The organism is Pseudomonas sp. GL_139_B (assembly GCF_057834475.1).
This window is the reverse complement of record NZ_CM174403.1, coordinates 1,745,679-1,800,981: the sequence shown is the minus strand read 5'-3', so window position 1 is coordinate 1,800,981 and position 55,303 is coordinate 1,745,679. Positions and strand designations below refer to the sequence as shown.

Genomic DNA, 55,303 nt, shown 5'->3' with positions numbered 1-55,303 from the left:
CGACGAGACATGGATGAAGTGCGCAATGATGTCAAATCCATCAAGCACAGACTGGCCTACTCGGCGGGTGGAACCGCGGTAGTCCTCGGGCTGCTGGGCTGGGTTGCCAATAGCCGCTTTGACCAGGTCGTGACACTTCTGGTTCGTTAGGCGCTAATCATGCACGCAAGACCCGGCAGATGTTCCGGGCTTGCGGCAACGAGCAAAACGAGGTCAGTTCAGGACTTCACTCAAAGGAATGAAAACGACATATTCACCCTCGATCAACGTGCGATCTTCCAACACCTCAACCAGGCCATCTGCCCAAGCGGCACTGCGAAGTACGCCAGAGCTCTGATTCTTGTAAATGATCGCTCGGCCATTCTCCAGGCGTCCACGCAAGTACTCTCGTCGGTTACCAGGCTTTGGCCAGACAAAACCGGCCGGCACTTGAAACTTCAGCGGCTCGACCTCTGTTACACCTTGACGGCGCAGGAGATAGGGCTTTGCCAACAACGCAAAAGTGACCAGTGTCGACGCCGGGTTACCGGGCAAACCAATCACAGGTACGCCGCGAAAATGCCCGAATGTCAGCGGCTTGCCAGGTTTGATGGCCAACTTCCACAGCGTCAGCTCGCCCTCTTCGCGCAACGCCATGCCCAGGAAATCGGCTTCTCCTACAGACACTCCTCCCGTGGAGAGGATGAGATCAACATCCTTCAATTCGCCGAGGCGGGCACGGGTGGTCACCAAATCATCAGGAAGAATACCGGCATCTATGACTTCACAGCCCAAGCGTTGCAACCAACTGCACAGCAACACGCGATTGCTGTTGTAGATTTGTCCTGGGCCCAGGGCCTGGCCCGGTTCTACCAATTCATCTCCGGTTGAGAGAACCGCAACACGAACTTTGCGAATCACCTCCAGTTCAGCGTATCCCAGCGATGCCGCCAAGCCCTGCTCGATAGGCCCAAGTCGTGTGCCGGCCGGCAAGACTAGCTCGCCAACCGTGGTTTCCTGACCTTGTGGTCGGATGTTTTGACCCGGGGTCATGGATTCGAGGAAGCGGACTCGCTGATCCGCTTGAACCTCGGCATTTTCCTGCATCTCGACACAGTCGGCGCCTGCAGGCACCGGCGCACCGGTAAAGATTCGGACACAGGTACCGGGCTTCAAGGGGTCGGGCGCCTGACCGGCAAATATCTTCTGACTGACCACCAACGGCTCTCCCGTCCAGTCAGCGACACGCAAGGCGTAACCGTCCATGGCACTGTTCGGCCAAGGTGGCAGATCGAGGGTCGAAAACAAGTCATCGGCGAGCACACGACCCTGAACCTGCGCCACCGGCAAGCGTTCACGCTCGCGGATGGGTGAGGCTTCTGCCATTTCCAGCAGACGCGCCAACGCCACCTCGACAGGCATCAAGCTTCCGGTTTTACCCGGCTTACCCGCGGGATTCACAGGGTGCCGCCTGCTTGAGGTGAGCCACGAAATTGCAGGGACGATGTCGCGAATCCAGCTGTTCGCCGAGAATGCCATCCCAGCCGGTACGCACGGCATTGGTCGAACCTGGCAAGCAACAGACCAGCGTACCGTTGGCCAAACCGGCCAACGCTCGGGACTGCACGGTCGAGGTGCCGATATCGGCAACAGAAATCTGCCGGAACAGTTCACCAAAACCATCAACTTGTTTGTCCAGCAGGCAACTTACGGCCTCTGGCGTGCTGTCGCGTCCCGTGAACCCGGTACCGCCAGTGATCAGCACCACCTGCACCACCTCATCGGCAATCCAGTTGGCGACTTGCGCGCGAATTTTGTAAAGATCATCTTTAAGCAAAACCCGAGCAGCAAGGTTGTGACCGGCGGCGCTCAAGCGGTCGACAAAAACCTGGCCTGACGTATCGGTTTCCAGGGTTCGGGTATCGCTGACCGTCAGCACCGCGATGTTTAGCGGCGCGAAAGGTACATCAGCCTTGGCTTTCATAGGCTCGTCCAGTTGTAGGAAAAACAGCTCGGTGTTATATCACAGCGCTTCACTTTTTCAGCCCCCCCATGGAGACCTGCCATGCCCCCTGACCCACTGTTGCCGCCCTGCTCCATTTTGCTTCTGGCGGGTGGTCGTGGCCAACGCATGGGCGGTCAGGACAAGGGTTTGCTGGAATGGCACGGCGAGCCGCTGATCGCGCACCTGCATCGCAAGACCCGCGATCTGAGCGATGACCTGATCATCTCGTGCAACAGGAACCTGGACAAATACGCGCCTTACGCCGATCACCTGGTCCATGACGACGAAGGCGATTTCCCTGGCCCCTTGGCGGGTATTCGCGCCGGCCTCAAGGCGGCCCGCCATCCTCATCTGCTGGTGCTGCCCTGCGATGTCCCTCGCATCAATTCCGCGCTGCTCCACAGCATGCGCGAAACCGCCAGTCAGTATCCGGACAAACCACTCATGCTGCGCCAGGGCGAACATTGGGAACCGTTGCTGTGCATTATTCCTGTCGCACTCTGCGCGGCGTTCGACACGGCATGGAATGAAGGTGAACGCAGCCCGGGTCGCATCATGCGAAAACTGGGAGCCATTGCTCTGCAATGTGCTGACAACGACCCTCGCCTGGCCAATCTCAATACTCCTGAATTGTTGAGCGCACACTCCATGTCAGAATCACCCTAGCCAAGGAACTTGCTTGCGTTGTATACGTCTCAAACTCAGCAACCAAAAAAGAACTCTTATTCGGAGACACACTCATGACTCAACGGACCCTCGCCACTTTCATGCTTGCAGTGGGCCTCGCGACCTTGGCGGGCTGCGCCTCGCCGTCTGTGATCACCTTGAATGACGGTCGCGAAATCCAGGCCATCGACACGCCAACGTATGATGAAAAGTCGGGTTTCTACGAATTCGAACAGCTGGATGGCAAGGAAACTCGCATCAACAAGGATCAGGTTCGAACCGTTAAAGAGTTGTAATCTTTACTGCGCCTGCCAGATGCGACAAAGCCCGCTTGATGCGGGCTTTTTAGTGACTGGTATTTTTCACCACTGCAAGGTGATGGTACTTTCAAACACCCTTTCCTGGCCTGTGACCGGATCCACAAAGCGCAAGCCCTGAGCGAGCAATTTCATTGGATTGGCGTAATCATCTTCGACGTCCTTGAGCACCTGCGGGTAAAACGGATCGTTGCAGATACTCGCGCCCAGCGCAGTCATGTGCACGCGCAATTGATGTTTCTTGCCCGTCACCGGGTATAGCGCATATCGCCAGAGGTCTCCGTTCTTTTCCCGAACCTCGACGGCTGTCTCCGTGTTGCTGACACCCGGACCTTCCTGCATGCGGAAAAACGGTTCGCCATCGATGAGCCGGCTTTTATGTACCAATGGAAAGGCCCGTTCAGGCAATGCAGCCGCAATTGCCTCGTAGCGCTTTTCAATCTGTCGTGTTGGAAACAACGACTGATACGCTGAACGGCTCTGCGGGTTGGCAGAAAACAACACCAGCCCTGCCGTATGCCGGTCAATGCGATGCAATGGCACCAGATGTGGGTTATCCAGTCGACGGATCAACCTTCGCAGCAGCGTCTGCTCCACGTACTCGCCTGCCGGCGTCACCGGCAGAAAATGCGGCTTGTCTGCGACCACCAGATGCTCGTCGGCATAGAGGATCGACTCGACCACCGGGATCGGCTTTTCGTCCGGCACCTCACGGAAGTAATGAATCCGCAGGCCTTCCTTGTAAGGCAGATCGACCGCGATCGGCATTCCATGCCCGTCGAGCACCCGACCGCGAGCCACCCTGTCCAGCCATTGTTCACGACCGATAGCGCTGAAGTGATCGCACAGGCAATCGATAACGGTCAGCCACGAACCGGGAGGCAAGTAGAGTGTGCTGGCCTGGCTGTGTGCAGCGGAAAAAGATGAAGTGGACATACGAACGTTCTGACCCTCAATACAGGTCCGCATTATCCAACAGTGGCCGAGTCGAACCTAGCGGAGAATCCTCATGCCGGAATCTGTGTGCGCGCCGCCGCGTCAGTGAACGCCTTGAGCCAGCGCAACACATCGACGGCTTCCCAGCGAGCGGGATCGTAAAGCGCGTACAACAACCCCTGATAGCCCACGACATCCAGTTGCCGGTGGTAACCCGCCCGCTGGAACAATGCTTCGATTTCGGCGAAACAGGTATTGAAATGCAGTTTGTTGAAGGGTGTTTTTCCTTCCGTCACCAGACCGTCCAGACGCAACTCGAGGACGGCCTCGCGCACAACATCGACCGACATCCGGTTCACGCTGTTTTTCAATTGTTCGACATTGACCACGATACATCCCTCTCACGCCCGGAACTGCCTGCGCAAACCCGAAAACCCGGGACGACCAAGCAGAACCTCGAATAACTGTACGCGCATACAGTATCCGAAGAGCATCAATTAAGCCAAGGGGATCAATCGCAAAGATCGACAGACGGAACCATCGCCGCCGCCAAAACCGCTTAACGCAAGAACGCCACCACCTCGTCAGCACCGAATGGCCAACCCAGTTCCGCGCCGGTATCGATTCGTCTCAAGACCGGAATGCGCAGACTGTAGGCTTCGAACCAGGTTTCATCGACAGCGATATCTATCAGCTCAACCAGTAGACCGCGTTCGACAAACTCCATCAGCATGGCTTCGGCCACTTCACAGAGGTGGCACCCAAGGGTGCCAAACAGCTGACATTCAGGAAGCATGAGCGCTCAACCGAAAAAATTAAGTGACCATTCTAGGCCTGCTCCGAAAAGCCGTCGAGCCATTGAATCTTCGGGCCTGGAGCATGAATCGCAAGGGCGGGCGGTATAACCCTGATGCAAATCAGTCGTCGCTTGTGCCATTTAAGCAATGCTCACGTTTTTTTTGCTTCTACGCTTGAGTAGCTAGCGTCTATCAGCGGAGTGTTTTGTGTTTGCCAATCTCTTGATTATTCTCGTTTCTTCACTGGTGGTCATCGCGCTGTTCCAGCGCCTGCGATTGCCCCCGGTCCTGGGCTATCTGTGTGTGGGGCTGATGGTTGGCCCTACCGCCTTCAACTGGGTGAAACAAAGTGAAGGGCTGCCCTACCTTGCCGAGTTAGGCGTGGTGTTCTTGCTGTTCTCGCTTGGTCTTGAGTTCTCCCTGACGAAAATGATCGCACTACGCCGGGTAGTGTTTGGTCTTGGCAGTTTACAAGTGCTTGTAAGCGGGCTGCTGCTGGGTGCTTTGCTGATGATGTTCGGGATGCCGGTGACCGCCGCGCTGTTACTGGGCGCGGGACTGGCGCTGTCGTCCACCGCCATTGTCAGCAAGGAACTGACCAGCCTGGGTGAGATTTTCAGCAGTCATGGCCAGAATGCCATCGCCGTACTGCTGTTCCAGGACGTGGTGGCTGTATTGCTGTTGACCCTGGTGCCCGTGTTCGCTGGCAGTAGCGATCAGGCCTGGTATTGGGCTCTGCCCCTGACGCTGGTCAAGACCGTGGTGTTGTTTATCGGTCTGCTGCTGGTCAGCCGCTGGCTGTTGCCCAGGTTGTTCCATGAAGTCGCCGCCGCCCGTTCTGCCGAACTGTTCGTACTGCTGGCGCTGGTGATTGTTCTACTGACGGCCTGGTTGACTCACTTACTGGGTCTCTCCCCCGCCTTGGGCGCTTTTCTCGCCGGCATGCTCCTGGGCGAAAGTCATTACCGGCATCAGGTCGAGGCCGATATACGCCCATTTCGCGACATTCTGCTCGGGGTGTTCTTCGTCAGCATCGGCATGCTGATCGATTTGAGTTTATTCGCCAGCCACGCCCTGCTGATCCTCGGCCTGACGCTAGGATTGCTATTGATCAAGGGCACCGTGGTGGCGCTGCTGGTCAAATGGCGTGGCAGCGATGGCGAAACCGCCTGGCGTAGCGGCCTGGCACTGGCCCAGGGGGGTGAGTTCTGCTTTGCACTGATGGCGCAGATGCAACAAAGCGATCTGATACCCGCGCAACTCGGCGGCCTGATGCTCGCCGCTACGTTTTGTTCGATGCTGGTCACCCCACTGATGCTGCGTGCAGCTCCGTCTATCGCAAAGGGCCTGCACCGCAAGTCCAACAAGGAAACACAACTTGAAGAAATCAGCGCGCTTAACGCGGACCTCGACAAGCACGTCGTCATCTGTGGTTACGGGCGCGTTGGTCAATCCATCGGGCGCTGCCTGCGCCAACAGCAGCAACCTTACATTGCACTGGACCACGATTCGGTAAGGGTCGAGGAAGCGGCCGCCAGCGAAAGCTGCGTGCATTACGGAGACTCGCGTCGAGGCGAGTTACTGGCTGCCGTAGGACTGGCCCGCGCCAAATTGTTGGTGATCGCTGTGGACCAGACCGACATCGCGCTGGAGATACTCAAGGAGGCACGCAGGGTCAATTCGGGTGTGCCGATTCTGGTCCGCACCCGGGACGACAGTCAGTTAACCGAATTGAAAGAGGCTGGCGCCAGCGAAGTCGTGCCGGAACTGCTGGAGTCCAGCCTGATGCTCGCTTCCCATGCACTGATCATGCTGGGACTACCCGCCCATCAAGTACAGGAGCGGGCAGACCAGATACGACATGATCGCTACCAGATGTTGCACGATTTTTATCCCGGAGCCGAAGATGCAGAGAAGTGATTCAGTCCTGACTGACAGCGCCGATCTTGTGTACCGACAAGTCCGCGCCGTAATACTCCTCTTCCTGACTCAAGCGCAGCCCATGAAATGCCTTGATCGCTCCATACACTGCAAAACCACCCGCCAGCGCCACAACCACCCCCAGAGAAGTGCCGATCAACTGGCTGATCAGACTAACCCCGCCCAAACCGCCCAAGGCCGTCTGGCCAAAAATCCCGCAAGCGATTCCGCCCCACACGCCACACAGGCCGTGCAAAGGCCACACACCCAGCACATCGTCGATATGCCATTTGCCCTGCGCCGCGGTAAAGCACCAGACAAAAAGTGCTCCGGCGACGGCGCCGGTCACCAGTGCGCCCACTGGGTGCACCAGGTCGGAACCGGCGCAGATGGCCACAAGTCCGGCCAGTGGGCCGTTGTGCAGAAAACCTGGGTCATTGCGCCCTACGATCAGTGCCGCCATGGTTCCGCCGACCATGGCCATCAGCGAGTTCACCGCCACCAATCCGCTCACGCCTTGCAAAGTCTGGGCGCTCATGACGTTGAAGCCAAACCAGCCAACTATCAGAATCCACGAGCCCAACGCGAGAAAGGGAATGCTCGACGGTGCAAACGCGACCAGGCGACCGTCGCGATAACGCCCTTGCCGTGGCCCGAGCAACAATACCGCCGCGAGTGCCAACCAGCCACCCATGGCATGGACCACTACGGAACCTGCAAAATCATGGAAGCTGGCCCCAAATCGGGCCAGCAACCACGCTTGCAAACCATAATTGCCATTCCAGATCATCCCTTCGAAAAAGGGATAGATGAACGCCACGATCAGCGCGGTCGCGCACAACTGCGGGACAAATCTTGCTCGTTCGGCGATGCCACCGGAAATGATCGCCGGAATGGCCGCGGCGAAGGTCAGCAAAAAAAAGAATTTCACCAGTCCGTAACCATGGTCCGCGTTGATCACCGCCGCCGGTTGCAGAAAGGTGACTCCATAGGAAATCCAATAGCCTATAAAGAAGTAGGCCAAGGTCGAAATGGCGAAGTCGCTGAGAATCTTCGACAGGGCATTAACCTGGTTCTTTTGCCGAACCGTGCCAACCTCAAGAAAAGCGAAACCGGCGTGCATGGCCAATACCATGACTGCACCTATCAGGATGAACAGTGTGTTGGAGCTGTGGACCAGACTGTCCACTGCACTTTGCAGATTTTCCATGGATTGGCAGACCTTAAGACTGAAAAAGCACCAAAGCAGTTCGCGCAGACGATGTACGCACCAAGTTGCGGCTTATCAGGATCGAATCGTTGATCCCCATGAACCGTTTTGGCGCAAAACAGCGAAATCTTCGCGCGAGATTTTATTGTGTGAGTCGAGGTTTTCCTGAAGTCACGCCCGGCAACAGCGCAGCGGTGCCGGCAAACGCACCACGACACAGCAAAAGTTGTACCAGTCATTTGTACTGAACCTTCACGCAAGGCTCATACTCGAACCCATCAGAAGCCACTACGGAGATCCACCCATGGCCAGCATCAAGGCAAAGACTGCTCAAGAAATCCTGATGACCGATTTTCAAACACTGGTCAGCGACACTGAACGGTTGCTGGAGCACACCGCCACCCTGGCCGGCGATCAGGCTGATGAGCTGCGCAACCAGATCCATGACAGCCTGTTGCGTGCCCGGGAAACCTTGAAGCTGACCGAAGACTCGTTACGTGAGCGCGGTCAGGCCGCCGTCACCGCTACCGAGGATTACGTTCAGGCCAATCCATGGCAATCGGTCGGGATTGCCGCCGGGGTAGGCTTCCTCATTGGCCTGCTGGCTTCTCGGCGCTGATATGTCTATCGGCGAATCCAGCTCGTCTGCGACGGGCACTAGCACTTCAACGCGGCGCCTGGGGGCCGCTTTTCTCGGACTGTTGCACAGCCATGTCGAACTGTTTGGCATCGAGTTGCAGGAACAAAAAGCGCGCACCGTAAGCCTGCTGTTATTTGCAGGCCTGGCGCTGGTCTTTGCATTGCTGCTGTTGGTGGGGTTGTCGGGACTGGTGTTGATTGTGTTTTGGGACACCTATCGCCTGCCCGCCATTATCGGGCTCTGCGTGTTCTATGCCCTTGCCTCGATATTCTGTGCTTTCCGCTTGAAAGCGGCGATCTTCGATGAATCCTCGCCCTTCCATGGCACCCTGGAAGAATTGGCCAATGATCGGGAGCGCCTGCTGCCATGAGCCTACCTGAATTGCCGCACAACAGCTCGCGCACGGAAATGCGCAAGGCATTGATTCGCCTGCGCATGGAAATGCACCGTCAGGAAATTCGCCATGAATCCAGGGAACTGCTGCTGCCCTTACAGCGGATACGCGGGATGTCGCAAGACCTCCAGAGCAGTTTTGGCATCAAGCATGCCCCGCTCTGGGGCGTGGCGGCGGTTACCTTGCTGGGGTTTTTGAGCGGAAAAAGTGCCAGGAACGGCGGCGTCAGCAGCCTGACTCGCCTGATTCGTCTAGGGACCAGCCTCGGGCCCTTGATAAAGCTGGTCCTGCAAAGCAATTCGCGCAAAGACTAAATAGCCACTCTTTGGTTGCATTCATGCCACACCACCGGGATGAACCTCTTTTTCGAGAGGTTCAATCCTGTGTGCCTACCCAGTGACCCAGTGAATCCAAAAACAAGTCCTGCCTAGCTACCGGGCTTTTTTCAACAGTGGTGAGCGACTGCTGCTCATCGACAGCGACGCCGCCGGGCTCTAGGCTTAGGGATCAGTCACCTGACGGAGAGACCAGCCTTGGATTGGCAAACCTTGCTTACCCGCGAACGCCTCGGAAAACCTCTGCACAGCCCGGAAGAGCTCGGTCGCAGTCCTTTCCATAAAGACCATGACCGCATTATTTTCTCGGGTGCTTTTCGTCGACTGGGACGCAAGACCCAAGTCCATCCAGTCACCAGCAACGATCACATCCACACGCGCCTGACTCACTCGCTGGAAGTCAGCTGTGTCGGTCGCTCATTGGGCATGCGTGTTGGTGAAACCATTCGCAGCGCCCTGCCCGACTGGTGTGATCCAAGTGATCTGGGGATGGTGGTGCAATCGGCCTGCCTGGCCCATGACATCGGCAATCCACCCTTCGGTCACTCCGGCGAAGACGCCATCCGTCACTGGTTCCAGCAGGCCGCAGGCCGTGGCTGGCTGGACGACATGAGCGAAATTGAACGCAATGACTTCCTGAACTTCGAAGGCAACGCCCAAGGCTTTCGCGTGCTCACTCAGCTTGAATACCATCAGTTCGACGGGGGCACTCGGTTGACGTACGCCACATTGGGTACGTATCTGAAGTATCCCTGGACGGCGAAACATGCCGACTCACTGGGCTACAAGAAGCACAAGTTCGGGTGTTATCAGAGCGAACTGCCGTTGCTGGAGCAGATCGCCCATAAACTCGGCCTGCCACAGCTCGAGGAGCAGCGCTGGGCACGCCATCCATTGGTGTATCTGATGGAAGCCGCCGATGACATTTGCTACGCGCTGATCGACCTGGAAGACGGCCTGGAAATGGAGTTGCTGGAGTACGCCGAAGTTGAGTCTTTGCTGCTTAACCTTGTGGGCGACGATCTTCCGCAAACCTATCGCCAACTGGGACCACTGGATTCGCGTCGACGCAAATTGGCGATTCTGCGAGGAAAAGCCATCGAACACCTGACCAATGCCGCTGCTCGCGCCTTCGTCGAACAACAGGACGCCCTGCTGGCCGGCACGCTACCCGGCGATTTGGTGGAGCACATGCATGGCCCGGCCAAGCGCTGTGTCTTGAACGCCAAAGACATGGCCAGAAAAAAAATCTTTCAGGACAAACGCAAGACACTGCATGAAATCGGCGCCTACACCACGCTGGAAATTCTTCTGAACGCTTTCTGCGGGGCGGCACTGGAACAACACAACGGTCGGACACCATCGTTCAAAAGTCGCCGCATCCTCGACCTGTTGGGCAACAATGCGCCCGATCCTCGCGGTCCTTTGCACACTTCATTCCTGCGCATGATCGACTTCATCGCCGGCATGACCGACAGCTATGCCAGTGAAATGGCCCTGGAAATGACTGGTCGTTCAAGCCGCGGATGAATGCCCCTCGACCCGCGGTTCAGATCGTCTGAGGAGCGGGTCGATGTTCATTCGCACTTCAGCACCAACAGAATTGCCCTACACCTTGTGCAGAGCCGACTGATCGATTGCTCTCTCTGCTCACGCAATAATCACCTTCCATTCTGATCGACAGATCAAGCATGAAAAATGTCAGGTTCAACCATAATTGCCGAATCTTGCTGGTGGAAGATCATCCCTTTCAGCTTAAAGCGACCCAATGCCTGCTTGAGAGTTATGGCTTCACTCAACTCACCGCTACGGACAGTGCCGAGAGCGCTTTGCACCGGATGCGTGAGTCTTCGCATCCCTTTGACATTCTCCTGTGTGATCAATGTCTGCCCGACCTCACTGGCCTTGACTTGATCGAACTCGCCAGCCGCCGCGGAATGATCAAGCAGGCGATACTACTAAGTAGCCTGACACCCGGTGAACTGGACCAACTAAAAAAAACGGCCGAGGAACACAACCTGCCCCTGCTGGGCTACTTGATAAAACCCTTGAAACAATCAGACTTTAGAAATCTGTTGACCGAGGCTTATCTATAAAACCCAGCACTAAAAATACACTTAGTATATAAACAAAATTATTAAATTAACCACTGCGATCACCCCACCACTTAATACAACACTTTTATTGATCCTCATTCAAAACCTAGTTGCACCGTAGTCCGATTCCTCTTCGGCTGTAGGAATTCTCCTATATCACTGCTATCTGCCTGTCGGTTCATGCCCCCCCTCAACTATCTGAGCTATGGTGCGCGCTTTATTTGAGCTCGCATGGGATCTGATTATGAACTCCGTTTTTATTGTCGACGATCACCCCGTTATCCGTCTTGCCGTCCGAATGTTGCTCGAACATGAGGGTTATAAAGTCGTCGGAGAAACTGATAATGGGGTCGACGCCATGCAGATGGTTCGCGAATGCATGCCGGACCTGGTCATTCTCGACATCAGCATTCCCAAACTGGACGGACTGGAAGTACTCTCCCGTTTCAACGCCATGTGTACCCCGTTAAAGACCCTGGTTTTAACGGCTCAGTGCCCGACGCTGTTCGGTATTCGCTGCATGCAGTCGGGGGCGTCGGGCTATGTATGCAAACAGGAAGACCTCAGTGAACTGGTGAGCGCAATCAAGGCGGTGCTTTCAGGCTACAACTATTTCCCCAGCCAGGCGTTGAACCCTGTCCGTAGCGATGACACGCGATACGCCGACCTGGAGCTCTTCAAGGCAGTCAACGACCGGGAGTTGATGGTGTTGCAACTGTTTGCACAAGGCCGTACCAACAAGGAAATTGCCAAGGGTATGTTCCTCAGCAACAAGACAGTCAGCACCTATAAAAAGCGCTTGATGCAAAAACTCAAAGCCAAATCACTGGTTGAACTTATCGATATGGCAAAACGCAACGCCTTAGTGTGAGAGCCCGGATGCCCAGTCGTATAAAGGATTATCTAATACTGATAACTGCAGGCCTATGCCTGAGCACTTCAGTGTCTGCGACACACTCCGCCAGCGAGCATTACACCCTGCTCAGTCGCTCAATGGTCGGTCACATGGAAGTCCAACTGGATAAATCACAACGGCAATGGCTCAACAACAAACGTGAACTGACTCTGGGCACTTCAGCCCCCGATTACCCGCCCTTCGACCTGACCAACAGCGGCAGCGACTATGAAGGTTTCACGGCCGATTACGCGGGCATCATTGGCAAGGTTACCGGCCTGCCCGTCAAGGTTCAGCGCTACGCGTCCCGAGAAAACGCGATCGAGGCGCTGGAAAACGGTGAGGTCGATATGCTTGGCAGTGCCAATGGATTTGAGGCACGCAACGCCGACATTGTGCTTTCCACACCTTACGCCGCGGACCAGCCGGTTCTGGTGACACGAGAAGGAGAAACCCGATCCCTGACCGATGGCCTTGCCGGCTTGCGGTTGAGCATGGTGTACCACTACTTACCGATGGAAGAAGTCAAATCCCTGTATCCAAAGGCAATTATCTCAACCTTCCCGTCTTATCAGAATGCAATCAACGCTGTCGCGTTCGACCAGGCTGATGTCTTTCTCGGTGACACCATTTCAACCCATTACCTGATTAACAAGGGTTACCTGAATAACGTCCGGATGGCCAACTTCGGTAAACATGAAGTCCACGGATTCAGTTTTGCCGTGCACCAAAACAACCCGGAACTACTTGGGGTCATCAACGCGATACTGAATGCCATTCCGACCAGCGAGCGAGAAAACATAGCCAAACGCTGGAGTGCAGGCAGTGACATCCTGCTCACGGATCACAAGCTGCAACTCACCGGTCGCGAAGAACGCTGGCTAACGCACCATCCAGTGGTTCGCGTGGTGGTCAATGAAGTGTTTGCGCCGCTGACGTTTTTCGACGATGAAGGCAACTTTCGAGGTGTTACCGCCGACCTGCTCGAATTGATCAGGTTGCGCACTGGCTTGCGCTTCGAAATCCATCGCAGCCGGAACGATGACGAGATGATCGAGCGAATCCGTCATCATCAGGTCGACTTGATTGCCGCCCTGCTGCCCAGCGCACAACGTGAAACGCTGCTGAACTTCAGCCGCCCCTACCTGGAAAACTCCTTTGTCCTGCTGACGCGCAAAGTGGCCGACAGCCCGACCGACCTCACACAGTTTTCGGGCAAGCGTCTGACGATTGCCCAAGGTAATCCGATGGTGGATTACCTGCGTCGCGAGTTCCCGCAGGTCAATCTGATCGAAACCCCGGACACTTTCAGTGCCGTGCAGTCAGTTGCAGAGGGTCAGGCTGAAGGCGCCGTAAACTCGCTGGTGATCGCCAACTACTTCATCTCATCCAGAATCTTCGAGCAGCCCCTTCAGATCAGCTCAACCCTTGGCACGCAGCAGGCTGCGTTCTCTCTGGCAACAGGGCGTGATGCCAAAGAACTGAGCGCCATCCTCGACAAGGCGTTGCTGAGCATTACCCCGCAAGAGCTGGGCATTATCAACAGCCGCTGGCGCGGATACTCGTCCACTCCTCAAAACACCTGGCGCAACTATCACCGGGTGTTCTATCAAGTGGTGATCGGTGTTGGTGTGCTACTGCTGATTTCTGTTGCCTGGAACGCCTACATGCGCCGTCAGATAAAACAGCGTCAGGCGGCCCAACTCGCGCTGAATGATCAACTTGAGTTCATGCGTTCACTGGTCAATGGCACACCCCATCCGATCTATGTGCGAGACCGCCAGGGTTTGCTGCAAAGCTGCAACGACAGTTACCTGGAGGCCTTCAGCGCAAAATACGAAGACGTGATCGGCAAAAGCGTCATTCAAGGCAACTTGAGCAATGCATTCGAGGCGCGGGAGTATCAGGCTGACTATCAGCGCGTCGTGAGCGAAGGCACACCGTTGATTCTCGACCGCACCCTGCAAATCGGTAGTCGCCAGCTGACGATTTATCACTGGATTCTGCCTTACCGCGACTCGAGCGGTGAAGTGCAGGGCATCATTGGTGGCTGGATTGACATCAGCGAGCGGCGACAACTGTTCGATGACCTTCGAGCGGCCAAGGAACGCGCCGATGAAGCGAACAGAGCCAAAAGCACTTTTCTGGCAACCATGAGCCATGAAATCCGCACCCCGATGAATGCAATCATCGGCATGCTGGAACTGACCCTCAAACGTATCGAGCAGGCTCATCCGGACCGCCCCGCCATCGACGTCGCCTACAACTCGGCGAAAGACCTGCTGGAACTGATCGGGGACATTCTCGATATCGCCCGCATCGAATCCGGGCATCTGAGCCTGAACCCGGAGCGCGTCAACCTCGGTGAAACGGTGGCCTCGGTGGTCAGAATCTTCGACGGGCTCGCCCGGCAGAAAAACCTGCGCCTGTTGCTCGACTTCAGTCCGGCACATCCGCCAACCGATGTCCTGTTAGACCCGATGCGCTTCAAGCAAGTGTTGTCCAATCTGGTCAGCAACGCTATCAAGTTTACCGAACAGGGTCAGGTCCTGATTGTGGTTGAGTTACAGGCCACTGACGAGCCCGAGCGGGTCGTGCTGCGCGTCCTGGTCAAGGACAGCGGAATGGGGATCAGCGAGGAGGATCAACAGCGTTTGTTCGAACCATTCGCTCAGGCGACCCATAGCGCGCAGTCGGCCCGAGGGGGCGCCGGGCTGGGCCTGGTGATCAGTCGCACACTGTGCGAGATGATGGGCGGCAGCCTGCAATTGTGTAGCCAGCCCGGTGAAGGCACTCAAGTCGAAATTTCGCTGCATCTGGCGACATTGCCGCCAGAGTTGATGCCGAAAACCGTCGAAGCGCCACTTCAACCTACCTCGACCCCGTTGAACGTTCTGGTAGTCGACGATCACCCGGCCAATCGTTTGCTGATGTGCCAGCAACTGGAGTTTTTGGGGCACCACTACAGCGCAGCAGCAGAGGGCGAGGCCGGATTCGCGGCGTGGAAACACGGACTGTTCGATCTGGTCATTATTGATTGCAACATGCCGATCATGAACGGCTACGAACTGGCCCGGCTAATTCGTCAATACGAACAGCAGCAGGCGCCTGCGGTCTGCACCCTGCTGGGTTTTACCGCCAATGCACAGCCGGAAGAAATACAACGGTGCAAACAGGCCGGGATGGACGACTGCCTGTTCAAGCCCCTCAGCTTGACGGCCTTGAGGCAGTGGATTGAACGCATCAAGCCAATCGCCCGCGACCCGGCGTTCAGCCTCGAAGGGCTGCAACTGCTGACCGGCGGTAACCCGAAGCTGGATCACCGCTTGTTATCCGAACTGCTGAACAGCAATCGTCTGGACCGTGAGCAATTGCGGGCGCTGTCCCAATGCAAAGACCGTCAGTCTTTTCTCGACGTCGCTCACAAAATCAAGGGCGCAGCCCGAATAGTCCACGCATGTCGCTTGATCGACAGCTGTGAAGCGCTCGAAATCGCCTGCCATGAAGTGTTCCACCCCGAAACCGTAGCCGACTGCACTAAAGCCATCGAGCGCGCCATGCTCGAACTGGAGCAAGCCTTGCAACAACAAATAGGGCATAACGAAAAAAGCAGAACGATGGAGCATTAACTATGCTTGAGCGTAGAGCAGTGTGTTTAACCTCATGGAGAGACCCGTAATGCCAAGCTCACTGCGCTCCGGTCAACGCCGATTTTCGTTACACGTCCATATCAGCGTGATGTTTACCCTACTCCTGCTACTAACAGGCATGGTATTGGGCATTTTCAATTACCGGCAAACCACGCAGATCATCCTGTCCAGCAGCGAAAAACTCTTCAACCGGATCGAACAGGATGTCCGGCTGGATCTGCAAGGCACCTATGAACCGATCCGCCACCTGTTGAGCTTGCTGGTGGACAACCCGGCGACTGAAGCGTCGGCGCTGGAGCAACGGCTCGCGCTGCTGAAACCCTTTAGCCAGTCGCTCAAAGACAATCCCAACCTGGCCTCGCTGTATCTGGGTTACAGCAATGGCGATTTTTTCATGGTGCGTCCTCTGCGCATCCCGGCCGTGAAAGCACTCACCAATGCCCCGGAAACGGCGGCCTATCAAGTCTGGAGCATCGAACACCCGGCCGGAGGTGGAAAGGTGCGATCCCAATCTTTGTTTTTTGATGAGAACCTGATCCTCATCAACCACCACGATAACCCCGACGAAACCTTCGATCCGCGCACACGCGCCTGGTTTAGCAGCGCTCGCAGCGATGAGAACCAGATCACCACCGAACCCTATGTGTTTTTCTCCACTCACGATGTTGGCACCACCCTGGCCCGGCGCAGCGGTGCGAACGCAGTTATGGGCGCCGACCTCACCCTCGCCGAACTGTCGGCGACGCTGGCCAAACATGTGGTAACCCCGCACACAGAAATCGTGCTGTTCGATGGCGAGGGTAATGCCATTGCCTATCCCGACAGCAGCAGGCTGATCGTCGACGACCAGACCGTACGCTTAATCAAGGCAGCCGATTTGAATCCGGCACTCGGTGCCCTGCTCGCCCGTCCGCCCGAAGGCAATCGCCTGGACGCCGCGGGCCGCCAATGGATTGTGGCCCGCAGCAGCATGAAGGAAGGCGGGCCTGAAGGATTGCAGCTGGCGCTGTTGGTGCCGGAAGATGAATTGCTCGTCGATGCCTATCGCATGCGCTGGCAAGGCGCACTGATTACTCTGGCAACGTTGCTGTTGTGCCTGCCGCTGGGGTGGCTCACCTCCAGAGTTCTGGTCAATCCCCTGCGCGCATTGGTGCAGGAAGCCGATGCGATCCGCAGCTTCAATTTCAACTTTCCTGTCAGTCGACGCTCACCCGTGCTGGAAGTCGACCAACTGAGTGTGTCGATGGCACGCATGAAGGACACCCTGGCGAGCTTTTTCCAGATCACCGACAGCCTGAGCGCCGAGACCCGTTTCGCACCGTTACTGCAACGGGTGTTGTTCGAAACCGTGAAAATCGGGCAGGCCCAGGCGGGCCTGATTTACCTGCGCGAACAGGATGGCGACCGCATGGAGCCTCATGGTCTGGTGATCACCGACACTTCCCAGGCACTACCTGCGTTCGGGATTCAAGGCTACGAACTCCAGAACCCGCAGAGCCCTCAGTGGATGCAGCAGTTGTCGAACGCCGACAATGTCGTCACCAGTCTGAGCTTTGAAAACGCCGCCGATCTGCAAAAGGTGATGCTTGCGCTGGAAAGTCCTCGGGTTCATTTGATCGGTATCCGATTGCACAACCGGCATAACGAAACCGTGGGCCTGCTGATCCTCTTGCTGGCCGACAGCGGTACACAAAATGACCTGGAAAAGCTTCGCCCGGACCGCATTGCGTTTCTCCAGGCGGTGTCAGGTGCGGCGGCGGTGAGTATCGAAAGCCACCGGCTGCAAGCCAGACAGAAACAGTTGCTGGACTCGTTCATACAACTGCTGGCTGGGGCGATCGATGCCAAAAGTCCTTACACCGGTGGGCATTGTCAGCGGGTGCCGGAGTTGACGCTGATGCTCGCTCAGGCTGCCGCCGCCAGTCAGGAGCCGGCCTTCAGCGATTATCAGCCTACGGAAGATGAGTGGGAAGCCCTGCACATCGCGGCGTGGCTGCACGACTGCGGCAAGGTCACCACCCCTGAGTATGTTGTCGACAAAGCCACCAAACTTGAAACCCTGAACGACCGCATCCACGAAGTCCGCATGCGTTTCGAAGTGCTCAAGCGCGATGCCTGGATCAATTATTGGCAGGCCATTGCCCAAGGGGGTGACGAGCATCACCTGGCCGAATTGCGCAACGCCGTTCTGGCGGGACTGGACGATGATTTCCTGTTCATTGCCCGCTGCAATCTGGGCGGCGAAGCCATGGCCGAAGCTGACCTGCAACGCTTGCGCGACATTGCTCAACGCACCTGGACCCGAACCCTGGATGATCGGCTTGGCGTTTCATGGGAAGAGAACCGCCGCCAGGAACGAACGCCGGCGCCGACGCTGCCCGTCAGCGAGCCGTTGCTGGCAGATAGACCCGAGCACCTGTTCGAACGTGCCGAAAGCGAATTGATCCCGGCTGACAATCCGTGGGGGTTCAAGCTCGATGTACCACACTACAAATACAACCGGGGCGAGCTCTATAACCTGAGCATTGCCCGAGGCACGCTGACTCGCGAAGAGCGTTACATCATCAATCACCACATGGTGCAGACGATCCTGATGCTCAGCCGCCTGCCCTTTCCCGAGCATCTCAACAACGTTGCGGAAATCGCCGGCGGCCATCACGAGAAAATGGACGGTACCGGTTACCCCAAACAGTTGAAGCGCGAAGAAATGAGCCTGCCGGCGCGCATGATGGCGATTGCCGATATTTTCGAAGCACTGACGGCTGCCGATCGTCCCTACAAAAAAGCCAAAACCTTGAGTGAGGCCTTGGGCATCATGGCCAACATGTGCCGTGACGCCCACATCGACCCGCAATTGTTCGGGCTGTTCATCAACGCACACATTTATTTGCAGTACGCAGAACGATTCCTCGATCCTCAGCAGATTGACGCTGTTGACCGGTCAAGCCTGCTGGTCAAGGCAGGCTTGAGTGCATGATCAGCAATCGGTGAGGCGCAGGAAAATCGCTGCCAGCCGCTCGATACCGGCCTGATCCTCAGCAGTAAAACGCGCCAGTTTCGGGCTGTCGAGGTCCAGCACACCGATCAAACGACCGTCCTTGACCAACGGAACAACCAGTTCGCTGTTCGATGCGCTGTCGCACGCGATATGCCCGGGAAATGCGTGCACGTCTTCAACCAATTGAGTCTGCAAGGTGGCCGCTGCCGTACCGCACACGCCCCTGCCAAAAGGTATGCGGACACAGGCGATCTGCCCCTGAAACGGCCCCAGCACCAACTCTTCGTTGCGATTGAGGTAGAAACCGGCCCAGTTCAGATCATCGAGTTGGTTGAACAGGAATGCCGAGAACTGTGCAGCATTGGCGATAAAATCACGCTCGTCCGCCAGCAACGATTCCAGCTGCGCCCACAACATGCCGTAACCCTCCAGGCCTTGGCCGCTCTTCTGTAAATCAATCATGCTTTGTGCTCCAACAGCTTGAGCCCGACCCAATAGCGGGCAAATTGATAGGCGCAACGGCCATTGCGATTGCCTCGGCCCGTGGCCCAACGCACCGCGAGGATGTCCAGCTCTTCGTTTCGCTGCCACTCAAGTCCGGCTTTATCGGCCAGTTGACCGATCCAGTGTTCGACAACGTTGAGGAAATGTTCCTGAGTAAACGGATAAAACGACAGCCACAAACCGAAGCGGTCCGACAGCGCGATCTTGTCTTCCACCGCCTCGCTGGGGTGCAGTTCGCCATCGACCCGTTTCCAGTTTTCGTTATCGCTTTCCTTTTCCGGCACCAGGTGACGACGGTTGGAGGTGGCGTAAAGCAGAACGTTATCCGGTGCCTGCTCAAGGGAGCCATCGAGCACGCTCTTGAGTACGCGATAGTCGCCCTCGCCCGACTCGAACGACAAGTCATCGCAGAACAACACGAAGCGCTGCGGCAGCTTGCCGATTTGCTCGACCACTCGCGGCAGGTCCGCCAGGTGATCGCGCTCAATTTCGATCAGGCGCAAACCGGCGTTGGCGTGCTCGGCGAGCAAGGCACGCACCAGTGACGATTTACCGGTGCCGCGCGAGCCCCAGAGCAAGGCGTGATTGGCCGGCATACCGTCGATAAACTGTTGGGTATTTCGCCCCAACTGTTCCAGTTGCCGGTCGACACCGATCAGGTCGGACAGGCGCATGTCGAGGCTGACGTGCAGGGGCAACAGAAAACCACTGCGCCCTTCACGTTGCCAGCGCGCGGCCAGGCATTGGCTCCAGTCGATGGTTTGCCGAGGTGCGGGCAGCAGCGGCTCGATACGGGCCAAAACAGCATCGGCGCGTTCAAGAAAAGCATTCAATCGGGCGTCCACGTCTTCTCCTCGGGCACGTTCACAGTGATGATGGCGATACAGCGACGAATACACGGCGTTCGGTGCCCGGCTCTTCCCTTGCTCAAGGGTTCGCGAGAACATCGGTATCCCTGCATGATCGACTATGCTTGAGCAGCGAAAGAAAACGGAAGTGGTTCAACACCCCATGGATATCAAATTCACCCACCGGCTGTCCTACAAGCAAGCCAAGCTTACTGTGCTGGTCGGTTTCATTCTGGGCACGCTGCTCAGCGTGCTGCAAATAGGCATCGATTATGCCAGCGAAGACGCCTCCATCAACCGCGAAATACGGTCTTTGCTGGAAATCAGCCATAATCCCGCCTCGCGCATCGCCTACAACATCGACGCCGAACTCGCCCAGGAATTGACCCAGGGGCTGCTGCGCTCACCGGCGATCATCAGTGCAAAACTGACCGATAACCGCAATACCGTGCTGGCCAGCGTCAAACGTCCAGGCACGCAAAACGGTTATCGAGTGATCAGCGACTTCCTGTTCGGTGCCAATCGGCACTTCGAAGACCGTCTCTTTCTCGATCACCTGCCAAACGAATCCCTCGGGGCCTTGCAACTGGAAGTCGATACCTACGCCTTCGGTAGCCGCTTCCTGCGCCGGGCCGAAGTCACACTGCTCAACGGCTTCACTCGAAGCCTGATCCTGACAGGCATTCTGCTCGCGCTGTTCTACGTGATGCTGACCAAACCCTTGGTGCGGGTCATTCGCGAACTCAGTGGCCGCGATCCGCGTAGCGTGGAGCCGACACGGGTGGAATGTCCGCCGGGGCATGAAAACGATGAAATCGGTGTACTGGTCAAAGCCGCCAACGAACAATTCGAAAACACCGCCACCGAAATCCATCAAAGACGCAACGCTGAAAACCGCCTGACCGACTACCTCAGTCAACTGGAAAGCATCGTCTCGACGCGTACCGCTGAACTCAAGGCAACCAATGCCAGGCTCAGCCAATCCAATCGGGAGCTCGAAATCGCGCGCACCACCGCCATCGATATGGCCGAGGCACGCTCGGTGTTTGTAGCCAACATGAGCCATGAAATACGCACGCCCCTCAACGGCCTGCTAGGGATGATCGCGCTGTCGCTGGACGGGCCGCTCACTGCCGAACAGCAGCAACAGCTGTCGATCGCTCATGACTCAGGCAAAGTGCTGGTGGAACTGCTCAACGACATTCTCGACCTGTCGAAATTCGATGCCGGCCAGCTTGAACTCGAGCACATTCCCTTCGACCTTGGCTCGTTGGTCGAAGATACTGCCAACCTGTTGTCCCAGAACGCGGCGCCAAGCGTGGAGCTGACGTGCCTGATCGATCCGCAGTTTCCGGCGCTGGTGCTGGGGGACCCGACTCGAGTGCGGCAGATCGTCAGTAATCTGTTGTCCAATGCGCTCAAATTCACCCGCTTCGGTCGCGTCGACTTACGTCTGTCTACGTTCGCAGAGGGCGTCAGAATCGAGGTCTGCGATACCGGCATCGGGATCGCCCAGGATGCCCAGGTCAAGATCTTCCAGCCGTTTACCCAGGCCGGTGCCGGTATTACCCGGCAGTTTGGCGGTACGGGGCTGGGCCTGGCCCTCACCTATAACCTCTGCGAAGCCATGCAGGGACGGCTGACGATCAGCTCGGAAGCCGGTTTCGGCAGCCAGTTCTGCGCCGACCTGCCGCTGCCCGCCCACACCCGCGCCATGCCCCCGCCACCACTGTCCGGCAAGGTACTTGTGATCACCGCCGCCAGTAGCGGGCTGGCAGAACTGCTGAAAACCCTGTTACCCGCGTGGGGGCTCGACTATCAACAGCGCTCCATGGATGACTCGTTGATTGGCCTTGAGCCTGATGTCTTGATCACAGACTGCCCCGAATGCCTGTTTGGTCTGCGCCCCACCCTCGCCGCGCCGATTCTGTTGGTAACCGCATATGGCAACTTCATGCCCAGCGAACAGGTGAGCGCCCTCGCGCCCTTGCAGCAACAGGCACGACCGCTGGCGCGCAATGCGCTGTACCAGAACTTGCAGCGAGTCTTGCAGCCGGAAACCACATTGATAAACGGAGCGCGGGTCGACGTCGTGCCTCATCAGCGGCGTGGCCGCGTATTGCTGGTCGAGGACAACCCGGTCAATCAAATGGTGGCCAAGGGCATGCTGGGAAAACTCGGCTGTGAGGTCATCGTCGCCGCCCACGGTGCCGAAGCGCTGAATCAGCTTGAGCACACTGACTTCGATCTGGTGTTGATGGACTGCAACATGCCGGTAATGGACGGCTACGAAGCAAGTCGGCAAATCCGTCGCAGCGGGCGCTGGCCGCAGCTACCCATCGTCGCGCTGACCGCCAACGCAATGTCCGAGGAACGCGAACGTTGCCGCGCGGCGGGCATGAGCGACTACCTGGTCAAGCCCTTGCGCCGTGAAGAACTGGCCGCATTGCTTGACGTGTGGGTTGCGACTACGACAGTGCTTTGATCTGCCCTAACAAATGATCAAGGCCATCGCGCAGATCATTCAGACGATCCAGATCCACCCCGCTGTCGCACAACAGGCGAGCCTTGAGCGGTCCGACCTGATCACGTAACGCCTTACCGGACGGTGACAGGCTCAAGTGCACCTCGCGCTCATCGCGGACCGACCGCTGACGCTGCACCAGCTGCAATTGCTCAAGTCGCTTGAGCAATGGCGTCAAGGTGCCGGAATCCAGCGCCAGGCGTTCGCCCAAGGCCTTGACCGTCGGCTGCTCGGGAGCGGTCTCCTGCCATTCCCACAACACCAGCATGGCCAGGTACTGCGGGTAGGTCAGGCCGAGTTGGTCGAGCATCGGCTTGTAGGCACGAATCACCGCCCGGGAAGCGGCGTACAACTTGAAGCAGAGCTGACTGTCGAGTTTCAGGGAATCGATGGACAGGGTGTTCATTTGAGCAAGGCTTCGATCTCGCGGCTCAGGTCCTGCGGTTTGGTCGCCGGGGCGAAACGCTTGACCAACTGCCCGTCCTTGCCAATCAGGAATTTGGTGAAGTTCCACTTGATGCCCTGCGAACCCAGTACACCCGGTGCGCGTTTTTTTAACTGAACGAACAATGGATGGGCGCCGGCACCATTGACTTCGATCTTCTTGAACAGCGGGAAGCTGACACCGAAGTTCAATTCGCAGAATTCGGAAATGGCGCCCTCATTGCCGGGTTCCTGCTTGCCGAACTGATTGCACGGAAAGCCGAGGACCACCAGCCCTTGGTCCTTGTAGGTTTGCCACAACTCTTCCAGCCCTTTGTATTGCGGAGTGAAGCCGCACTTGCTCGCGGTATTGACCACCAGCACGGCTTTGCCGGCGAAATCAGCCAGGGTCTTTTGTTCACCCTTGATAGTGGTGCACGGAATGCTCAGCAGATTGTCGCTCATGGCTTGGACTCTTGATTAAAGGAGAGAGGCCAAACATAGCGAGCAATTGAATTGTGTGCAATTTAATAAATCAATCTGACTGACTGGGGCACGACAATCCCTGTAGGAGCCCGGCTTGCCGGCAATGCAATCTCAAAGACGCCATCGCCGGCAAGCCGGGCTCCTACAGGGCTCACATTATTCGCGCGGCACCAGGTCCAGACACACCGAGTTGATGCAATAACGCAGACCGGTGGGTGGCGGGCCATCCGGGAACACGTGCCCAAGGTGTGCATCACATTTGGCGCAGACCACTTCCGTGCGGATCATGCCGTGGCTGACGTCACGGATCTCGACCATCGCGCTGTCGCCGATCGGTGCGTAGAAGCTCGGCCAGCCGCAGCCGGAGTCAAATTTTGTTTTTGAATCGAACAGCGGTTCGTTGCAGCAGATGCAATGATAAATACCGTCAGTCTTGGTGCCGTTGTATTTACCGGAAAACGGTCGCTCGGTGCCTTTGAGGCGGCACACGTTGTACTGCTCCGGGTCTAGCATCGCCTTCCATTCTTCCAGGGTTTTTTCCAACTTTTCCATCATCACACCTCAGCAGCTGAAAAAGCCCGATCTGTACCTTTTCCACGGATCAGGCGGCACGTATGATTGCGCCTCGTCAAACGCCAGTCTGGCAGCCAGACCACGCGCATTCAAACGGATTTATGGGTGCTGCATCTCAAGGCGTCAGGCCTGTGTGAATACGCAGGATTCCCAGTACGGTAGTTCATACACCGCCTGGATCGTTCATTTTCGGGAACACATCGCCATGCAGGTCAGCAAATCGAACAAGCTCGCCAACGTCTGCTACGACATTCGCGGCCCAGTGCTCAAGCACGCCAAACGCCTGGAAGAGGAAGGTCATCGCATCCTCAAGCTGAACATCGGCAACCCGGCGCCTTTTGGTTTCGAAGCGCCGGAAGAAATCCTCCAGGACGTGATCCGCAACCTGCCGACCGCCCAGGGCTATAGCGATTCCAAAGGTCTGTTCAGCGCACGCAAGGCCGTGATGCAGTACTACCAGCAGAAACAGGTTGAAGGCGTCGGCATCGAAGACATCTACCTGGGCAACGGCGTTTCCGAGCTGATCGTGATGTCGATGCAGGCCCTGCTCAACAACGGCGATGAAGTGCTGGTGCCGGCCCCGGACTATCCGCTGTGGACGGCTGCGGTAAGCCTGTCGGGCGGCAACCCGGTACATTACCTGTGCGATGAGCAAGCCAACTGGTGGCCGGACCTGGCCGACATCAAGGCCAAGATCACCCCGAACACCAAGGCTCTGGTGATCATCAACCCGAACAACCCGACTGGCGCGGTGTATTCGAAAGAAGTGCTGCTGGGCATGCTGGAACTGGCCCGTCAACACAACCTGGTGGTGTTCTCCGACGAAATCTACGACAAGATTCTGTACGACGACGCCGTGCACATTTGCACCGCCTCCCTCGCACCGGATTTGCTGTGCCTGACGTTCAACGGTCTGTCCAAGTCCTATCGCGTGGCCGGTTTCCGTTCCGGCTGGATCGCCATCTCCGGCCCGAAGCATCACGCGCAGAGCTACATCGAAGGCATCGACATGCTGGCCAACATGCGCCTGTGTGCCAACGTGCCAAGCCAGCACGCGATCCAGACCGCACTGGGCGGCTACCAGAGCATCAATGACCTGGTATTGCCCCAGGGCCGCTTGCTGGAACAGCGCAATCGCACCTGGGAACTGCTCAACGACATTCCGGGCGTAAGCTGCGTCAAACCGATGGGCGCACTGTATGCGTTCCCGCGAATCGACCCGAAAGTCTGCCCGATCCATAACGATGAAAAGTTCGTGCTCGACCTGCTGCTGTCCGAGAAGCTGCTGGTGGTTCAGGGCACAGCCTTCAACTGGCCTTGGCCGGACCACTTCCGCGTGGTGACCCTGCCGCGCGTGGACGATCTGGAGATGGCCGTCGGCCGGATCGGCAACTTCCTCAAGTCCTACCGCCAGTAAGGGGTCTGTCACCGTGCAACTTTTGCGGAAGTCGCACGGTGATTAATTCAGCAACACATCTTTGCGTCCTGCGGTACATCCTTGCTTCACGCAATGCCTTATCACTTGTTGGTTGCTCGCGCCTAACAACCACGGGGGCTTTCTCCGGGCGTTGCCTGTCAAGCACTTCCCTTGCTCGCGTCGGAAATGCCCTGCAAACGACTACACTGTTGCCGTAGGACACAGTTTGAAATAGTCACCCGGTTGAATAGCCCGCTGCAGAGCCTTATATACCCCGCAGTACGCTATATCTTTAGCAAAAGGAGATTTCTACAACCATGATGCGCATCCTGCTGTTTTTGGCCACTAACCTGGCGGTCGTGCTGATTGCCAGCATCACCCTGAGCCTTTTCGGCTTCAACGGGTTCATGGCGGCCAACGGGGTTGATCTGAACCTCAATCAGCTGCTGATTTTCTGTGCGGTCTTTGGTTTTGCCGGTTCGCTGTTCTCGCTGTTCATCTCCAAGTGGATGGCGAAGATGAGCACCAGCACCCAGATCATCACCCAACCGCGTACCCGTCACGAGCAATGGCTGCTGCAAACCGTCGAGCAATTGTCCCGGGAGGCCGGGATCAAGATGCCAGAAGTCGGAATCTTCCCGGCCTACGAGGCGAACGCATTCGCCACGGGCTGGAACAAGAACGACGCATTGGTCGCGGTCAGCCAGGGCTTGCTGGAGCGTTTCTCGCCAGATGAAGTGAAAGCCGTTTTGGCCCACGAAATTGGCCACGTAGCCAATGGCGACATGGTTACCCTGGCGTTGATTCAGGGCGTGGTGAACACCTTCGTGATGTTCTTTGCACGGATCATCGGCAACTTTGTCGACAAGGTGATCTTCAAGAACGAAGAAGGCCAGGGTATTGCCTACTACGTGGCAACCATCTTCGCCGAACTGGTCCTGGGCATTCTGGCCAGTTCCATCGTCATGTGGTTCTCGCGCAAGCGTGAATTCCGTGCCGACGAAGCCGGTGCACGTCTGGCCGGTACTGCCGCGATGATCGGCGCACTGCAACGCCTGCGCGCCGAACAGGGCTTGCCGGTGCACATGCCGGACACCTTGAACGCCTTTGGCATCAACGGTGGCATCAAGCAAGGGTTCGCCCGGATGTTCATGAGCCACCCACCGCTGGAAGAGCGTATCAACGCACTGCATCGACTTCAGCGCTGATTGTTCAGCAGTAAAAAGAAGGCCCGCAGCGATGCGGGCCTTTTTTGTTTGCTTGGTTGATGCAGTGCTCTTTGGGGCCTCTTCGCGGGCAAGCAAATTCAGCGAAATTTAACTGCTAGAAACCCGATACACCCGCTCCTCAAGCCGAGAAACACCCGCTTCCAGGAATTTCCCGCTCGAACTCAAAACATCCTGATCCTCCAGAATTTTCAACTCCCACGAGCTACCGAACAACCGCTGCGCTTCATCATCCAACACAGCAAACGGCGGGCCTTCCATTTGCGCCTGGTCGTAGTCCAAGGTAATCAGCAACCCCAGCGACTCTTTCGGCAAAATCCGCTTGAAGTGCTCGGCGTATTGCTCCCGCATCTTCGGTGGCAAGGCGATCAATGCAGCGCGATCGTACAGCGCGCTGCAATCGGCAACATCACCGGCGGTCAACGCGAAGAAATCACCACACCAGATCTCGATCGAACCCGCCCGATAGACCGTGAAGGGGCCTTGGTCGCTGACGTCCGGATCAAATTGATGCTCGTGGAAAAAGTCTTCCACCGCTTTTTCCGACAACTCGACGCCCAACACCTCGTGACCGCACTTCGCCAGCCATAGCAGATCCAGGCTTTTCCCACATAGCGGCACCAGTACGCGCGAGCCCTCTTCCAGGCCCAGCTGCGGCCAGTACCGCTGCAGATAAGGATTCACTTCCGGCAAGTGAAAGCCGATCTGATTCGTCGTCCACCGCTTGTGCCAAAACTCCGGCTGCATAATTAATCCCAAAAATTCGATCAAAAGACTCTAAAACTTATATTAGATTTAGATCAATGATCTGACTGAAGATGGTGCCATCTTACTCTCAGGAGCTCATTCATGTTCCCTAGCCTGTACATATCCCATGGCTCCCCCATGCTGGCACTGGAACCCGGCGCCAGTGGGCCGGCTCTCGCTCGGTTGGCCGCCCAAATTGAGAAACCTAAAGCCATCGTGATTGTATCCGCCCACTGGGAAAGTAATGAGCTGCTGATCAGCGGCAATCCCCAACCGGAGACCTGGCACGACTTTGGCGGCTTTCCCCAAGCGCTGTTCGACGTTCAATACCCGGCACCCGGTGACCCCCAATTGGCGGCGGACGTTGTCGAGTTACTGAAGGCCGCCAGTCTGCCGGCACGCATCGACTCCAAACGCCCGTTCGATCACGGCGTGTGGGTACCTTTGACATTGATGTATCCGCAAGCTGATATCCCCGTGGTGCAAGTCTCTCTGCCCACCCGTGGCGGCCCTGCCCTGCAAACCCGCGTCGGCCATGCCTTGGCCAGTCTGCGTGATCACGGCGTGCTGTTGATCGGCTCTGGCAGCATCACGCACAACCTGCGTGAACTGGATTGGCATGCGGGCCCGGAAAGCGTCGAGCCGTGGGCCAAATCCTTCCGCGACTGGATGATCGACAAACTCGCGGACAACGACGAAGCGGCGCTGCACGATTATCGTCAGCAAGCGCCGAATGCCGTGCGCAATCACCCGAGTGATGAGCATTTGTTGCCACTGTATTTTGCTCGCAGTGCCGGGGGCGAGTTCAGCATTGCCCACCAGGGTTTCACCATGGGTGCGCTGGGCATGGACATCTACCGCTTCGGCTGACCAGAGCGTGGGAACGATCAGGCAAAAAAAATCCCCGAACCAGTCGGGGATTTTTTATGTGCGATCAATCAGCTCAATAGCGGATTAATCTTCGCGATAGCGACGCAGCTTCAACTGCTTACCGGCAACGCGAGTGTCCTTCAGCTTGGTCAGAAGCTTCTCCAGACCATCTTCCGGCAGCTCGACGAGGCTGAAGCTGTCACGCACCTGGATGCGGCCGATGGCTTCACGAGCCAAACCGCCTTCATTCAGGATAGCACCCAGCAGGTTCTTGGCAGCGATACCGTCACGCGCGCCCAGCGCGGTACGGCAACGAGCACGACCTTCGGCCAATGGAACCGGAGCACGACGCTCACGATCACCACGGTCCGGACGATCACCGGTACGCTCTGGACGATCACCGCGCGGGGCGTTGTTCGGCACCAGTGGACGTTCTTTCTCGATGGCAGCCAGGGTCAACGCCTGAGCGTTGGTCGCCTTGCGCAGCAGAGCAGCGGCCAGTGCACGCGGAGTGCAACCGATGTCGGCAGTCAGACGATCCAGCAGATCACCGTGAGTCGACTCGGCATCGGCAACCAGCGGCGACAGGCTGTTGGTCAGTTTCTTGATGCGGGCATCGAGAACGGCCTGAGCGTCCGGCAGGCGAACTTCGGCAACCTTTTGACCGGTTACACGCTCGATCACTTGCAGCATGCGGCGCTCACGTGGAGTCACCAGCAGCAGTGCACGACCTTCGCGACCGGCACGGCCGGTACGGCCGATACGGTGAACGTAGGATTCCGGATCGTACGGCATGTCAACGTTGAACACGTGAGTGATGCGCGGAACGTCCAGGCCACGAGCAGCAACGTCGGTCGCCACAACGATGTCCAGACGGCCATCCTTGAGGGAGTCGATTACGCGCTCACGTTGGTTCTGGGCAATGTCACCGTTCAGCGCAGCGGCTTTGTAGCCTTTGGCTTCCAGGGCACTGGCCAGGTCCAGGGTCGCTTGCTTGGTACGCACGAACATGATCAGGGCGTCGAAATCTTCCACTTCCAGCAGGCTCAATACAGCCGAGGTCTTCTGGTCAGCGTGAACCAACAGGTGAGCCTGTTCGATCGCGGTAACGGTCTGAGTCTTGGTCTGGATCTTCACGTGTTGCGGATCGCGCAGATGGCGTTCGGCAATGGCACGGATCGACTGCGGCAGGGTGGCCGAGAACAATACGGTCTGACGGGTTGCAGGCAGTGCCTTGAAGATGACTTCGAGGTCGTCCATGAAACCCAGTTTGAGCATTTCGTCAGCTTCGTCGAGGACCAGGTGATTCACGGTCGACAGGACTTTTTCGTCACGACGCAGGTGGTCGCACAGACGGCCCGGAGTGGCGACAACGATCTGTGCGCCATTACGGATTGCTTTCAGTTGTGGACCCATAGGGGCGCCGCCGTAAACGGCCACAACGGTAACGCCCGGCATTTGCTTGGCGTAGGTTTCGAAAGCGGTTGCTACTTGCAGCGCCAACTCACGGGTTGGCGCCAGGATCAGGGCTTGCGGCTCGCGCTTGGCAGGATCGATGCAATGCAGAATAGGCAAGGCGAACGCGGCGGTTTTACCGGTACCGGTTTGCGCTTGGCCAATCATGTCGTGGCCGGCCATGATGATCGGGATCGATTGCTGCTGAATAGCCGAAGGCTCTTCGTAGCCAGTCGCAATGACGGCTGCAAGGATATTCGGATTAAGATTAAAAGCGGCGAAGCCGCCGGTTTCCTGGGTCATGGGTCTGCCTCTAAGTGCATCCGCAAAGACCCATGCTCCAAAGCTGCGCATGCCGTGTAAGACTCAAGAGTCGCCCTGGCTGCTTTGTCGGCGGGGATTTGCGAAAACGAATGAATGAAAAAGATTCGTCAAGGGAGAGTCCGCTGTGCGGACGTGCAGCCGAAGCTGACTTCGGGGAATTGCGCTACCTAAACGCGGCCCGGTTAAAGGCCGGCGCGCACTATACCGGAATTCGCCCAAAAAGGGAGCATTATTTGTCGGAAAACTGACGGATACACCGTTGTGTCACACGCTTTGCGGATATTCCTGTGAAGGTCTATTTTTCAAAGGCCCGGCCCTGCTGGCGATGGCGCTAAAACGGTTCATCGCTATCAGGCAGTCCTGCGGTCTGACACCCCCTTCCCGCCCGAGGAATTGCCCCATGAATCAGCCCGATTGCAGTCGTGTCACCCGTGAACGACACGGTCATGTCCTGATGATTGGCCTGGATCGGGTGGCCAAGCGCAATGCCTTCGACCTTGAGCTGCTCAACGAACTGAGTCTGGCGTATGGCGAATTCGAGGCCGATAGCGACCTGCGGGTGGCGGTGGTATTCGGCCATGGCGAGCATTTCACCGCCGGGCTCGACCTGGTCAGCGCCAGCGCGGCATTGGCCCAAGGCTGGCAGGCCCCGCCCGGTGGTTGTGATCCGTGGGGTGTTTTTGCCGGCCCCCGCGTCAGCAAACCGGTGATTGTTGCCGTGCAGGGTTACTGCCTGACCATCGGCATCGAGTTGATGCTGGCCGCTGACATCAACCTGTGCGCCAGCAATACCCGCTTTGCCCAGAAAGAGGTGCAGCGCGGGATTTTCCCGTTTGGTGGCGCGACATTACGCTTGCACCAGGTGGCAGGCTGGGGCAATGCGATGCGCTGGCTGCTGACCGGCGACGAGTTCGATGCGCATGACGCGTTGCACTTGGGATTGGTACAGGAAGTCATGGCCAGCGAGGATCTGCTGCCACGGGCAATCGAATTGGCCGAGCGGATTGCCAGCCAGGCGCCATTGGGGGTGCAGGCGACGTTGATGTCTGCGCGGCAGGCGCGTTATGAAGGGGAAACCGCCGCGGCGCAGGGATTGCCGCCGCTGGTGAAGAAGTTGTTGGCGAGTGAGGATGCCAAAGAGGGGGTGCGGTCGATGGTCGAAAAGCGGCCCGGCATCTTCAAAGGAATTTGAGGCATGTATTGACTGATAAAAAGCTATCGCGAGCAGGCTCACTCCCACAGGGGAATGCATTTCAAATGTGGGAGCGAGCCTGCCCGCGAAGGGGCCATTACAGGCAACACATCAAGTCGCCGGGCGAATCGCCTTGATCAACGACTGCAACGAATACCCCAAGCGCGGCGCCAGCTCTTCAGCCCGGGCGATCAAACCGTCCATATCCAGCTCCTGATCCAGCTCCGAAGGCACGATCAGAATCACATTGCCCTCCTTCACCGGCAACTCCCAGTAATGCCGGTGATAAAGCCCGCGCAACAACGCCGCGCCCAACGGTTTGCCGTCATCCGTGGCCCATTGGTTGATCACCAGCCAGCCACCCGGATTCAAGCGTTTCTGACAGTTTTCCAGAAAGCTCCACGCCAGATGCCCGACACCGGGCCCGACATCGGTATAGAGGTCGACAAAAATCAGGTCCGCCGGCTCAGCGGTATCGAGTAGCTCCAGCGCATCACCGACGCGGATATACAGCCGAGGATCGTCATCCAGCCCGAGGTATTCAATGGCCAGGCGCGGTACGTCGGGGCGCAACTCAATCGCCTCGACATCCTCCAGAGGCAAAAATTTTAGGCACGCCTGGGTCAGCGTGCCCGCGCCAAGCCCCAGAAACAGCGCGCTCTCCGGCTGCTCGTGGCACAGCGCACCGATCAGCATCGCCCGGGTGTAGTCGTATTCGAGCCAGCTCGGATCAGCGGTGAAGACGCAGCTCTGCTCGATGGCATCGCCGAACTCCAGAAAACGGTAATCGGCCACTTCCAGCACGCGTATCACGCCGAACTCATCCTGTACCTCGGCGAGCAGATGCTCGACGCGCTCCTCAGTCATTTCGTCTCCTGATCGTTGCCGCGCCGGCCTGTGATAAACAGCAGCGCAATAAAACCGCGAGCGGGCGCGGCAAAGGCGCGATTGTCCGCGAAGCGACGGGAACAGGTCACGCACTAATTGCTGATAACATGACCATCCGAGCGGAAAATACTAGAGAACGTGATGAGCCAACCCTGGAGCCCTGACAGCTGGCGCGCCCTGCCGATCCAGCAGCAACCCCACTACCCCGACACCGCGCATTTGCAGCAGGTCGAGCAAACCCTGGCCAGTTATCCGCCGCTGGTGTTTGCCGGTGAGGCCCGGGAGTTGCGCCGTCAGTTTGCCGAAGTGACCCAAGGGCGCGCGTTCCTGTTGCAGGGCGGCGATTGCGCCGAGAGCTTTGCCGAGTTTTCCGCCGCGAAAATTCGCGACACCTTCAAAGTCCTGCTGCAAATGGCCATTGTCATGACCTTCGCCGCCGGCTGCCCGGTGGTCAAAGTCGGGCGCATGGCCGGACAGTTCGCCAAGCCGCGTTCGGCCAACGACGAAACCATCGACGGCGTGACCCTGCCCGCCTACCGTGGCGACATCGTCAACGGCATCGGTTTCGACGAAAAAAGCCGCGTCCCGGACCCCGAACGCCTGCTGCAGTCCTACCACCAGTCCACCGCGACCCTGAACTTGCTTCGCGCATTCGCCCAAGGCGGGTTTGCCGATCTGCATCAAGTGCATAAATGGAACCTGGACTTCATCGCCAACTCGGCACTGGCGGAAAAATACAGCCACCTGGCCGACCGCATCGATGAAACCCTGGCGTTCATGCGCGCCTGTGGCATGGACACCTCGCCGCAGCTGCGCGAAACCAGTTTCTTCACCGCCCACGAAGCGCTGCTGCTGAACTACGAAGAAGCCTTCGTGCGGCGCGACAGCCTGACTAACGATTACTACGATTGCTCGGCGCACATGCTGTGGATCGGCGACCGCACCCGTCAACTCGACGGTGCACACGTCGAGTTCCTACGCGGGGTGAATAACCCGATCGGGGTAAAGGTCGGCCCGAGCATGAACCCTGAAGACTTGATTCGCCTGATCGACGTGCTGAACCCGGACAACGATCCAGGTCGCCTGAACCTGATCGCACGGATGGGTGCCAACAAGGTCGGCGATCACCTCCCGGCATTGATTCGCGCCGTGCAGCGCGAAGGTAAACAGGTGCTATGGAGTTCCGACCCGATGCATGGCAACACCATCAAGGCCAGCAGCGGCTACAAGACCCGCGACTTCGCGCAGATCCTTGGCGAGGTGAAGCAGTTCTTCCAGGTTCACCAGGCGGAAGGCAGCTATGCCGGCGGTATCCATATCGAGATGACCGGGCAGAACGTGACCGAATGCATTGGCGGGGCGCGGCCGATTACTGAAGATGGGTTGTCGGACCGGTATCACACCCATTGCGATCCGCGGATGAATGCTGATCAGTCGCTGGAATTGGCGTTCCTTATTGCTGAGACATTGAAGCAAGTTCGACGCTAGACCGCGTCGCCTCCATCGCGGGCAAGCCCGCTCCCACATGGATCACCTAAACCCTGTGGGAGCGGGCTTGCCCGCGATGGCGTCCGCTTAAACACCAGAGAATTGAGCCAATGCCACTCTCAACCTGCTGGCACTCACCCGCTGACAATTCAACTGCACCCGCTCAAGCCCCAACCAATCCGCCATCTGCCGCAAATTGACCGCCAGCGCCTGCATCCCTTCGTCATCCAGCCCCGGCTCTTCCTCATGTACGGCGTGCACCGCCAACCGCCCCACCGTCCGCTCCGCCCGTAAATCCACCCGCGCGGCAATCCGTTCGTTGTGCAAAAACGGCAACACGTAATACCCGTAGACACGCTTGTCCTGCGGAGTGTAAATCTCCAGCCGATAGCGAAAATCGAACAACCGCTCGGTGCGACTGCGTTCCCAGATCAGCGAGTCAAACGGTGAGAGCAACGCACTGGCCTCAACCTTGCGCGGCACTTTCGGCTCGGACGGGCAATACCCCGGTTGTCGCCAGCCTTGCACTTCGCAGCTCAGCAATTCACCGGCCTCGACCAGTTCCGCCAGACGCGGACGACTGTCTGCCGGATTCAAACGAAAATAGTCCCGCAAATCCTTTTCCGTGCCGACACCCAGCGCCGTCACCGCATGCAATAACAGCCCGCGCTGAGCCTCGGCCTCACTAAGCTCCGGCTGCTGTAAAATGGCCGACGGAATCACCCGCTCCGGCAAATCATAAAGTCGCTCGAAACCCCGGCGCCCCGCCACGGTCACTTCACCGGCGGCAAACAACCATTCCAGCGCGTGCTTTTCCGCACTCCAGTCCCACCACGGCCCGGCCCGTTCCTGACGGGTCGACAGACTTGCGGCACCCAGCGCTCCGAGTTCTTCGACCGACGCCAGTACCCGGCGAATCGTGTCCTGCTGTTCGCGTCCGAACCGTGCCAGTTGCTGATAGATGTCTTCTCCGCGACTCGCGCGCTGCATGCGCCAGCGCATCAGGGGATACATCGACAACGGCAGCAACGAGGCCTCATGCCCCCAATATTCAAACAGCGAACGACGTCGGCCCTGACTCCAGGCTGCCTGGTCGAGCAAATCGGTTGAGTAATTACCAAGACGAGAAAACAAGGGAAGGTAGTGCGAACGCACCAACGCATTGACCGAATCGATCTGCAAAATGCCCAGCCGTTCGATCAGCCGGTTGAGTTGAACCGGTTTGATCGCCGCTGGCGACTGACGCCCATTGAACCCTTGGGCAGCCAGTGCCAGACGTCGAGCCTGTTTTTTGGAAAAGGACAACGTTGCGGGCATGAATACCTCCGTGTCTGCTCGCAACCTACCTCACCAGAGAGGGGTTTGTGTAGCAAGGACCTCATCATTTATGCATCGGATCATCCCAGAAGGGTCTGACCGATTCATGTTCGACATCGGCGCGGCTCATGCCGATGTCCTTCAGTGCTTCATCGCTCAAACTCGCCAGCAGTTCGCGCTCACGATGAAGCTCGTACCAACGACTAAACTTGTGCAGCAGATCGGATACCGCGTGGATTGAGAATTTTTCTTCCGTTACGTGCTCGTTATGACCTTTCATCTTGATGTCCTCCGTTGGGGATGGCCCAAGTCTCGCCCTAGGGATAAGATCAATCCAACGAATGTTTCTGATGGTAACCATCTCGGAGATTGATGGATGTCAGCTTTCCCCAGTATCGATACGGATGTGCTGCGTACCTTTGTCGCCATCGCCGACCAGGGCGGTTTTACCCGTGCCGGTGAATTGGTCAACCGCACGCAGTCGGCGGTGAGCATGCAAATGAAGCGTCTGGAGGAGGACGTGTTGCAGCGCCAGTTGTTCGAACGCGATGGACGACAGGTCAAGCTGACCGCCGAAGGCCAGGTTTTGCTTGGGTATGCGCGGCGCATCCTCAAACTGCACAGCGAAGTTTTCAACACGCTGCGTGAGCCGCACATGGTCGGCACCGTGCGCATCGGGACGCCGGACGACTACGTGATGCGCTTTCTGCCGGGAATTTTGTCGCGCTTTGCCAAGAGCTATCCGCTGATCCAGATCGAGGTTCACTGCGAATCATCAAAACAATTGCTGCAACGTCAGGACCTTGACCTGTCCATCGTGACCCGCGAACCCGGCACCGAGATTGGCCAGTTGCTGCGCAAGGAACGTTTTGTCTGGGCCGAGGCGCAATGCTTCAGCGCCCATGAGCAGACGCCGCTGCCTCTGGCGATGTTCAACAGTGATTGTTTCTGCCGGTTGTGGGCCTGCAATGCACTGGATGCGCTGGGCCGCGACTACCGCATTGCCTACAACAGTTCGAGCTTGTCGGCGTTGATGGCTGTGGTCAGCGCCGGGTTGGCGGTGACCGCGCAACTGGAAAGCCTGATCACCCCGGACATGCGCATCCTCGGTGACGCCGAAGGCCTGCCAGAGTTGCCGGAAGCCTGCATCATGCTCGTGCGCAACCTGCACAACCCGTCGCCGATTACCGAGTGCCTGGCCGAGCACATCGTCGAAGGCTTCAAGCTTTAAACGCGAGCATCACCGCGCAGAACACCAGAAAGCCGCAGAACAACCCGCGCAGCAGTCGTTCCGGCAGGGAGTGGGCGATTTTCACTCCCCAACTGATGCTCATCAATCCGCCGATGGCCAACGGCACGCCAATCAGCCAGTCCACCTGATGGTGCACCGCGTAAGTCACCAGAGTGACGCCGGTGCTGGGTAACGCCAGCGCCAGCGATAACCCTTGGGCCACCACTTGGCTGGTGCCGAACACGCTGGTCAACACCGGCGTTGCCACCACCGCCCCGCCTACACCAAACAAGCCGCCCATGGCCCCCGAGGCCGCGCCGAGTACGCCCAACCATGGCCATCCGTAATGCATCTGCGCAGAAACCGGGGTGTTGGCGCTGAACATTCGGATCAAGTTATAGGCGGACAGCGCCACCAGGAACGCAACAAAGCCGATCCGCATGGTTTGCGCGTCGATGCCGACCGCCCAGATCGAACCGATCCAGGCAAAGCAGAAGCCCATCGACGCCAAGGGCAACGCGTGGCGCAATTCAATGCGATTACGCTGGTGATAGCGCCACAGCGCCAGCATGACGTTGGGTACGACCATCACCAGTGCGGTGCCTTGGGCGATCTGTTGATCGAGCCCGAACAGAACGCCCAGCAACGGGATCGCGATCAAGCCGCCGCCGATGCCGAACAACCCGCCGAGGGTGCCGAGGGCCGCGCCAAATACCAGATACATCACGAACTCGATCACAGGCGATTTCCCTTTTGTCAGGGTGTTCATGCTACGCAGTCCGCGATGGCGCGGAAACGCATAGCAACGCACAATGGCTGTGCCAACTTCGCATAGCCGCTGATCACCATGAACCCCAATCAATTGACCGAACAGCTTGGGCTGTTTCTGGATGTGCTGGAATCCGGGAGCTTCTCCGCTGCCTCCCGCCGACATCCCCTGACCCCATCGGCCGTGGCGCGGCGCATCGACAGCCTGGAAAAAGCCGTCGGCAGCCAGTTGTTCATTCGCAGTACCCATGCCGTGATGGCGACCCCGGCAGGCTTGGCCTTTGCCGAGCGCGCACGACGGATTGTCGCCGAGCTTCGGCTGGCCCGGGCCGAAGCGGTGTCCCTGAGCAGCGCGCCTGAAGGCTTGATTCGAGTGGACGCGCCTGCGGCGTTCGGTCGACGGCATCTGGCCCCGGTGATTGCCGACTTCCTGATGCTTTACCCCGGCCTCGATGTGCAATTGCAATTGATCGACAGCTTCGTCGACATGCAAGGCTTGAATCTGGGCAAGGTCGATCTGGTACTGCGCGCCGGGCAAATGGCCGACACCCGACTAGTGGCCACGCCACTGGCGAGCATGGTGCGCATTGCCTGCGCCAGCCCGGACTATTTGCAACGCCGCGGCGTACCGATCGAGCCGGCGCAATTAGTCGATCACGACGGACTCGATTGGGATGGCCTGGCCCCGCCCTTCGCCTGGCGCTTCGAACGCGATGGGCAGATGCATTTGCACCGTCCGGCGCGGATCCGCATGAGCGCCAACAATGCCGAAGCGCTGGTCTGTGGCGCACTGGCCGGGTTGGGCATCGCCCACCTGCCGACCTGGCTGGCGAGCGAATACCTTCTGCGCGGTGAACTGCTGCCGCTGTTTTGCGAAAACGGCCTACCAAAATCAGAAACCGCCGGCATCTATGCCTTGCGACTGATGCAACAGCCCAACTCGCGCAGTCGTTTGTTGCTGGAATACCTGAAGACACGTTTCAGCCCTGTCCCGCCTTGGGATCTGGCGCTGCAAAACACCCTGGATCGTCACTAGTCCAGAATTATCTGGCGCATTAAAGATTCGCCCGCTAGATTCTGAGGATTACCGAGCAAGGCTTTTGAAATGACCACCGAACGCGACACCCTGGATAACTGCGAACACCTGCTGCTGGATAATCAGGCCTGCTTCGCCCTGCACTCGACTTCGTTGCTGATGACCAAGGTCTATAAACCGCTGCTGCAAGCGCTGGGCCTGACCTATCCGCAATACCTGGCGATGATGGTGCTGTGGGAGCGCGATGGTCTGACCGTCGGTGAAATCAGCACGCGACTGCTGACCGATCCTGGCTCACTGACCCCGCTGCTCAAGCGCCTGGAAGTCGAAGGTCTGCTCAGCCGCACGCGCAGCCGCGAAGACGAGCGGGTGGTGATCGTCGAACTCACCGAACAGGGCCGCGCCTTGCGCGACAAGGCACGGAGCATTCCGCAGTGCATCCTCGGCGCCAGTGGGATGACAGTGGAGAGGCTGAACAAACTGCAAGCGGAGCTGCAAGTGCTACGCAGCAATCTGCAAGATAGCCTCTGATCTTCAAATCAACCTAGATCACCTGCTCGCGATAGCGGTCTGACATTCGAACATTGATGTCGTCTGATGCACCGCTATCGCGAGCAGGCTCACTCCCACATTTGTTTTGCAGCGTTCTTTCGACCTCGTTCAGCCCTTCCTCAAAAAAATTTCAACCCTGAAAATCCCCCTCCACAGCTCTAACTCGGCCCTTCACATCGTCCGCCAAAATCCTGATCAAAACTTTTTCAAAAATTTATATTGCGCGCTAAATATTAGCGAGATACATTCATCTCGCACTTACTTAGCGCGCAAACATTTAGCGCAAAAAATCCAAACCCAAAAGAGGCTCACACCATGCAAACTCTCTACACCGCAATCGCAACGTCCACCGGCGGCCGTGATGGTCGTGCTGTTTCCAGCGACAACATCCTCGACGTCAAACTCGCTACCCCGAAAGAACTCGGCGGTGCGGGCGGCGCAGCGACCAATCCTGAGCAACTATTCGCAGCCGGCTACTCCGCCTGCTTCATCGGCGCCCTGAAATTCGTCGCCAGCCAGACCAACCGCACCATCCCGAATGACGCCTCTATCACCGCCCACGTCGGCATCGGCCAAATCCCTGGCGGATTCGGTCTAGACATCGACCTGCACATCAGCCTGCCGGGTCTGGAACAAGCCGCTGCACAAGCCCTGGTCGACGCTGCCCACCAGGTCTGCCCGTACTCCAACGCTACCCGTGGCAACGTCGATGTGCGCCTGCACGTTACTGTTTAAACCCGAGGTAAAAATGTGGGCGCGAGCCTGCTCGCGAATGCGGCGGGTCTATGAGCAGAGATGTCGCCTGACGCACCGCTTTCGCGAGCAGGCTCGCTCCCACAACGGCCAGCGTTGAATTTGAAATTGCAGCCCACAAAAAAGCCCGACTCAATGGTCGGGCTTTTTCATTCCTGAAGCAGTGCTTATTTAGCACGGCCTTTGTAGGAACCGCCTTCGCGGGTATCGATCTCGATCATGTCGCCGATTTCGATGAAGTCAGCTACCGACAGTTCGGTACCGTTCTTCAGTTTGGCAGGCTTCATCACCTTGCCGGAAGTGTCACCGCGAGCGGAACCTTCGGTGTAGTCAACCTGACGCACGATAGTGGTCGGCAGTTCTACGGAAACCAGACGCTCTTCGAAGAAGATCGCTTCGCAAACATCGGTCATGCCTTCTTCAACGAAAGGCAGAACGGCTTCGATGTCTTCAGCGTTCAGCTCGTACATGGTGTAGTCAGTGGTGTCCATGAACGTGTAGGTGTCGCCGCTGATGAAGGACAGGGTCGCTTCTTTGCGGTCGAGGATTACGTCGTCCAGTTTGTCGTCAGCGCTGTAAACGATCTCGGTCTTGTAACCGGTCAGCAAGTTTTTCAGCTTGGTCTTCATGATCGCGCTGTTACGACCGGATTTGGTGAATTCAGCTTTCTGAACCAGCCAAGGATCGTTTTCGAGACGGATCACGGTCCCGGGTTTCAGTTCTTTACCAGTTTTCATTGCGAATATCCGAATTTGGATGGGATTTACAAAAATCTAGGCCGCGTATCATATCCAATTTACATAAAACTGTACCAGCGCCGCGGCAAGATCGGCCTGCAAGGCTTGTTCCAGACACCACGCCTCGGCGTGTTTTTGCAGCTCTGACCAGTGTTTGCGGGCCGTGCGCCAGTGGTCGGACATATCATGACCGGCATTCCACGCGTGCCAAAGACCGTTGATCGCCTGGCTGGCCGGCTCGGACAGGCCTTTTGTGTACAGCGCGAGGAACGCATCGAGCTTGTCCAGGTGGATGTCCTCCTCTTGCTGATAGATGTGCCAGAGCATTGGCCGACCGGCCCATTGGGCGCGAACGAAAGAATCTTCACCGCGCACGGCGTTGAAATCGCAGCACCATAGCAACTGATCGTATTGATCCTGTCGGACGAACGGCAGCACCTGGACAGTCAAGCCGTCGCGCACATGCAGAGCACCCGAGGCCAATCCTTCAATGCCGAGCCAGCGTTCGACATCGCCGAGAATCCGCCCCTCGGGCACCAGCAAATGCGTGGGCGTCGACTCGGCGGCCAGGACATCCAGCCAACTCGACAACCCGGCATTCTCATAGGCAAACAGCGAAATCAATTGCGCATTCGGGGCACGATCAATCCCCATTCCTTGGAGGAATGCTCGTTGTGCCTCGGGACTTTGCTGGAACTGCCGGCGGCGCTCGAGCAATCCTCTCTCACGTAACAAACCTCCGGTGCCCTTCTGGAATCCTGGGAAGAAGAAGTACTTCTGCACCGTTTTGTACTTGACCGACGGCAATCCGTGACAGCCAATCACCCAGTCCTCGGCGCTCAGGTAATCGAGGTTCATCCACAGCGGCGGTTGCTCCCGTGCGGCCATGGCGTCCATATAGGCACTGGGCAACTGACAGGCAAACGCGGCGATCACCACGTCCGCCGCGTCAGTGGTCTGCCACTCGGTTGGCCATTGGCGCACTTCGACGCCTGACTGCCATTGCTGCGCGGCATGGCTATCGATCTCGGGACACAGACGCTCGAAGGCGCGCAGGTCATCGACCCACAAACGTACGTCGATGGCGTGCTCGGCCACCAGTTGTCGAGCCAGGCGCCAGGTCACGCCGATGTCGCCAAAGTTATCGACCACGGTGCAAAAAATATCCCAGCGCCAGCGGTTTTTCACTTGAGGCAGTTCAGGCATTCCAGGCTCCCGTTGGCAAAGGCGCCGATTGTCCGCATAAATTGCCTCGTGCAGAAGAGCCGACGGCGATTAATCTTCGTGCGACAATCACCGCTCGCCCGTGACCATCCGCCAGGAGGCAGCCATGCCCTACCGTCCCAACCCGCGCCGCTCGCTGCCGATCAAGCTGAATGCCCTGCAACTGACCGGCAGCATTGCCCTCGGTTTATGGCTGGGATTTCTCGTTATCGCACTGACCTGCTGGCTCGCCTCTGCGCTGTTTTTCAAAGAGCAATTGGCACCGGTGGCGGCCGCCGTGGAGCAATTGGCCAAGCCGCCGGTGGTCGTGGATCAGCCGCGGCCGGATATTCCACCGCAGAGCCCGATATTCGAACAGTATGAAGAGAACCTGCACAAGAACGAGCAGCAGGTACGAATGGATCAGGCCCGTAGCAGCAGCCGCAACCTGTCCAATCCAAAATGCCAGTTCTGGCTGCAACAGGACCACACCGCGCCTAGCGAAAAAAGCCGCGCCAATGTTCTGCAATTCTGCGACTGATCATGAACAAACAGACCGTCCACCAACTGATTCTCGACAAGCTGCGGGTCGATCTCGACATCGCCGAGCGTGCCGCGCAAACCGCGTACGAAACGGCGACCCACGAAGAAAACATCGCCGAAAACAAATACGACACCCTGGGGCTGGAGGCCTCCTATTTGGCGGCCGGACAGGCCAGGCGGGTGGAAGAGATCAGGCAGTCACTGGCGCTGTGCCAGAATCTGACTTTGCGTCCTTACAACAATCAGCGCGGCATCGAAGTCGGTGCGTTGTTCGGTCTGGAAGACGAAAAGGGCCGCGAGCAATGGCTGTTTCTGGCCCCCGATGCAGCCGGCCTGAAGGTGGATCTGGTGGGGCAATGGATTACCGTCATCACCCCCCGCTCGCCGCTGGGCAAAAGCCTGCTGGGCAAGTTTGAAGGGGATGAAGTGGAAATTCTGGTGGCGGGCGCTCGGCAACAGTTTTCTGTTACCGAGGTGGTCTAGAACAAGGTGTCCTGCCTCGCGAATACGTTCCTCTTTTGACGAGTGGCTGTTGTCGTCAGGCAAGGCGCCGCGACGAGTCATAGCCCGCTATCGCGAGAAGCGGCAACGCAGCATGACGGCAACAGACGCCGTCAAAAAGGAACAGTATTTGCGAGGCACCCATTAGTGCACCGGCAATTCGACGCCGTCGAACAGCTCTTCCAGTTCCTGCTTGTTGTGGCACTGAATGGCTTTGGCCATGACTTCGCGGGTCAAGTGTGGGGCAAACTTCTCGATGAAGTCGCACATGAAACCCCGCAGGAAGGTACCGCGACGGAAACCGATTTTGGTAATGCTGGATTCGAACAGCTCACTGGCATCGAGCACCACCAGGTCGCTATCGAGTTTGGTGTCCACTGCCATTTTCGCGACGATGCCCACGCCCAGGCCCAAACGAACGTAGGTTTTGATTACATCGGCATCGGCGGCGGTGAACACCACTTTAGGCGTCAGGCCGCGATGGCTGAACGCTTCGTCGAGCTTGGAACGGCCGGTGAAACCGAACACATATGTCACGATCGGGTATTCGGCCAGGGCTTCGAGGGTCAGCGTCGACAGTTTGGTCAGCGGGTGACCTTGAGGCACGACTACGCAGCGGTTCCAGCGGTAGCACGGCATCATCACCAGGTCGCCGAACAACTCCAGCGCTTCAGTGGCAATGGCGAAATCCACGGTGCCGTCAGCGGCCATTTCAGCGATCTGCATCGGTGAGCCCTGGTGCATGTGCAGGGCAACGTCCGGGTATTGCTTGATGAAATTGCTGATCACCGGTGGCAACGCATAACGTGCCTGAGTGTGAGTGGTGGCGATCGACAGAGTGCCCTTTTTCTCGTTGGAGAATTCCTGGGCAATCTGCTTGATGCTTTCAACTTTGCGCAGAATCTCGCCGGCGGTGGTGATGATGCGCTCGCCGGCCGGGGTGACGCGGGTCAGGTGCTTGCCGCTGCGGGCGAAAACCTCGACCCCCAATTCGTCTTCCAGCAGACGGATCTGTTTACTGATACCCGGTTGCGAGGTGTAAAGGCTTTGGGCAGTAGCGGAAACGTTGAGGTCGTGGTGCGCCACTTCCCAGATGTAGCGCAATTGTTGAAGCTTCATATGAATCCCTCAAAGCAGGTAGACGCCACGGGCATCAGCGACGGTATATAACTATATTAATGGTTTGAAGAATAAATCTAGAACTTTTTTGTCGAATTGCCACTATTCATATTCTAGCGATCATCCTGCCGGCGCCGCTCCACCAGCGGCACCAGATAGACCGGCACCCGAGACAACTGCAACACCCGTGCGGCAGTCCTGCCCAGAGGTGTTTCCGCGCCAGCACCGTGGCTATGACTACCTACGATCAGCAAATCAACAGAGAGTTTCTCAGCCTGGTCGAGAATCACCTGCGACGGATCGCCCTGAAGCACCCTCACCGCTTGAATCCGCGCCAGGTCCTGCTCCCCTTCGCCCCCCAACTCTTCACGAAAGCTGTCGAGCACCCGCTGCTCGATGCTGGCGATCACTGTGCTCAGGCCCTGACTGTGAAACTCGTTCAACGCCTGCTCATCGAGGTAACTCTGAAGCACCGATTCGGCAAACAAACCCATGGGCTCAACCGCGTGCACCACATACAAGTCGGCATTGAATGTCCGCGCCAGGGCCAAGGCGTGCTGCATCACCAACGGTGCATATAGGCCAAGGTCAGTGGCATACAGCATCGACTGAATCATAGGATCTCCTCGCAAGCCAACATGGCGGAGATTGATTCAGCTTAGCAGTGCCTTGGCGAGTACGACGCTTTGCGTAACGCATTGAACCGCGGGCTTAAACCTTTTGTTCATTGCTTACGCCGTGCGGTACGTGGCCGGTGGCGACGACTTCGCGGGCCAACTCGCAATGGCCGGCCTGATCGTCGAAAAACACGTCGGCAGCAAATGCTTCGAGAAATGCGGATTTGGTCAGGCCACCGAGAAACAGCGATTCGTCCAGACGAATATCCCATTCGCGCAGCGTACGAATCACTCGCTCATGGGCCGGCGCCGAACGGGCCGTCACCAACGCCGTACGGATCGGGCAGTCGTCGTCGGGAAATTCACGCTGCAACAGGTTGAGAGCGGCCAGGAAGCCCTTGAACGGCCCTCCACGTAGCGGCTCGCGAGCGGCCTTACGCTCGCTGGCCTGAAACGCTTCCAGGCCACCGGACTGGTAGACCCGCTCCGACTCGTCGGAAAACAGCACCGCATCACCGTCGAAGGCAATCCGTAATTCATCACTGGCCGCACGGCTGGCACCGCCCGACAGAATGGTCGCCGCCGCGAAACCGGCGTCCAGTGCACTGCGCACGTCTTCGGCGTGCGTCGACAGAAACAGGTCACAGCCAAAAGCCTTGAGATACGGATAAGGACTTCGCCCACCGACAAACGCCGCACGGGAAATCGCCAATCCATAGTGGTGGATCGAGTTAAATACCCGCAGGCCGGTGTCGGCGCTGTTGCGCGACACCAGGATCACCTCGACCCGCGCTCGACCGAGGCGGGTATTGAGGCTCAGGAGTTTCTGCACCAGCGGGAAGGCATCACCGGGTTCGAGGATTTCGTCCTCGTGCTCAATCTGATATTGCCGGTAGGCTTCGACGCCGCTGGACAGGTATACCTTGTGGCTTTCGCTCAGGTCGAACAGCGCTCGTGAAGAAATCGCCAGCACCAGTTTGTCGTCGATAGTCTTTGCCATGCCTTCCCCCTCAGGTAGATCGGCTCACCTGTTGCGTCGATCGATGAACCCCAAACTGCGATACAACGCTTCAATCAGCGGCAATTCGCACCCCGCCGCTTTGGCCGCCGCCAAGGGCCGCGCATAAATCGCGGCCAGTTCCAGCGGTCGCTTGTGCAGGAAATCGTGGTACATGCTCGGCCAGTAGTCCGGCATTTTTTCGGTCACCATGAACAGATGATCGGCATAACCGGCCGGTATGTCGTGACCACAGGCGATTGCCCCCTGAACCACTTCGGCCATCAATGCCTTGATCAGTTCCCGGCTGTCAGCATCCGCCATCAATGGCGTGGTGCTTGCCCCCAGCAGAACCGACAGGCCGTTGTACGGGACATTCCAGACCAGTTTTTGCCAACGTGCCTGGTGCAGGTCCGGCATGGCCTGCGAATCGATACCGGCACTGTGGAATAACCCCGCGCCCTCCTCGACAATCGCCATGCGCGCCTGCTCATCAGCAGCGGGGCCACTGTGGTAGCCGATGTTGACGGCGCCGAGCGCCTGATGGGTGATTTCCCCGGGGCCGGTGCGATGGACGCAGATAAAACACAGCCCGCCCAGCAGGTGCAATGAGTCGGGGAGCAATTCGCGCAGAGTGTCTTCAACGTCCAGGCCATTTTGCAATACCAGCACTTTGGCGTTCGGTGCGGCGACCTGGATGATAGCGGGCGCCAGGTCCGCGTTGCTGGTGGTTTTGGCGCCGACCAGCAGCCAGTCGCAGGCGGGCATGTCTTCAGCGCACGAATAAGCCTGAACCGGGTTCAACGTCAACGCGCCATGCACCGCACTGTCGAGTTGCAACCCGCGTTCGGCCACCGCTGAAAATTCACTGCGCAGCAAGAAGTGCACATCGAAACCGGCACGCGCCAGCATCATCCCGTAGAACCCGCCGATTGCGCCGGTTCCGATTATTCCGATTGTCGGCTTGGTGATTGTGCCCATCATGGCAATTCCTCTGTTGTTCTCATCAGCGCCCGATCGACCGCTTCGTTGAGCTCAGTGCCGGTCAGACGCGACTTCAGTTCCCCGAAAAACTCACCGTCGCGCACCACAAACAGCGCCGGCAAATGAAAAACCTGATAACGCTCGACCACCCCGCCATTGCTACCGGCATCGATCCAACACAGTCGATCAACCTTCAGATCGAGCCTGGGCAATTGTTCGCGGGCAAATCGGCAACTGGCACAGCCGACACTGGTGAAAATCACCAGGGATACGCCGCTCATTGCCAGTAGCCGTTGGTCGGTATCGAAATCGGTCAGTTCCAATTCGACCACTATACTTCGGGAAACAATGTCAGATGGCCGACACAGGGAGTCCGTGTTCATGGGACGTTTTATTCCTCATCCTGACGATGTGCCCGTCGAATTAACGTTACTCAAACATGAGTGCATCTCGCGCCAGCGCTTGCACACTATCAGCCTCGGAGGCATGGCTTGCAATTATCACCGGGCCTGGCGCCACGGTACGGCGCTGGAAGTGCGCATGCCGACCTTGAACCCCGACATGCGTTATCTGGGCTATGTGGCCTGGTGCTTGCGGCGTAAACATGGCTACCTGGTGGGCATTGCGTTTGTGGACGAACAGATGCTGTTCAGTGCCCGGATGGGCGAACAGGTGTGCCAGATCGAACACTACTGTCGCCTGCATGATGCGCACGAAGACTTGCAGGATATTCAGGCGCTGGCAATCGAATGGGTCCAGGAGCATGCCGACGAGTTCTCTCAAGACACCGTTGATAAGGCATTTGCACAGCCTGTGCTGGATGAAACCCATTGTCGAGCAGGCGGATAACGCGCTAAGGTTCGGCTCCCCGACGCGCTTAATTTGCTGTGCTCCGCCGCGCGGGTTCGCTGGCGGCCGGCACCCGTGACCTGACGAGTAAACGATGGCTGATTTACCGATCAACGACCTAAACGTCGCTTCCAACGAGACGCTGATCACTCCTGATCAGCTCAAGCGGGATATCCCTTTGAGCGACGCCGCCCTGCGCACCGTCACCAAGGGCCGCGAAGTCATCCGCAATATCCTGGATGGCACCGACCACCGCCTGTTCGTCGTCATCGGGCCTTGCTCGATCCACGACATCAAGGCGGCCCACGAATACGCCGATCGCCTGAAGGTACTCGCCGCCGAAGTGTCCGATACCCTGTATCTGGTCATGCGCGTGTATTTCGAGAAGCCACGCACCACCGTCGGCTGGAAAGGCTTGATCAACGACCCGTACCTGGACGACTCGTTCAAGATCCAGGATGGTCTGCACATTGGTCGTCAATTGTTGCTGGACCTGGCCGAAATGGGCCTGCCGACCGCGACCGAAGCTCTCGACCCGATCTCCCCGCAGTATCTGCAGGACCTGATCAGCTGGTCGGCCATCGGTGCGCGCACCACCGAGTCGCAGACTCACCGCGAAATGGCTTCCGGCCTGTCCTCGGCAGTCGGCTTCAAAAATGGCACCGACGGCGGCCTGACTGTGGCGATCAACGCCCTGCAATCGGTTTCCAGCCCGCACCGTTTCCTGGGCATCAACCAGGAAGGTGGCGTGTCGATCGTCACTACCAAGGGCAACGCCTACGGCCACGTGGTACTGCGCGGTGGCAACGGCAAGCCGAACTATGACTCGGTCAGCGTCGCGCTCTGCGAACAGGCGCTGAACAAGGCCAAGATCAAGCCGAACATCATGGTCGATTGCAGCCACGCCAACTCCAACAAGGACCCGGCCCTGCAACCATTGGTGATGGAGAACGTTGCCAACCAGATTCTCGAAGGCAACCAGTCGATCATCGGCTTAATGGTCGAGAGTCACCTGAACTGGGGCTGCCAGGCCATCCCGAAAGACCTCGCCGACCTGCAATACGGCGTCTCGATCACCGACGCCTGCATCGATTGGTCCGCCACTGAAAACACCTTGCGCAGCATGCATGCCAAGCTCAAGGACGTGTTGCCAAAACGCGATCGCACCTGATCACCGTTTAGCGCACACAAAAACGCCAGGCTTAAACCTGGCGTTTTTTTATGCGTTCGTTTTGGTCACAGCTTGGCGGCGTGCCGCTGGTGACGCTCCATGTAGCGCTCAACGTAGGAGCACGATGGAATGACGGTGTAACCCATTTCGTCTGCGTACTCCAACGCCTTCTCCGTCAAGGCTGCGGCAATGCCGCGGCCACGCAATGCGTTGGGCACAAAGGTGCGATAGATATCCAGGGTCTGTTTCCCCAGATCCATATAGGTCAGGTAGGCACGATGACCGTCCACAGTGGTCTCGAACTGATGACCAGCCTGGTCATGGTGGATGGACAACGCCTCGCTCATCACTACTCCTCGCGGGTCTTGAATTCTGACCCCTACCTTACCGATGTTTTTCCGGCGAAGAAACATCTACGCCACCCCGTGCCTGAATGGACACCGAGAAGAGCTGCACCGATCTCGCGCAACCGAGCACGTACAAATAGTAGGCACCAATGGCAGAAATGCTCAAGGTGCGCTCGTCATCATGCTCAGCCAGCCGATGCTGCTCCGGGTACGCAGGAATGGCTCGACCAACGGTCTTTGCGGGTCGATAGCCTGAACATTGCCGGATGTTGAGACATAAGACGAACCGGTTCTCTTAAAGTCACCTCTACATGGATAAAGATTATGAGAGCCGCCGCACAAAATTCGAACGAAAGTATGGACGAATTCATCTAGCCAGACTTTAGCCAAGACCGAAAAAAAACACGGATGGCGCGCGGAACTTTTCCTCAGCGGCTCGCTCATCTCGGGCCTCGCAGATGGATATTTTTTAAACAACGCAGTTAAAAGTTGCTCGAAAAAGAATCAAAGCCTACAATTTTTTTTGCTTCTTGCTTTACGTCAGTTTACTTACGAGTAGTAATGAGTAGTATGTACGCCGGCTATTTCCTCACTCTGAGGAGACAGCTAAATTAATAGTAAGTCCTTGAAGGGGAACACGATGAACAACGTTCTGAAATTCTCTGCACTGGCACTGGCCGCAGTTCTGGCTACCGGTTGCAGCAGCACATCGAAAGAAACCGAAGCACGTCTGACCGCTACTGAAGACGCAGCTGCTCGCTCCCAGGCTCGTGCAGACGAAGCTTACCGTAAAGCTGATGAAGCTCTGGCTGCTGCTCAAAAAGCACAACAGACTGCTGACGAAGCTAACGAGCGTGCTCTGCGCATGCTGGACAAAGCTAGCCGCAAGTAATAATCCTTCGGGATTATTATCAAGCCGACCCATTTTTATGGGTCGGCTTTTTATTGCCTGATGCTTTCCTTCCGGCAATAAAAAACCCGCCGACGCGGCCTGCGTCGGCGGGTTTTTTTCAAGCCTTACTGCAATGGATCGAGCGGCGCACTCGACATCATCGGCGCGGTATTGCTCGGCACGGCGATTTCCACCGGCAAGCCATCTTCAGCGGCGACTACGTCGCGCACCACATCCCAATTCATGCGCAGGTTGTTGGTGATGTCTTCACGCTTGAGCATCGCATTGATAACTGCAGTGTGCTTGTCGACCACCGATGGGTTGCCCTTGTCATCCAGCGGTGTGTGCGCTTCCAGGTAAACCTTGCCACCGCTCATACCGAACTTGTACGGGTCGTTGATAATGCGCACCGACGTCCCGACCGGCACCATGCCGGCCATTTCCAGCACGTTGTTGTTGAACATGCGGAAGCAACCGTGACTGGTGCGCATGCCGATGCCGAACTTCTTGTTGGAACCGTGGATCAGGTAGCCCGGTGTGCCCAATGTGAACTTGAACGGCCCCAGCGGGTTGTCCGGGCCTGCCGGCACCACATTTGGCAGCGGATCACCGTCGGCGGCGTGCTCGGCCTTGATCGACGCTGGAGGGGTCCAGGTCGGGTTCGGCGTCTTCGCGGTGATGCTGGTGTGGGCAATTGGCGAGCCCCAGCCTTCACGACCGATACCCAGCGGGAAGGTGTAAACCACATTCTTGCCTTTGGGGTAGTAGTAGAGGCGGTATTCAGCCAGGTTGATCACGATGCCTTCACGCGGACCCGGTGGCAGGATGAAGCGTGTCGGCAGAATGACTTCGGTGCCGGCGCCCGGCAACCATGCATCGACCCCCGGGTTGGCCGCAACCATTTCCGTGTAGCCCAGGTCGTAAGCGGTACCAAGGTCAGCGAAGGTATCTTCGTACTTGGCCTTGATCACCTGCACCTGACCGATGATGTCTTCACCGGGCGGTGGCAGGGGAAACTCCAATGCTGCAACTGGGCCTGCCACACAAAGGGCGGCAAGAGACAGGAAGCGGGTGACGGCAGGAAAACGCGGCAACATCCGGAAAGTCCTTCGCAGATCAACAAGGGTAAAAGCGGGATTGTACACCGACGCCCGTAAATTCGGGGAGCCGGCCGATAGCACGCTACCTTTTCTGCGCTAGAGCTCGAACCGCAGCTCTGGCCAGATCGGCGAGGTGCCGCGTTTTTGCGATTCCAGAATGGCCCGGCACAGCGAGCACAGACGCTGGTCCTGGAACACCCGACGATCGACACTCGACCAACGCGGCTGCGCCGGCAACAGGCTGCCGCACAAGGTTCGGTCCGCCGAGCCGCCCAGCTCCAGTTGACGGGTTACCAGATGCACCCGCACTTCCTGGCAGGCGAACAGATCCAGCTGTTCGTCAGGCTCGATCAGTTGGTAGGCAAAAAGTGACCAGGCAGGACGCGGCATCGGGGGCTCCAAATCGGGGGCGCCACCATAGCCGAAAGCCCGCGCCTAGAAAAGGGTCATAACAGCGGTTTTAGCGTAGGCCAGACATTATCCAGCAACTTGTCCTGAGCCCCGGCTGCCGGGTGTATGCCGTCAGCCTGCATCAAGTCCGGATGGCCGCCCACGCCTTCGAGAAAGAACGGCACCAGCGCGATGTTTTTCTCGTTGGCCAGCGTGCTGTAGACCTTGGCAAAAGCCTCGGTGTAACGAACGCCATAATTGGGTGGCAATTGCATGCCCAGCAGGAGGACCTTGGCACCGTTGTCGCGGGAGGTGTCGATCATCGAAGCAAGGTTTTGTTGCAAATTAGCCGGGGGCATTCCACGCAGCCCGTCATTGCCCCCCAACTCAAGGATCACCAGTTCCGGCGTATGCTCTGCAAGCAGTGCAGGCAGGCGTGCCTGGCCTCCGGCGCTGGTGTCGCCGCTGATGGATGCGTTGACCACTTTATCGTCGAAACCTTCGTGCTTGAGCCGCTGTTCGAGCAGCGAGACCCATCCCAACCGGGTATCCAGTCCGAAACCCGCGCTGATACTATCGCCAACGATCAGGACAGTACCCGCCGCTGCGTTCTGGGCCATGCACATCAAGGCCAGGCCAGCACTCAAAAACCACACACGCATCGGATTCTCCATGGGCGCAAGCATTCTCACCGCGAAGAACCTCAGCAAAGTGGTTCCCAGCGCGGAAGGTGAACTGACTATCCTGCACGAACTCAGCCTGGAACTGAACAAGGGCGACAGCCTGGCCATCGTCGGCGCCTCCGGTTCCGGCAAATCCACCCTCCTGGGCCTTCTCGCCGGGCTCGACCTGCCCAGCAGCGGCGAAGTGACCCTGGCCGGACAAGGGTTGAGCACCCTCGATGAAGATCAACGCGCACGCATTCGGGCCGAGCATGTCGGTTTTGTGTTCCAGTCCTTTCAGTTGCTCGACAGCCTCAATGCCCTGGAAAACGTCATGCTGCCCCTGGAACTCGATGGCCGCAAAGACGCCCGCGAGCGTGCCACCGAGTTGCTGCAGCGGGTCGGACTGGGCCAGCGCCTGACGCACTCACCGCGCCAGCTTTCGGGAGGTGAACAACAACGTGTGGCGATTGCCCGGGCGTTTGCCGCCGAACCCGATGTGCTGTTCGCCGATGAACCCACCGGCAACCTCGACAGCCACACCGGCGAGCGCATCAGCGATCTGTTATTTGAACTCAACCAGGAACGCGGCACGACGCTGGTACTCGTGACTCACGACGAACGCCTGGCACATCGTTGCCGGCGCCTGATCCGCCTTGAAGCCGGCCTGCTGGTCGCCCCTCTGGAGCCTTGATGGCACGCCTGCCGCTGTTGCGTCTGTTCAGTCTTGCCATTCGCCAACTGCTGCGCGATGCCCGCGCCGGCGAGCTGCGCGTGTTGTTCTTCGCCTTGCTGGTGGCCGTGGCGGCGAGTACCGCCATCGGCTACTTCGGCGCCCGTCTGAACGGCGCCATGATGTTACGCGCCACCGAGTTTCTAGGTGCCGACTTGTTGCTCGAAGGCAGCTCACCGGCACGGCCCGAACAGATCAAAATCGGTGTGGAACTGGGGCTCGATCATGCTCAAGTGGTTGAGTTCTCCAGCGTCATCGCCACTGACAATGGCATTCAGCTGTCCAGCATCAAAGCAGCTGATGACGTCTACCCACTACGCGGCGAACTGAAAAGTGCCCCGGCACCCTTCGCCCCGCAAGTACCCGGCGGCGGACCGAAACCCGGTGAAGCCTGGGTTGAGGCGCGACTGCTGACGGCGCTGGATTTGAAGATCGGTGCCAGCATCGACGTCGGCATGAAAACCCTGAAACTGGCACGCGTGCTGACTTACGAACCCGACCGGGCTGGCAACTTTTACAGCCTCACGCCACGCGTGCTGATCAACCTCAGCGACCTTGCCGCTACCGGTGTGGTGCAACCGGGTAGCCGGGTCAGCTACCGCGAGCTCTGGCGCGGTAAAGCCGAGGCGCTGGAAACCTATCGCCAACTGATCAAGCCTGGTCTGGCCGCCAACCAGCGCCTGCAGGACGCTCGCGACGGCAACCGACAAATTGGCGGTGCGCTGGGCAAGGCCGAGCGTTACCTCAACATGGCGAGCCTGGTGGCAGTTCTGCTGTCCGGTGTGGCGGTGGCGCTGTCGGCCACGCGCTTCGCCACCCGCCGATTCGATGCCAGTGCGTTGTTGCGCTGCCTGGGTCTGTCACGCCGGGAAACCATGGTGTTGTTCAGTTTGCAGCTGACGGTACTCGGACTGCTCGCCAGCCTCAGTGGCGCCTTGATCGGCTGGCTGGCACAACTTGGGCTGTTTGCGTTGCTGCATGATTTGCTGCCGAGTGATGTACCGCCGGGTGGTTTGCTGCCGGCCATTGCCGGGATTGGCACGGGTCTGGTTGCCCTGGCCGGATTCGCGCTGCCACCGCTGGCCGCACTCGGTCGCGTGCCTCCGCTGCGAGTGTTGCGTCGGGACATGCTGCCGATCCCGTCCAGCACCTGGATGATCTATGGCGCCGCCTTGGGCGCCCTCGGCCTGATCATGTGGCGCCTGAGCCTGGACCTGGTGCTGACCTTCGCCCTGCTCGGCGGTGGCGTGATCGCCGCGCTGGTGCTCGGCGGCTTGCTCTTGCTGCTGCTCAAAAGCCTGCGCCGACTGCTGGCCCGCGCTTCGCTGCCCTGGCGTCTCGGGCTGGGCCAGCTGCTGCGTCATCCGTTGGCTGCAGCGGGACAAGCCTTGGCTTTCGGCCTGATTCTACTGTCCATGTCACTGATCGCACTGCTGAGGGGCGAACTGCTGGACACCTGGCAGAACCAGCTGCCGAAAAACGCACCGAACTACTTTGCGCTGAATATCCTGCCGGCGGACAAACAGGCTTTTACAGATCACCTGATCCAACTGTCAGCGCAGTCCGCGCCGCTTTACCCGGTGGTGCCGGGTCGACTGATCAGCATCAACGGCGAGCCAGTGCAGGACAAAGTCAGCAAGGACTCGGCGGGTGATCGAGCGATCCAGCGCGACCTGAGCCTTACTTGGGCCGCCGACTTGCCGGCGGGCAACAAACTCACGGCGGGTAACTGGTGGACCGAACAGACACCCGACGATGTTCCCGGCGTTTCGGTTGAAGGCAAAGTGGCCGAAAGCCTGAAGCTCAAGCTCGGCGATCACCTGATATTTACCGTAGGCGGGGTCAATCGTGAAGCGAAAGTTACCAGCTTGCGAGAGATCAACTGGGACAACTTCCAGCCGAACTTCTTCATGATCTTTCAGCCCGGCACCCTGAAGGATTTGCCGGCGACTTACCTGACCAGTTTCTATCTGGCGGCCGGTCATGATCAGCAGATTGTCGACCTGTCGAGAAGCTTCCCGGCGGTGACCATTCTGCAAGTCGAAGCCTTGCTGGAACAGCTGCGCAGCATCCTCGCCCAGGTCACCCTCGCGGTGGAATATGTATTGTTGTTTGTCCTGGCGGCAGGGATGGCGGTGTTGTTTTCCGGCTTGCAGGCGACGCTCGATGAACGCATCCGACAAGGCGCCTTATTGCGAGCGCTGGGGGCTGAACGGCAATTGCTGGTGAAGGCCCGACGGATCGAGTTCGGTTTACTCGGCGCAGTCAGCGGCTTGTTGGCGGCACTGGGCTGCGAACTGGTGAGCCTGGTGCTCTACCGCTACGCCTTTGACCTGCCATGGCATCCGCATCCGTGGTTATTGGTGTTACCAGTGATCGGCGCAGTGCTGATTGGTAGTGCCGGTGTGTTCGGTACCCGTCGTGCGTTGAACGCCAGCCCCCTGACAGTGTTGCGCGAGGGTTGATAGACTCCAACCTTCACCATTACAAGAAGCTGCCATGAGCCGTTATCGCCCTCCCCGCACCGCTGGCACCGCGCTAATCACCCCGGAAGGTGAAGCGCGGATGCGGGCCGAGTTTCATGAACTATGGCATGTACGGCGGCCGCAAGTGACGCAGTCGGTGAGCGAGGCCGCGGCTCAGGGTGATCGTTCCGAGAACGCGGAATACACCTACGGCAAAAAGATGCTGCGCGAGATCGACAGCCGTGTGCGCTTTCTCACCAAGCGGCTGGAAGCGCTCAAGGTCGTCAGCGAAAAGCCCAGCGATCCGAACAAGGTCTATTTTGGCGCCTGGGTCACGATTGAAGACGAGGACGGCAAAGAGTCGCGCTATCGCATTGTCGGGCCCGATGAGCTCGACCTGAAAGTCGGGCTGATCAGCATCGACTCACCGCTCGCCCGCGCACTGATCGGCAAGGCGCTGGACGCTGAAGTGCGTGTCCAGACACCGACCGGTGAGCAATGCGTGTATATCGTGGCGATTGAGTACCTTTGAA

General features: G+C 58.0%; 58 protein-coding genes (1 of these 58 running past the window's edge). 30 read left to right on the top strand and 28 right to left on the bottom strand.

Translation table 11 applies throughout. The annotated features are described in order from the left end of the window. On the top strand, positions 1-150 hold the 3' portion of the coding sequence (locus tag AC3ISI_RS08245; RefSeq protein WP_489336334.1) for a hypothetical protein. Its footprint begins 159 nt before the window's first position; only the last 150 of its 309 coding nucleotides appear in the window; the start codon falls outside the window, past its left edge; the stop codon is at positions 148-150. 63 nt (positions 151-213) lie between these two features. On the opposite strand, the gene AC3ISI_RS08240 is transcribed toward AC3ISI_RS08245, so the two are convergent. Continuing rightward, on the bottom strand, positions 214-1,401 hold the full coding sequence (locus AC3ISI_RS08240) for a molybdopterin molybdotransferase MoeA (RefSeq protein ID WP_489336332.1): 1,188 nt from the start codon (positions 1,399-1,401) through the stop codon (positions 214-216). A 22-nt stretch (positions 1,402-1,423) separates the two neighbouring features. After that, positions 1,424-1,963: a molybdenum cofactor biosynthesis protein B gene (gene moaB / locus AC3ISI_RS08235; RefSeq protein WP_489336330.1), complete on the bottom strand. Its 540-nt coding sequence runs from the start codon at positions 1,961-1,963 to the stop codon at positions 1,424-1,426. 81 nt (positions 1,964-2,044) lie between these two features. Between moaB and mobA the strand changes: the two genes are divergently transcribed. Continuing rightward, positions 2,045-2,650, top strand: coding sequence for a molybdenum cofactor guanylyltransferase MobA (gene mobA / locus AC3ISI_RS08230; RefSeq protein ID WP_489336329.1), 606 nt, complete (start codon positions 2,045-2,047; stop codon positions 2,648-2,650). A gap of 74 nt (positions 2,651-2,724) precedes the next feature. Continuing rightward, positions 2,725-2,946: a YgdI/YgdR family lipoprotein gene (locus tag AC3ISI_RS08225; RefSeq protein ID WP_489336328.1), complete on the top strand. Its 222-nt coding sequence runs from the start codon at positions 2,725-2,727 to the stop codon at positions 2,944-2,946. 66 nt (positions 2,947-3,012) lie between these two features. Here AC3ISI_RS08225 and AC3ISI_RS08220 read toward each other — a convergent pair whose 3' ends face one another. The 3 genes from AC3ISI_RS08220 to AC3ISI_RS08210 form a co-directional block, all read right to left on the bottom strand. Beyond that, complete coding sequence (locus tag AC3ISI_RS08220; RefSeq protein ID WP_489336327.1) at positions 3,013-3,903, bottom strand: pseudouridine synthase; 891 nt, start codon at positions 3,901-3,903, stop codon at positions 3,013-3,015. Positions 3,904-3,974: 71 nt separating this feature from the next. Further along, positions 3,975-4,292, bottom strand: a complete 318-nt coding sequence (locus tag AC3ISI_RS08215) for a transcriptional regulator (protein ID WP_489336325.1) — start codon at positions 4,290-4,292, stop codon at positions 3,975-3,977. A gap of 170 nt (positions 4,293-4,462) precedes the next feature. Then, positions 4,463-4,699, bottom strand: a complete 237-nt coding sequence (locus AC3ISI_RS08210) for a glutaredoxin family protein (RefSeq protein WP_489336324.1) — start codon at positions 4,697-4,699, stop codon at positions 4,463-4,465. A gap of 208 nt (positions 4,700-4,907) precedes the next feature. Between AC3ISI_RS08210 and AC3ISI_RS08205 the strand changes: the two genes are divergently transcribed. Next, complete coding sequence (locus AC3ISI_RS08205) at positions 4,908-6,620, top strand: cation:proton antiporter (protein ID WP_489336323.1); 1,713 nt, start codon at positions 4,908-4,910, stop codon at positions 6,618-6,620. Between the two features lies 1 nt (position 6,621). Here the strand turns inward: AC3ISI_RS08205 and AC3ISI_RS08200 are convergent, their stop codons facing one another. Then, positions 6,622-7,830 carry an ammonium transporter gene (locus tag AC3ISI_RS08200; RefSeq protein ID WP_489336321.1) on the bottom strand — a complete coding sequence of 403 codons (1,209 nt, stop codon included), beginning with the start codon at positions 7,828-7,830 and terminating at the stop codon, positions 6,622-6,624. Between the two features lie 304 nt (positions 7,831-8,134). Between AC3ISI_RS08200 and AC3ISI_RS08195 the strand changes: the two genes are divergently transcribed. The 8 genes from AC3ISI_RS08195 (at position 8,135) to AC3ISI_RS08160 (ending at position 18,817) form a co-directional block, all read left to right on the top strand. Further along, complete coding sequence (locus AC3ISI_RS08195; protein ID WP_489336320.1) at positions 8,135-8,449, top strand: ElaB/YgaM/YqjD family protein; 315 nt, start codon at positions 8,135-8,137, stop codon at positions 8,447-8,449. A gap of 1 nt (position 8,450) precedes the next feature. Next, entirely contained in the window at positions 8,451-8,840 is a 390-nt protein-coding gene (locus AC3ISI_RS08190) for a phage holin family protein (protein WP_489336319.1), read from the top strand. After that, positions 8,837-9,178, top strand: coding sequence for a hypothetical protein (locus AC3ISI_RS08185; protein ID WP_489336318.1), 342 nt, complete (start codon positions 8,837-8,839; stop codon positions 9,176-9,178). Before AC3ISI_RS08190 ends, AC3ISI_RS08185 begins: the two co-directional genes overlap by 4 nt. Positions 9,179-9,397: 219 nt before the next feature. Continuing rightward, positions 9,398-10,729: a deoxyguanosinetriphosphate triphosphohydrolase gene (locus AC3ISI_RS08180; protein WP_489336317.1), complete on the top strand. Its 1,332-nt coding sequence runs from the start codon at positions 9,398-9,400 to the stop codon at positions 10,727-10,729. A gap of 161 nt (positions 10,730-10,890) precedes the next feature. After that, positions 10,891-11,295 (top strand): response regulator, encoded by a 405-nt coding sequence (locus tag AC3ISI_RS08175; RefSeq protein WP_489336316.1) that lies wholly within the window; start codon positions 10,891-10,893, stop codon positions 11,293-11,295. Positions 11,296-11,539: 244 nt separating this feature from the next. Further along, a complete protein-coding gene (locus AC3ISI_RS08170; protein WP_223519226.1) occupies positions 11,540-12,166 on the top strand; it encodes a response regulator transcription factor in 627 nt (208 codons plus the stop codon). A gap of 8 nt (positions 12,167-12,174) precedes the next feature. Further along, a complete protein-coding gene (locus AC3ISI_RS08165) occupies positions 12,175-15,819 on the top strand; it encodes a transporter substrate-binding domain-containing protein (RefSeq protein WP_489336314.1) in 3,645 nt (1,214 codons plus the stop codon). Positions 15,820-15,868: 49 nt separating this feature from the next. After that, positions 15,869-18,817 carry an HD domain-containing phosphohydrolase gene (locus AC3ISI_RS08160; RefSeq protein ID WP_489336313.1) on the top strand — a complete coding sequence of 983 codons (2,949 nt, stop codon included), beginning with the start codon at positions 15,869-15,871 and terminating at the stop codon, positions 18,815-18,817. Here the strand turns inward: AC3ISI_RS08160 and AC3ISI_RS08155 are convergent, their stop codons facing one another. Both AC3ISI_RS08155 and AC3ISI_RS08150 read right to left on the bottom strand, forming a co-directional pair. Beyond that, entirely contained in the window at positions 18,818-19,300 is a 483-nt protein-coding gene (locus AC3ISI_RS08155) for a GAF domain-containing protein (RefSeq protein ID WP_489336312.1), read from the bottom strand. Continuing rightward, positions 19,297-20,187, bottom strand: coding sequence for an ATP-binding protein (locus AC3ISI_RS08150; RefSeq protein ID WP_489337664.1), 891 nt, complete (start codon positions 20,185-20,187; stop codon positions 19,297-19,299). Before AC3ISI_RS08150 ends, AC3ISI_RS08155 begins: the two co-directional genes overlap by 4 nt. Positions 20,188-20,353: 166 nt before the next feature. On the opposite strand from AC3ISI_RS08150, the gene AC3ISI_RS08145 reads away from it, so the two are divergent. Further along, positions 20,354-22,675, top strand: a complete 2,322-nt coding sequence (locus AC3ISI_RS08145) for a hybrid sensor histidine kinase/response regulator (protein ID WP_489336311.1) — start codon at positions 20,354-20,356, stop codon at positions 22,673-22,675. On the opposite strand, the gene AC3ISI_RS08140 is transcribed toward AC3ISI_RS08145, so the two are convergent. The 3 genes from AC3ISI_RS08140 to msrB form a co-directional block, all read right to left on the bottom strand. Further along, positions 22,659-23,120: a MarR family winged helix-turn-helix transcriptional regulator gene (locus tag AC3ISI_RS08140; protein WP_489336309.1), complete on the bottom strand. Its 462-nt coding sequence runs from the start codon at positions 23,118-23,120 to the stop codon at positions 22,659-22,661. The genes AC3ISI_RS08145 and AC3ISI_RS08140 overlap by 17 nt on opposite strands. Next, positions 23,117-23,602: a glutathione peroxidase gene (locus tag AC3ISI_RS08135; protein ID WP_074878825.1), complete on the bottom strand. Its 486-nt coding sequence runs from the start codon at positions 23,600-23,602 to the stop codon at positions 23,117-23,119. Before AC3ISI_RS08135 ends, AC3ISI_RS08140 begins: the two co-directional genes overlap by 4 nt. 177 nt (positions 23,603-23,779) lie before the next feature. Beyond that, entirely contained in the window at positions 23,780-24,175 is a 396-nt protein-coding gene (msrB, locus tag AC3ISI_RS08130) for a peptide-methionine (R)-S-oxide reductase MsrB (protein ID WP_489336308.1), read from the bottom strand. 226 nt (positions 24,176-24,401) lie between these two features. Here msrB and AC3ISI_RS08125 point away from each other — a divergent pair, with 226 nt between their 5' ends. Next, positions 24,402-25,613 carry a pyridoxal phosphate-dependent aminotransferase gene (locus AC3ISI_RS08125; RefSeq protein WP_489336307.1) on the top strand — a complete coding sequence of 404 codons (1,212 nt, stop codon included), beginning with the start codon at positions 24,402-24,404 and terminating at the stop codon, positions 25,611-25,613. A 317-nt stretch (positions 25,614-25,930) separates the two neighbouring features. Continuing rightward, positions 25,931-26,821 (top strand): protease HtpX, encoded by an 891-nt coding sequence (gene htpX, locus AC3ISI_RS08120; RefSeq protein ID WP_027925729.1) that lies wholly within the window; start codon positions 25,931-25,933, stop codon positions 26,819-26,821. A 108-nt stretch (positions 26,822-26,929) separates the two neighbouring features. On the opposite strand, the gene AC3ISI_RS08115 is transcribed toward htpX, so the two are convergent. Continuing rightward, the gene (locus AC3ISI_RS08115; protein ID WP_489336306.1) at positions 26,930-27,586 is read right to left on the bottom strand and encodes a thiopurine S-methyltransferase; all 657 of its coding nucleotides are present in this window, start codon (positions 27,584-27,586) and stop codon (positions 26,930-26,932) included. A gap of 102 nt (positions 27,587-27,688) precedes the next feature. Between AC3ISI_RS08115 and AC3ISI_RS08110 the strand changes: the two genes are divergently transcribed. Beyond that, positions 27,689-28,456 (top strand): DODA-type extradiol aromatic ring-opening family dioxygenase, encoded by a 768-nt coding sequence (locus AC3ISI_RS08110; protein ID WP_489336305.1) that lies wholly within the window; start codon positions 27,689-27,691, stop codon positions 28,454-28,456. 84 nt (positions 28,457-28,540) lie between these two features. Here the strand turns inward: AC3ISI_RS08110 and AC3ISI_RS08105 are convergent, their stop codons facing one another. Beyond that, complete coding sequence (locus AC3ISI_RS08105) at positions 28,541-30,214, bottom strand: DEAD/DEAH box helicase (RefSeq protein ID WP_247291554.1); 1,674 nt, start codon at positions 30,212-30,214, stop codon at positions 28,541-28,543. Positions 30,215-30,635: 421 nt separating this feature from the next. On the opposite strand from AC3ISI_RS08105, the gene AC3ISI_RS08100 reads away from it, so the two are divergent. Continuing rightward, positions 30,636-31,427 (top strand): crotonase/enoyl-CoA hydratase family protein, encoded by a 792-nt coding sequence (locus AC3ISI_RS08100; RefSeq protein ID WP_489336303.1) that lies wholly within the window; start codon positions 30,636-30,638, stop codon positions 31,425-31,427. Positions 31,428-31,538: 111 nt separating this feature from the next. On the opposite strand, the gene AC3ISI_RS08095 is transcribed toward AC3ISI_RS08100, so the two are convergent. Further along, entirely contained in the window at positions 31,539-32,294 is a 756-nt protein-coding gene (locus AC3ISI_RS08095; protein WP_489336302.1) for a spermidine synthase, read from the bottom strand. 162 nt (positions 32,295-32,456) lie between these two features. On the opposite strand from AC3ISI_RS08095, the gene AC3ISI_RS08090 reads away from it, so the two are divergent. Next, positions 32,457-33,803, top strand: a complete 1,347-nt coding sequence (locus tag AC3ISI_RS08090; RefSeq protein ID WP_489336300.1) for a class II 3-deoxy-7-phosphoheptulonate synthase — start codon at positions 32,457-32,459, stop codon at positions 33,801-33,803. A gap of 87 nt (positions 33,804-33,890) precedes the next feature. On the opposite strand, the gene AC3ISI_RS08085 is transcribed toward AC3ISI_RS08090, so the two are convergent. Both AC3ISI_RS08085 and AC3ISI_RS08080 read right to left on the bottom strand, forming a co-directional pair. Then, positions 33,891-35,120 (bottom strand): winged helix-turn-helix domain-containing protein, encoded by a 1,230-nt coding sequence (locus AC3ISI_RS08085; protein ID WP_489336298.1) that lies wholly within the window; start codon positions 35,118-35,120, stop codon positions 33,891-33,893. 64 nt (positions 35,121-35,184) lie between these two features. Then, entirely contained in the window at positions 35,185-35,400 is a 216-nt protein-coding gene (locus AC3ISI_RS08080) for a DUF1127 domain-containing protein (protein ID WP_489336297.1), read from the bottom strand. A gap of 96 nt (positions 35,401-35,496) precedes the next feature. Here AC3ISI_RS08080 and AC3ISI_RS08075 point away from each other — a divergent pair, with 96 nt between their 5' ends. After that, positions 35,497-36,351, top strand: coding sequence for a LysR substrate-binding domain-containing protein (locus AC3ISI_RS08075; protein ID WP_489336296.1), 855 nt, complete (start codon positions 35,497-35,499; stop codon positions 36,349-36,351). Here the strand turns inward: AC3ISI_RS08075 and AC3ISI_RS08070 are convergent. Beyond that, positions 36,341-37,075 (bottom strand): sulfite exporter TauE/SafE family protein, encoded by a 735-nt coding sequence (locus tag AC3ISI_RS08070; protein ID WP_489337663.1) that lies wholly within the window; start codon positions 37,073-37,075, stop codon positions 36,341-36,343. The two genes, AC3ISI_RS08075 and AC3ISI_RS08070, sit on opposite strands and share 11 nt — an antisense overlap. Positions 37,076-37,198: 123 nt before the next feature. On the opposite strand from AC3ISI_RS08070, the gene AC3ISI_RS08065 reads away from it, so the two are divergent. The 3 genes from AC3ISI_RS08065 to AC3ISI_RS08055 all read left to right on the top strand — a co-directional run bounded on the left by AC3ISI_RS08065 (position 37,199) and on the right by AC3ISI_RS08055 (position 39,442). Further along, positions 37,199-38,155, top strand: a complete 957-nt coding sequence (locus tag AC3ISI_RS08065) for a LysR family transcriptional regulator (protein WP_489336295.1) — start codon at positions 37,199-37,201, stop codon at positions 38,153-38,155. Between the two features lie 69 nt (positions 38,156-38,224). Continuing rightward, a complete protein-coding gene (locus tag AC3ISI_RS08060) occupies positions 38,225-38,686 on the top strand; it encodes a MarR family winged helix-turn-helix transcriptional regulator (RefSeq protein WP_452625511.1) in 462 nt (153 codons plus the stop codon). 336 nt (positions 38,687-39,022) lie between these two features. Continuing rightward, on the top strand, positions 39,023-39,442 hold the full coding sequence (locus AC3ISI_RS08055; protein WP_489336293.1) for an organic hydroperoxide resistance protein: 420 nt from the start codon (positions 39,023-39,025) through the stop codon (positions 39,440-39,442). Positions 39,443-39,627: 185 nt separating this feature from the next. Here the strand turns inward: AC3ISI_RS08055 and AC3ISI_RS08050 are convergent, their stop codons facing one another. After that, positions 39,628-40,197, bottom strand: a complete 570-nt coding sequence (locus AC3ISI_RS08050) for an elongation factor P (protein WP_007943632.1) — start codon at positions 40,195-40,197, stop codon at positions 39,628-39,630. Between the two features lie 48 nt (positions 40,198-40,245). Next, positions 40,246-41,403 (bottom strand): elongation factor P maturation arginine rhamnosyltransferase EarP, encoded by a 1,158-nt coding sequence (earP, locus tag AC3ISI_RS08045; RefSeq protein ID WP_489336292.1) that lies wholly within the window; start codon positions 41,401-41,403, stop codon positions 40,246-40,248. Between the two features lie 124 nt (positions 41,404-41,527). On the opposite strand from earP, the gene AC3ISI_RS08040 reads away from it, so the two are divergent. Continuing rightward, entirely contained in the window at positions 41,528-41,941 is a 414-nt protein-coding gene (locus AC3ISI_RS08040; RefSeq protein ID WP_489336291.1) for a hypothetical protein, read from the top strand. 2 nt (positions 41,942-41,943) lie between these two features. Continuing rightward, complete coding sequence (locus tag AC3ISI_RS08035) at positions 41,944-42,426, top strand: GreA/GreB family elongation factor (protein WP_489336290.1); 483 nt, start codon at positions 41,944-41,946, stop codon at positions 42,424-42,426. 162 nt (positions 42,427-42,588) lie between these two features. Here the strand turns inward: AC3ISI_RS08035 and cysB are convergent, their stop codons facing one another. From cysB to AC3ISI_RS08010, 5 genes are all read right to left on the bottom strand, one after another. Further along, entirely contained in the window at positions 42,589-43,563 is a 975-nt protein-coding gene (gene cysB, locus AC3ISI_RS08030) for an HTH-type transcriptional regulator CysB (RefSeq protein WP_489336289.1), read from the bottom strand. A 113-nt stretch (positions 43,564-43,676) separates the two neighbouring features. Next, positions 43,677-44,180 carry a universal stress protein gene (locus tag AC3ISI_RS08025; RefSeq protein ID WP_489336288.1) on the bottom strand — a complete coding sequence of 168 codons (504 nt, stop codon included), beginning with the start codon at positions 44,178-44,180 and terminating at the stop codon, positions 43,677-43,679. Positions 44,181-44,274: 94 nt separating this feature from the next. Beyond that, positions 44,275-45,180: a 5'-nucleotidase gene (locus AC3ISI_RS08020; RefSeq protein ID WP_489336287.1), complete on the bottom strand. Its 906-nt coding sequence runs from the start codon at positions 45,178-45,180 to the stop codon at positions 44,275-44,277. 24 nt (positions 45,181-45,204) lie between these two features. Then, complete coding sequence (locus tag AC3ISI_RS08015; protein WP_489336286.1) at positions 45,205-46,161, bottom strand: putative 2-dehydropantoate 2-reductase; 957 nt, start codon at positions 46,159-46,161, stop codon at positions 45,205-45,207. Then, positions 46,158-46,544 carry a thioredoxin family protein gene (locus AC3ISI_RS08010; protein WP_489336285.1) on the bottom strand — a complete coding sequence of 129 codons (387 nt, stop codon included), beginning with the start codon at positions 46,542-46,544 and terminating at the stop codon, positions 46,158-46,160. The genes AC3ISI_RS08015 and AC3ISI_RS08010 overlap by 4 nt, the downstream gene beginning before the upstream one ends. Here AC3ISI_RS08010 and AC3ISI_RS08005 point away from each other — a divergent pair. Beyond that, positions 46,543-47,010, top strand: a complete 468-nt coding sequence (locus AC3ISI_RS08005; protein WP_489336284.1) for a PilZ domain-containing protein — start codon at positions 46,543-46,545, stop codon at positions 47,008-47,010. The genes AC3ISI_RS08010 and AC3ISI_RS08005 overlap by 2 nt on opposite strands. A gap of 94 nt (positions 47,011-47,104) precedes the next feature. Next, complete coding sequence (locus AC3ISI_RS08000; protein WP_452625501.1) at positions 47,105-48,181, top strand: 3-deoxy-7-phosphoheptulonate synthase; 1,077 nt, start codon at positions 47,105-47,107, stop codon at positions 48,179-48,181. A 65-nt stretch (positions 48,182-48,246) separates the two neighbouring features. On the opposite strand, the gene AC3ISI_RS07995 is transcribed toward AC3ISI_RS08000, so the two are convergent. Next, positions 48,247-48,528 (bottom strand): GNAT family N-acetyltransferase, encoded by a 282-nt coding sequence (locus tag AC3ISI_RS07995; protein WP_007943621.1) that lies wholly within the window; start codon positions 48,526-48,528, stop codon positions 48,247-48,249. 640 nt (positions 48,529-49,168) lie between these two features. Here AC3ISI_RS07995 and oprI point away from each other — a divergent pair. Next, the gene (gene oprI / locus AC3ISI_RS07990; RefSeq protein ID WP_007943620.1) at positions 49,169-49,420 is read left to right on the top strand and encodes an outer membrane lipoprotei OprI; all 252 of its coding nucleotides are present in this window, start codon (positions 49,169-49,171) and stop codon (positions 49,418-49,420) included. A gap of 125 nt (positions 49,421-49,545) precedes the next feature. Here oprI and AC3ISI_RS07985 read toward each other — a convergent pair whose 3' ends face one another. The 3 genes from AC3ISI_RS07985 to AC3ISI_RS07975 all read right to left on the bottom strand — a co-directional run bounded on the left by AC3ISI_RS07985 (position 49,546) and on the right by AC3ISI_RS07975 (position 51,572). Next, complete coding sequence (locus tag AC3ISI_RS07985) at positions 49,546-50,517, bottom strand: L,D-transpeptidase family protein (protein ID WP_489336283.1); 972 nt, start codon at positions 50,515-50,517, stop codon at positions 49,546-49,548. A gap of 99 nt (positions 50,518-50,616) precedes the next feature. Beyond that, a complete protein-coding gene (locus tag AC3ISI_RS07980; protein ID WP_003226812.1) occupies positions 50,617-50,910 on the bottom strand; it encodes a hypothetical protein in 294 nt (97 codons plus the stop codon). A gap of 56 nt (positions 50,911-50,966) precedes the next feature. Continuing rightward, complete coding sequence (locus AC3ISI_RS07975; protein WP_489336281.1) at positions 50,967-51,572, bottom strand: arylesterase; 606 nt, start codon at positions 51,570-51,572, stop codon at positions 50,967-50,969. Between the two features lie 10 nt (positions 51,573-51,582). Here AC3ISI_RS07975 and AC3ISI_RS07970 point away from each other — a divergent pair, with 10 nt between their 5' ends. From AC3ISI_RS07970 to greB, 3 genes are read left to right on the top strand one after another with little or no spacing between them, the layout of a single operon-like run. Continuing rightward, positions 51,583-52,266, top strand: a complete 684-nt coding sequence (locus tag AC3ISI_RS07970) for an ABC transporter ATP-binding protein (protein ID WP_007943616.1) — start codon at positions 51,583-51,585, stop codon at positions 52,264-52,266. Next, positions 52,266-54,770 (top strand): ABC transporter permease, encoded by a 2,505-nt coding sequence (locus AC3ISI_RS07965; protein WP_489336280.1) that lies wholly within the window; start codon positions 52,266-52,268, stop codon positions 54,768-54,770. Before AC3ISI_RS07970 ends, AC3ISI_RS07965 begins: the two co-directional genes overlap by 1 nt. 34 nt (positions 54,771-54,804) lie before the next feature. Continuing rightward, positions 54,805-55,302, top strand: a complete 498-nt coding sequence (gene greB, locus AC3ISI_RS07960; protein ID WP_489336279.1) for a transcription elongation factor GreB — start codon at positions 54,805-54,807, stop codon at positions 55,300-55,302. The last annotated feature ends 1 nt before the right edge of the window (position 55,303 follow it).

Bases quoted from the DNA above. Each gene is read 5' to 3' on its own strand.
- AC3ISI_RS08240 (WP_489336332.1), bottom strand. From the start codon at position 1,401: ATGCCTGTCGAGGTGGCGTTGGCGCGTCTGCTGGAAATGGCAGAAGCC.
- moaB (WP_489336330.1), bottom strand. From the start codon at position 1,963: ATGAAAGCCAAGGCTGATGTACCTTTCGCGCCGCTAAACATCGCGGTG.
- mobA (WP_489336329.1), top strand. From the start codon at position 2,045: ATGCCCCCTGACCCACTGTTGCCGCCCTGCTCCATTTTGCTTCTGGCG.
- AC3ISI_RS08225 (WP_489336328.1), top strand. From the start codon at position 2,725: ATGACTCAACGGACCCTCGCCACTTTCATGCTTGCAGTGGGCCTCGCG.
- AC3ISI_RS08220 (WP_489336327.1), bottom strand. From the start codon at position 3,903: ATGTCCACTTCATCTTTTTCCGCTGCACACAGCCAGGCCAGCACACTC.
- AC3ISI_RS08210 (WP_489336324.1), bottom strand. From the start codon at position 4,699: ATGCTTCCTGAATGTCAGCTGTTTGGCACCCTTGGGTGCCACCTCTGT.
- AC3ISI_RS08200 (WP_489336321.1), bottom strand. From the start codon at position 7,830: ATGGAAAATCTGCAAAGTGCAGTGGACAGTCTGGTCCACAGCTCCAAC.
- AC3ISI_RS08195 (WP_489336320.1), top strand. From the start codon at position 8,135: ATGGCCAGCATCAAGGCAAAGACTGCTCAAGAAATCCTGATGACCGAT.
- AC3ISI_RS08190 (WP_489336319.1), top strand. From the start codon at position 8,451: ATGTCTATCGGCGAATCCAGCTCGTCTGCGACGGGCACTAGCACTTCA.
- AC3ISI_RS08185 (WP_489336318.1), top strand. From the start codon at position 8,837: ATGAGCCTACCTGAATTGCCGCACAACAGCTCGCGCACGGAAATGCGC.
- AC3ISI_RS08175 (WP_489336316.1), top strand. From the start codon at position 10,891: ATGAAAAATGTCAGGTTCAACCATAATTGCCGAATCTTGCTGGTGGAA.
- AC3ISI_RS08170 (WP_223519226.1), top strand. From the start codon at position 11,540: ATGAACTCCGTTTTTATTGTCGACGATCACCCCGTTATCCGTCTTGCC.
- AC3ISI_RS08165 (WP_489336314.1), top strand. From the start codon at position 12,175: ATGCCCAGTCGTATAAAGGATTATCTAATACTGATAACTGCAGGCCTA.
- AC3ISI_RS08160 (WP_489336313.1), top strand. From the start codon at position 15,869: ATGCCAAGCTCACTGCGCTCCGGTCAACGCCGATTTTCGTTACACGTC.
- AC3ISI_RS08155 (WP_489336312.1), bottom strand. From the start codon at position 19,300: ATGATTGATTTACAGAAGAGCGGCCAAGGCCTGGAGGGTTACGGCATG.
- AC3ISI_RS08145 (WP_489336311.1), top strand. From the start codon at position 20,354: ATGGATATCAAATTCACCCACCGGCTGTCCTACAAGCAAGCCAAGCTT.
- AC3ISI_RS08140 (WP_489336309.1), bottom strand. From the start codon at position 23,120: ATGAACACCCTGTCCATCGATTCCCTGAAACTCGACAGTCAGCTCTGC.
- AC3ISI_RS08135 (WP_074878825.1), bottom strand. From the start codon at position 23,602: ATGAGCGACAATCTGCTGAGCATTCCGTGCACCACTATCAAGGGTGAA.
- msrB (WP_489336308.1), bottom strand. From the start codon at position 24,175: ATGGAAAAGTTGGAAAAAACCCTGGAAGAATGGAAGGCGATGCTAGAC.
- AC3ISI_RS08125 (WP_489336307.1), top strand. From the start codon at position 24,402: ATGCAGGTCAGCAAATCGAACAAGCTCGCCAACGTCTGCTACGACATT.
- htpX (WP_027925729.1), top strand. From the start codon at position 25,931: ATGATGCGCATCCTGCTGTTTTTGGCCACTAACCTGGCGGTCGTGCTG.
- AC3ISI_RS08115 (WP_489336306.1), bottom strand. From the start codon at position 27,586: ATGCAGCCGGAGTTTTGGCACAAGCGGTGGACGACGAATCAGATCGGC.
- AC3ISI_RS08110 (WP_489336305.1), top strand. From the start codon at position 27,689: ATGTTCCCTAGCCTGTACATATCCCATGGCTCCCCCATGCTGGCACTG.
- AC3ISI_RS08105 (WP_247291554.1), bottom strand. From the start codon at position 30,214: ATGACCCAGGAAACCGGCGGCTTCGCCGCTTTTAATCTTAATCCGAAT.
- AC3ISI_RS08100 (WP_489336303.1), top strand. From the start codon at position 30,636: ATGAATCAGCCCGATTGCAGTCGTGTCACCCGTGAACGACACGGTCAT.
- AC3ISI_RS08095 (WP_489336302.1), bottom strand. From the start codon at position 32,294: ATGACTGAGGAGCGCGTCGAGCATCTGCTCGCCGAGGTACAGGATGAG.
- AC3ISI_RS08090 (WP_489336300.1), top strand. From the start codon at position 32,457: ATGAGCCAACCCTGGAGCCCTGACAGCTGGCGCGCCCTGCCGATCCAG.
- AC3ISI_RS08085 (WP_489336298.1), bottom strand. From the start codon at position 35,120: ATGCCCGCAACGTTGTCCTTTTCCAAAAAACAGGCTCGACGTCTGGCA.
- AC3ISI_RS08080 (WP_489336297.1), bottom strand. From the start codon at position 35,400: ATGAAAGGTCATAACGAGCACGTAACGGAAGAAAAATTCTCAATCCAC.
- AC3ISI_RS08075 (WP_489336296.1), top strand. From the start codon at position 35,497: ATGTCAGCTTTCCCCAGTATCGATACGGATGTGCTGCGTACCTTTGTC.
- AC3ISI_RS08070 (WP_489337663.1), bottom strand. From the start codon at position 37,075: ATGTATCTGGTATTTGGCGCGGCCCTCGGCACCCTCGGCGGGTTGTTC.
- AC3ISI_RS08065 (WP_489336295.1), top strand. From the start codon at position 37,199: ATGAACCCCAATCAATTGACCGAACAGCTTGGGCTGTTTCTGGATGTG.
- AC3ISI_RS08060 (WP_452625511.1), top strand. From the start codon at position 38,225: ATGACCACCGAACGCGACACCCTGGATAACTGCGAACACCTGCTGCTG.
- AC3ISI_RS08055 (WP_489336293.1), top strand. From the start codon at position 39,023: ATGCAAACTCTCTACACCGCAATCGCAACGTCCACCGGCGGCCGTGAT.
- AC3ISI_RS08050 (WP_007943632.1), bottom strand. From the start codon at position 40,197: ATGAAAACTGGTAAAGAACTGAAACCCGGGACCGTGATCCGTCTCGAA.
- earP (WP_489336292.1), bottom strand. From the start codon at position 41,403: ATGCCTGAACTGCCTCAAGTGAAAAACCGCTGGCGCTGGGATATTTTT.
- AC3ISI_RS08040 (WP_489336291.1), top strand. From the start codon at position 41,528: ATGCCCTACCGTCCCAACCCGCGCCGCTCGCTGCCGATCAAGCTGAAT.
- AC3ISI_RS08035 (WP_489336290.1), top strand. From the start codon at position 41,944: ATGAACAAACAGACCGTCCACCAACTGATTCTCGACAAGCTGCGGGTC.
- cysB (WP_489336289.1), bottom strand. From the start codon at position 43,563: ATGAAGCTTCAACAATTGCGCTACATCTGGGAAGTGGCGCACCACGAC.
- AC3ISI_RS08025 (WP_489336288.1), bottom strand. From the start codon at position 44,180: ATGATTCAGTCGATGCTGTATGCCACTGACCTTGGCCTATATGCACCG.
- AC3ISI_RS08020 (WP_489336287.1), bottom strand. From the start codon at position 45,180: ATGGCAAAGACTATCGACGACAAACTGGTGCTGGCGATTTCTTCACGA.
- AC3ISI_RS08015 (WP_489336286.1), bottom strand. From the start codon at position 46,161: ATGATGGGCACAATCACCAAGCCGACAATCGGAATAATCGGAACCGGC.
- AC3ISI_RS08005 (WP_489336284.1), top strand. From the start codon at position 46,543: ATGGGACGTTTTATTCCTCATCCTGACGATGTGCCCGTCGAATTAACG.
- AC3ISI_RS08010 (WP_489336285.1), bottom strand. From the start codon at position 46,544: ATGAACACGGACTCCCTGTGTCGGCCATCTGACATTGTTTCCCGAAGT.
- AC3ISI_RS08000 (WP_452625501.1), top strand. From the start codon at position 47,105: ATGGCTGATTTACCGATCAACGACCTAAACGTCGCTTCCAACGAGACG.
- AC3ISI_RS07995 (WP_007943621.1), bottom strand. From the start codon at position 48,528: ATGAGCGAGGCGTTGTCCATCCACCATGACCAGGCTGGTCATCAGTTC.
- oprI (WP_007943620.1), top strand. From the start codon at position 49,169: ATGAACAACGTTCTGAAATTCTCTGCACTGGCACTGGCCGCAGTTCTG.
- AC3ISI_RS07985 (WP_489336283.1), bottom strand. From the start codon at position 50,517: ATGTTGCCGCGTTTTCCTGCCGTCACCCGCTTCCTGTCTCTTGCCGCC.
- AC3ISI_RS07980 (WP_003226812.1), bottom strand. From the start codon at position 50,910: ATGCCGCGTCCTGCCTGGTCACTTTTTGCCTACCAACTGATCGAGCCT.
- AC3ISI_RS07975 (WP_489336281.1), bottom strand. From the start codon at position 51,572: ATGCGTGTGTGGTTTTTGAGTGCTGGCCTGGCCTTGATGTGCATGGCC.
- AC3ISI_RS07970 (WP_007943616.1), top strand. From the start codon at position 51,583: ATGGGCGCAAGCATTCTCACCGCGAAGAACCTCAGCAAAGTGGTTCCC.
- AC3ISI_RS07965 (WP_489336280.1), top strand. From the start codon at position 52,266: ATGGCACGCCTGCCGCTGTTGCGTCTGTTCAGTCTTGCCATTCGCCAA.
- greB (WP_489336279.1), top strand. From the start codon at position 54,805: ATGAGCCGTTATCGCCCTCCCCGCACCGCTGGCACCGCGCTAATCACC.